Origin of the sequence: Stutzerimonas tarimensis, assembly GCF_042648805.1 — a bacterium.
In the GTDB taxonomy this organism is placed as follows: Bacteria; Pseudomonadota; Gammaproteobacteria; order Pseudomonadales; family Pseudomonadaceae; genus Azomonas; species Azomonas tarimensis.
In genome coordinates this window covers 797,147-852,895 of record NZ_JBHRXZ010000022.1, presented here as the reverse complement: position 1 = coordinate 852,895, position 55,749 = coordinate 797,147, and the positions used below count along the sequence as shown (strand labels likewise).

The following is a 55,749-nucleotide window of genomic DNA, read 5'->3' as shown; positions in this document are numbered from 1 at the left end:
ATGCAAGGGGCACAGCAGCACAGCGTCACGCCCGGCCAGTGCCTCGGCCAAGTCCTGGGCGACCCGGCGGATCTCGGCCTGCCCCGGCAGAAACACCAACAGGCTGCCGGTTTCCTCGTCCAGCGCCTCCAGCACCCGCTGGACCACCCGTGGCTCGAGGCGCTCGCCGGCCTGCCAGGGGCGACCCCAGCGGATCACTACCGGGTACATGCGCCCCTCGCTGCGCACCACCGGCGCGCCGTCGAGCAGCAGCGACAAGCGCTCGCCCTCCAGGGTGGCGGACATCAGCAAAACCTTGAGCGGGGTGTCGCGCAGCAGCGCGCGGGCGTTGAGGGTCAGCGCCAGCGCCAGGTCCGCATCCAGGCTGCGCTCGTGGAATTCATCGAAGATCACCAGGCCGACGCCTTCGAGCGCCGGGTCGTCCTGCAGGCGCCGGGCGAGGATGCCTTCGGTGACCACCTCCAGGCGCGTGCGCGGCCCGACCCGGCTGTCCAGGCGGATGCGGTAGCCCACCGTTTCGCCAACCCGCTCGCCCAGGCTCTGGGCCAGCCGCTCGGCCGCCGCACGCGCCGCCAGTCGCCGCGGTTCGAGCATGAGAATGCCCTGCCCGGCGAGCCACGGCTGGTCCAGCAGCGCCAGCGGCACCCGGGTGGTCTTGCCCGCGCCAGGAGGTGCTTCCAGCACCACTTCGTCACGAGCGCGCAGCGCGGCGAGCAACGCTGGCAGGGCGGTATCGATGGGTAGCGCGGACATGGACGGGCTCGGCAGGGAAAGGCACCGCAGTATACCCGGCGCGCGACAGGCGCCGCGGCGGCACCAAATCTCGCCGCCGCAGTCCAGTCCCTTGTATAGTCGCTGCGTTTTTTTCCAGGAGGTTCCCATGCGTAAAGGTATGCGTCTTGTGAGCGCTGTGCTCGCTGCTTCCCTTCTTGCCCAGCTGGCCGGTTGCGGCACGCTCTTCTATCCCGATCGACGCGGACAGATCGATGGCCGTATCGACCCGGCCGTCGCCGCGCTCAATGCGGTCGGCCTGCTGTTCTATCTCGTGCCGGGCCTCGTCGCTTTCGCCATCGACTTCACCACCGGCGCGATCTATCTGCCGAATAGCCGTTACAGCCTGTCGCCGCAAGAGCTGCAGGAGGTGATCGGTGCCGACGGGCAGGTGGATGGCGCACGGCTGAAGGCGCTGATCGAGCGCGAAACCGGCCACAGCCTGCCGCTCGACGATCCGCGGCTGATCCAGCATCAGGGCGGCCTCGAGCAGTTGGCGGCCTACGGTCTGCGCCCGGCCGCCTGATCCGGTGAGCGTCCCCGAGCTGCATGCACGCCTGCTGCGCCGGGCGACCCGCGCCGCGCTGGCCACTGCGCTGTTCCTCGCCGCCTGCAAGGCGGTTGCCTGGTGGCTCAGCGGCTCGGTCAGCCTGCTCGCCGGGCTGACCGACTCGCTGCTCGATGGCGCGGCCTCGATGCTCAACCTGATGGCCGTGCATTATTCCCTGCGTCCAGCCGACGACGACCACCGCTATGGTCATGGCAAGGCGGAAGCCCTGGCCGGCCTCGGCCAGGCGGCCTTCATCGCCATCAGTGCGCTGGTGGTGGGCTATCAGGGCGTGGATCGTCTGCTGAACCCGGCGCCGCTGGGCGCCGCTGGCGTCGGCATCGCGGTGATGATCCTGTCGCTGGTGATGACCGCGCTCCTGTTGGCCTACCAGTATCATGTGATCCGGATCACCCGTTCCACGGCGATACGCGCCGACTCCCTGCATTACCGCTCCGACCTGCTGCTCAACAGCAGCATTCTGGTGGCGCTGATTCTCGCCAGTTTCGGGCTTGAACGGGTCGACGCGCTGTTCGGCATCGGCATCGCCTTCTACATCCTCTGGAGCGCATTGAGTATCGTGCGCGAAGCCGGCCGGGTGCTGATGGACAAGGAGATTTCGCCCGAAGTGAACGAGCATATGCACCGGTTGGCCTGCGCGGTGCCGGGGGTGCTGGGCTGCCATGACCTGCGCACCCGGGTGTCGGGCACCCGCTGGTTCGTCCAGGCCCACATCGAACTGCCTGGGGCGATGCCGCTGACCCGGGCACATGACCTGTGCGAGTCGGTGGAGCATGCGATCCGCCATGAATACCCCAGCGCCGAAGTGCTGGTGCATCCCGATCCGGTCGACCGCAGCGGACTCTAGTGGCCTGCGCGGTGGTCGGTTAACTCAGGTTCGGATGATCGTGGTTCCGCGACAAGGCGCTGCGACGAGTCATGGCTGGGCTATGGCGCGAGGAGCGGCAACCCGTACCGTGGCCGTGAGCGCCGAAATTGACTAACTGACACTAACCAAACGGGCCACCAGGCCCGGAAAACGAAAGGGAGGCCGGAGCCTCCCTGGGTTCGCTTGCTTCAACATCGCCTTGTGGGCTCTGCGTTGCCTGGTACGCCCCCCGGGTAGGAGGACGGTGGAGGAGCCCGGGGTCTCGGGCGGCCACTGCATGGGGGCCAGGGCATCGAAGTAGGTAAAGCTTACCGACACCGGTGCAGCAGAACTCTTCCTTTATTGCCCCCAACCTTACCGATAGCGCAATATTTCACCGCAATGACCATTAAAATCGCAACAGATCACCAGGCACCGCAATAAATGAGCAAACTCGATCGTTACGATCTGAAAATCCTCGCCGAGCTGCAGCACGATGCACGCATCTCCAATGCCGAGTTGGCCGAGCGCATCGGCCTGTCGCCCTCGCCCTGCTCGCGGCGGGTCAAGCAGCTCGAGGACGACGGCTACATCCTGCGCCAGGTTGCCCTGCTCAACCGCAAGCCCCTCGGCCTGACCCTCACCGCCTATGTGCTGATCGGCATGGACCGGCATACGCCGGAGCGCTTCGAACATTTCGAGGCAGTCATCGGCAACTGTCCGGAGGTTCTGGAATGCAGCCTGGTGACCGGCATGGATGCGGACTACCAACTGAAGGTGGTGGTGCCGGACATGGACCGTTACCAGCAGTTTCTGCTGGGCACCCTGACTCGCATCGAAGGGGTCTCCAGCGTGCGCTCGAGCTTTGTCCTGCGCCAGGTATTGTCGAGCACCGAACTGCCCTTGCAGCACCTGCGTTGAGCACCACTCGGCGCAATTGATCGAAGAAATTTGCCTCCCGGTAGTCCATCCCTATAATCCGAGCGCTTTACCGGCCGCGCTGGGGCAAGGCCGGTTTCAAGAGCCCTTTCCACGAGGAGGATCGATGGATCCCGAGGTGTTCGAATACTGGATGATGACCGGCCTGATTACGGCCCTGGTCGCCTTCATGGCCTTTATCGTCTGGGACCTGGCAAAGAAATCCAAGGCAGGCCGCTATGGCACCTTTGTACTCTTCTTTGCCCTTGGCCTCGGGGTGCTCGGCTTCGTGATCAAGGGCATCGTGATCAGCGGCATGGGCAACTGACCGCCGCGCCCAGCCAGGAACGGCCGGCTAGAGACGCGCCGGCACCTCCCGCCACTGCCCCGGCTCCAGCCCGTCCAGCGACCAGGGGCCGATGCGCACCCGCACCAGCCGCAACGTCGGCAAGCCCACCGCAGCGGTCATCCGCCGCACCTGGCGGTTGCGCCCCTCGCGGATCACCAGCTCCAGCCAACTGGTCGGTACCGACTTGCGGAAACGCACCGGCGGCGTACGCGGCCAAAGTTCCGGCTCGTCCAGCCGCTGCGCTTCGGCTGGAAGGGTCGGCCCGTCATTGAGCTGAACCCCGTCGCGCAACCGCTGCAGCTGCACCTCGTCCGGCTCACCCTCCACCTGAACCCAATAGGTCTTGGCCAGCTTGTGCCGGGGATCAGCGATGCGCGCCTGCAGGCGGCCATCGTTGGTGAGCAGCAGCAGGCCCTCGCTGTCCCGGTCAAGCCGGCCGGCCGGGTAGACACCGGGAACCGGAATGAACGTCTTGAGCGTGGCACGACCCTCGCCGTCGTTGAACTGGGTCAGCACGTCGAAGGGCTTGTTGAATAACAGCAGGCGGGGCTCGGCAGGCGGCGCCTTGGGAATACGACGCGCCTGGGCGGCGGCGCGGGAGGGGGCGGGAGGAGGCATGGCGATCAAGTTCAGCGAGGGGACATGCGGGGCAGATTACCAGCTTGCCGGAAACCGGAACGCTTAGCACCGAAATAGTGCAAATTAGACGCACAGCGCGCCAAGACAGCGCCGCAATTTGGTGCACCGCTGGGTCGCACCTGACCAAACACTCAGGTTCTCCTTGTTTTTCAGTCAGTTAACCGGGTTGGCATGCTTTCTGCCCTTTGCTTTGCGCTTTCCCAGACATCCCACAGTTGCGCACGGATAGCCAAGGAGCCTTAACAATGAAACGCCGTCCCTTCCTGAAATCCACCCTCGCCGCCAGCGCCCTGGTGTTGAGCGGCCTTTTCCCGTTCACCCTGCAGGCTGCCGAAACCATCAAGGTCGGCATCCTCCACTCGCTGTCGGGCACCATGGCCATCTCCGAGACGTCGCTCAAGGACATGGCGTTGATGACCATCGAAGAAATCAACGCCAATGGCGGGGTGATGGGCAAGCAGCTGGAGCCGGTGGTGGTGGACCCTGCGTCCAACTGGCCGCTGTTCGCCGAGCGCGCTCGCCAGTTGCTGACCCAGGATCAGGTCGCAGTGGTCTTCGGCTGCTGGACCTCGGTGTCGCGCAAGTCGGTGCTGCCGGTGTTCGAGGAGCTCAACGGCCTGCTGTTCTACCCTGTCCAGTATGAAGGCGAAGAGATGTCGCCGAACGTGTTCTACACCGGCGCCGCCCCGAACCAGCAGGCCATCCCGGCGGTGGAGTACCTGATGAGCGAAGACGGCGGCAGCGCCGAGCGCTTCTTCCTGCTGGGCACCGACTACGTCTACCCGCGCACCACCAACAAGATCCTGCGCAACTTCCTGCACAGCAAGGGCATCCCGGACAGCGCCATCGAAGAGGTCTACACCCCCTTCGGCCACGCCGATTACCAGACCATCGTCGCCAACATCAAGCGCTTCTCCGCTGGCGGCAAGACCGCGGTGGTGTCCACCATCAACGGCGACTCCAACGTGCCCTTCTACCGCGAACTGGCCAACCAGGGCCTGGACGCCACCGACGTGCCGGTGGTGGCCTTCTCCGTCGGCGAGGAAGAACTGCGCGGCATCGACACCAAGCCGTTGGTGGGTCACCTCTCGGCCTGGAACTACTTCCAGTCGGTCGATAGCGACGTGAACGAGCAGTTCGTCGCCAACTGGCAGGCCTACGCCCAGAAGCGCAACCTGCCCAACGCCAGCACTGCGGTCACCAATGACCCCATGGAAGCCACCTACGTCGGCATCAACATGTGGGCGCAGGCGGTCGAGAAGGCCGGCAGCACCGAAGTGGACGAGGTGCGCAAGGCCATGGCCGGGCAGACCTTCCAGGCGCCGAGCGGCTACACCCTGAAGATGGACGAAACCAACCACCACCTGCACAAGCCCGTGATGATCGGTGAAGTCCAGGGCGACGGCCAGTTCTCGGTGGTCTGGGAAACCGACGAGCCGATCCGCGCCCAGCCGTGGAGCCCCTTCATCGAAGGCAACGACAAGAAGCCTGACCATCCGGTGAAGAGCCACTGATCTAGCGTCGGCCGCGCCTCTTCGCGCGGCCTTCGATGGAAAGCGCCGGTGGCTTGGAGGCTTGACGACAGAGCGAGCCCCCCGACGGCCTTCCAGGGTCGAGTCTGCAGGGTGGCCTTCAGCCCGCCCTGCAGATCCGGACGAAACACTCGGCTTGCACGCCCAGCCTCCAGGCTTCAGCGCTCTTGCCGATTTTCCTGAGGTAACTGCCTTGTACCGAATCCTATTTCTGCTGGCGCTGCTGCTGCCGCTGTCCGCCCATGCCGGCGACGCGGCGGACTTCGTGGCGGCCAGTTCCACCGGCCAGGCCAGACTGCTCGAGCAGTGGGCCGCCGATCCCCAGGCCGAGCGCCTGCCGTTGCTGGAAGTGCTGCGGGACAACCGCCTGGCCAGCGATCGCAACGACGTGCCCTTCATCGAAACCCCGGACGGCTGGGTGCCCGCCGAGGGCGAGGCGGTGCCCGAGGGCACGCCGCGCAAGGTGCGCCTGAACAACCGCCTGCGCGGCCTGATAGGCGCTGCCCATGCCAGCCACCAGCTGTTTGCCGAAGACCCGGCCGTGCGCATGCGCGCCGCCCGCGAACTGCAGCGCCGCGCCAGTCCTGAACAGCAGGCCCTCCTGGCCGAGCGGGTCGAGGCCGAGGAAGACGACGCCGTACGCGAGGCGCTGAGCCTGGCACTGGCCAACCTGCAGCTGGGCAACGAGGATCCGGCCGTACGCATCGCTGCCGTGCAGCTGCTCGGTGAAACCGGCCAGCCCCGCGCCCGTGCCCGGCTGGAAGCATTGCTGGCAGACGAGACCGAAACCCATGCGGAGGTCCGCGCCGCCGCCGAAGCCAGCCTGGCCCAGGTCAACCGTCGACTGCTGGTCGGCGAGGTGCTGGGGCAGGCGTTCACCGGGCTGTCCCTGGGCTCGGTGCTGCTGCTGGCCGCCCTGGGCCTGGCCATCACCTTCGGCCTGCTGGGGGTGATCAACATGGCCCATGGCGAGATGCTGATGATCGGCGCCTACACCACCTATGTGGTGCAGACCCTGTTCCGTCAGTACGCCCCCGGCGCCTTCGACCTCTACCCGCTGGCCGCGCTGCCGATCGCCTTCCTGGTCACCGCGATGATCGGCATGGCGCTGGAACGCACGGTGATCCGCCATCTCTACGGCCGTCCACTGGAGACCCTGCTGGCCACCTGGGGCATCAGCCTGATCCTGATCCAGGCCGTGCGGGTGACCTTTGGCGCGCAGAACGTCGAGGTTTCCAGCCCCGGCTGGCTGTCCGGCGGGGTGCAGGTGCTGCCCAACCTGGTGCTGCCCTGGAGCCGCATGGTGATCATCGGCTTCGCCCTGTTCGTGGTCGGCCTGACCTGGCTGCTGCTGAACAAAACCCGCCTGGGCCTGAACGTCCGTGCAGTCACCCAGAACCGCAACATGGCCGCCTGCTGCGGCGTGCCCACCGGGCGAATCGACATGATGGCCTTCGGGCTCGGCTCCGGCATCGCCGGGCTGGGCGGCGTGGCGCTGTCGCAGATCGGCAACGTCGGCCCGGACCTCGGCCAGAGCTACATCATCGACTCCTTCCTGGTGGTGGTGCTCGGTGGCGTCGGCCAGTTGGCCGGCAGCATCTTCGCCGCCTTCGGCCTGGGCATCGCCAACAAGATTCTCGAACCACAGATCGGCGCCGTGCTGGGCAAGATCCTCATCCTTGCGCTGATCATCCTGTTCATCCAGAAGCGTCCCCAGGGCCTCTTCGCACTCAAGGGACGGGTGATCGACTGATGAACCAGCCTCTTTCTGTTACCGCCGCGCAAAAGGCCGGCCCCAGGCTGACCGTCGCCGTTGTCGGCATCGCCCTGCTGGCCCTGGCGCTGATGCCGGCGCTGCACCTGCTGCCACCGGATCATGCCCTGCACGTCTCGGCCTACACCCTGACCGTGGTCGGGCGGATCCTCTGCTACGCCATCGTCGCCCTGGCGCTGGACCTGGTCTGGGGCTACGCCGGCATGCTGTCGCTGGGCCACGGGCTATTCTTCGCCCTCGGTGGCTACGCCATGGGCATGTACCTGATGCGCCAGGCTGCCGGCGATGGCCTGCCAGCGTTCATGTCGTTTCTCGCCTGGAACGAGTTGCCCTGGTACTGGTACGGCACCTCCAGCTTTCTCTGGGCGATGTGCCTGGTGGTGCTGGTGCCCGGCCTGCTGGCCCTGGTGTTCGGCTTCTTCGCCTTCCGTTCGCGGATCAAGGGCGTGTACTTCTCGATCATGACCCAGGCGCTGACCTTTGCCGGCATGCTCTTGTTCTTCCGCAACGAGACCGGCTTCGGCGGCAACAATGGATTCACCGGTTTCACCCGCATCCTCGGTTACGAGATCACCGCCCGCGGCACCCGCGCCGCGCTGTTCCTGGCCACCGTGCTGCTGCTGTCCGGCTGTATCTACGTCGGCTGGCGCCTGGCCCGGAGCAAGTTCGGCCGGGTGCTGACCGCGGTGCGCGACGCCGAGAACCGGCTGATGTTCTGCGGCTACGATCCGCGCGGCTACAAGCTGTTCATCTGGGTGCTGTCGGCGGTCATGTGCGGCCTGGCCGGCGCGCTGTACGTGCCCCAGGTGGGCATCATCAACCCCAGCGAAATGGCCCCGACCCAGTCCATCGAAGCGGCCATCTGGGTCGCCCTCGGCGGGCGCGGCACGCTGATCGGGCCGATCCTCGGCGCTGGCATCGTCAATGGCGCGAAAAGCTGGTTCACCGTGGCCTTCCCGGAATACTGGCTGTTCTTCCTCGGCGCGCTGTTCATCGTGGTGACCCTGTTCCTGCCCCGTGGGGTGATCGGCCTGCTGAAAAAACGAGGTGAGTCATGACCCCGACCGCAACCCCCGAGATGGGCAAAATTCACGACGCCATCGGCGCCCGCCGTGGCGCCAGCAAGGGCTTGAACACCCCCCACGGCACCATCCTGACCCTGGAAGACATCAACGTCAGCTTCGACGGCTTCAAGGCGCTGACCGACCTGACGCTGTATATCGGCGTCGGCGAACTGCGCTGCGTGATCGGCCCCAACGGCGCCGGAAAGACCACCTTGATGGACGTGATCACGGGCAAGACCCGGCCCAAGAGCGGCACCGCCTACTTTGGCGAGACCCTGGACCTGACCGGGATGAGCGAGGTGGAGATCGCCCAGGCCGGCATCGGCCGCAAGTTTCAGAAGCCCACGGTGTTCGAGGCGCTGAGCGTGTTCGAGAACCTGGAACTGGCCCAGAAGACCGACAAGTCGGTGTGGGCCAGCCTGCGGGCGAAGCTGCGCGGCGAACAGCGCGACCGCATCGACGAGGTACTCGCCACCATCCGCCTCGGCCACGAGCGCCAGCGCCCGGCCGGCCTGCTGTCCCACGGGCAGAAGCAGTTTCTCGAGATCGGCATGCTGCTGGTCCAGGACCCTGCCCTGCTGCTGCTGGACGAACCGGTGGCCGGCATGACCGACGCCGAAACCGAATTCACCGCCGAACTCTTCAAAGGCCTCGCCGGCAAGCACTCGCTGATGGTGGTCGAGCACGACATGGGCTTCGTCGGCTCCATCGCTGACCATGTCACCGTGCTCCACCAGGGGCAGGTGCTGGCGGAGGGAAGCCTGGAGCAGGTGCAGGCGAATGAGCGGGTGATCGAGGTGTACCTCGGCCGCTAGCGGCCCCAAGAACGATAAGCGCGCAGAAGGCCGAAGGCTGGGAAAAGCGCGAAGGCGGCTCCGCGCTGCTTTTCGCCCAGCTTCGGTTGGCATCCAGCGGCTACCAATAACAGCGGCTTCCGAGGGAAACATGCTCCAAGTCGAGAAATTGCATCAATTCTATGGCGGCAGCCACATTCTCCGCGGCGTCTCCTTCGAGGCGAAGATCGGTGAGGTGACCTGCCTGCTGGGCCGTAACGGGGTGGGCAAGACCACCCTGCTCAAGTGCCTGATGGGCCTGATTCCGGCAAAGGACGGCCAGGTGAACTGGGAGGGCAAGGCCATCACCGGCTACAAGCCCCACCAGCGCGTGCAGTCCGGCATCGCCTATGTGCCCCAGGGGCGGGAGATCTTTCCGCGACTGACGGTGGAGGAGAACCTGCTGATGGGCCTGTCGCGCTTCAGCGCCCGCGAGGCGAAGGAGGTGCCGGGGTTCATCTACGAGCTGTTCCCGGTGCTGCAGGAGATGAAGCACCGCCGCGGCGGCGACCTCTCCGGCGGTCAGCAGCAGCAACTGGCGATTGGCCGCGCCCTGGCGACCCGTCCCCGCCTACTGATCCTCGACGAGCCCACCGAAGGCATCCAGCCCTCGGTGATCAAGGAGATCGGCGTCGTGATCAAGAAGCTCGCCGCCGGTGGCGACATGGCTATCCTCCTGGTGGAGCAGTTCTACGACTTCGCCGCCGAGCTGGCCGACCAGTACCTGGTGATGAGCCGCGGCGAGATCATCCAGCAGGGCCGCGGGGCGAACATGGAAGCCGAGGGCGTGCAGAAACTGGTGGCCATCTGAGCCTCGTCCCGCCGGAGGATGCGCCGCGCCTGGCGGGGCCGCCGCCCTGGCACAGGGCTCGCGCAGGGGGCCAAACGCGCGCCAGAAACGGCCAGTCACCCCTGCGAGCATGCCTGCCACGATTTACCGATTAGACTCAGAGGTACCTTTCCCTGCACAGACAGGAGTCCTCGATGAAACAGCAACTGGTGGAACTAATCACCCTGATCAGCTCAGGCGCCCTTGATGAGCGTGACATCGAGCGGATCGCCGACGAGGCGGCCCTCGCCTATGCCGATCCGCAGGCCTACCTCGCCAGTCATTTGGGCAACGGCTACGAAGAAGGCAGCCGCCAGTCCCTGGGCGAATGGGTGCTGCTCGACAACCTGCCGGACAATGTCCTGTTTCAGGCTCAGCAGGCCGATGAGCTGTATCGAAAGATCATCAACTCCTTCGGCCCGGAGCAGCCGGCCAATCTGGCGCTCCCGCCCGAGGCACTGACCGGCCTTGAACTGCTCGACGCGCTCGAGCGGATCCACGCCCAACTGAGCGCGCTGTATCCGAAGACCGACGGCTACGAGCTGGTGGAATTCGGCGAACCGCTCGAAGAGGGTTTGCAGATGGTGCTGATCTACACCCGCGACCTGCCGCGACTGCAGGCGCTGGCGGTGGAAACGGGTATCTATGCAGCGCCCGCCTTCGAGAACCGGCTGACCGAACTGGGCGACGGCGAAGACGGCTGACCGGGCCGGCCGTCAGCCCGGCAGCACCTCGACGGCATCGCCCAAGCAAATCAGGCCGTCTTCGAGGATGCGTGCGGTGATGCCGCCGTGCCCGCGCATAGCGTTGTAGCCGCCGGTACCGAACAGCGTCTCCATTTTCGAACAAGGGTGGCACTCGCCGCTGTATTCGAGCAGCGCCTCGCCGACGCGGAAGCGCTTGCCCTTCAGCGCCAGCAGGTTGATCCCCCGGGTGAGCAGGTTTCGCCGCACCTCGCCGGCCAGGACCTCATCGCGCCCCAGATAACTGGCGATGGCGGCCAGATCCTCGGCCTGGATCAGGGTCACCTGGCGCTTGCCGTTGCTGCTGGTGCGGTAGCGATCGCCCTCCAGCCCCTGCGCGGTCAATGCACGCACCCGCTGCACCGCCTGCATCGGCGCGCCCCGCGCCGGGCGCAGGCCGATCCACATGAGACGACCCGGTCGCACGGGCGCTGCCAGCAGCGCGGCCAGCGTCGATTGGGAATCCAGCACGCGCCCCTCCATCACCAACAGACAAGGTCGGGATTCTCACACGGGCCAGGGTCCGGCGCCATGCGAGGCAATGCCGATCGCGGTTGAACCGATCGCCCGCCTCACCAGTCTCCATCGAAAGGCCCTGACGCCGACCGCCGCCGCGGCTCCCCCAGCAGACCCCCGACGGTGTCGGCCCCATCCAGACCGGGAGTTCGCCCATGCACATGCGCTATTGGCGCTTCGCCGCCATGATCGCCACCTCCACCGTCGTCATGTTCGGTGTCATGTACCTGAACACCTACAGCATCGAACATGTGCGCTGGAGTGAAACCCGCGCCTGGATGGCACTGCTGATGGGCGCGGTGATGGCAGTGATCATGCTCAGCTTCATGCTCAACATGTACATGAACAAAGCGCTGAACCTGGCCATTTACGTCGGCAGCGTGATGATCTTCGCGCTCTGCCTCTGGCTCGTCCGCAGCCAGACCACCGTCGATCAGGTCGACTACATGAAAGCGATGATTCCACATCATTCCATCGCCATCATGACCAGCGAACGCGCCCAGATCAGCGACCCACGGGTGCGCCAACTGGCCGACGAGATCATCGAGGCCCAGCGTCGTGAAATCGCCGAAATGGAGGCGCTGATCGCGGATCTGCAAGGCGATGACTAAAAAATCGGGAAAAATCGGGGTCTGTCCCCCCATTTCACCCTTTAGCGGGTTCCATTTAGAGGGTTGTCCCCATTTAGAGGGTACCGATATGACGCACCGTTCATTGCGCATCCCATCCCTGGCTGCCCTGCTGCTGGCATGCCTGTTCGCCGCCCATGCCATGGCCCATCACGGCTGGTCCTGGGCCGAGGCCGAGCAGATCGAGCTGACCGGCACCGTCGAGCGCGTACAGATCGCACCGCCCCACCCCTGGCTGGAAATCGAGACCGAGGACGACGGTACCTGGCGCGTTGAACTGGGCAACCCGCGCGGTACCGAGCGCGCTGGGTTCGTCGAGGGCTCGGCGCAACCGGGCGACAGGATCACCGCCGTGGGGAACCGCTCCAAAGATCGCGGCGAGAAGCGGATGAAAGCGGTCCAGCTGACCGTCGGCGACAGGACCTACGACATCTACCCCGAGCGCATCCAGCCCTGACCGGTGAGCCCGGATATCTGGACCCTGCTCTCGGAGCTGCCGCCGGCTGCGTTCCTGCGGGGCTCCAGCCTGGTCTACCTGCTGGTCAACGCCGCCCACATCGCCTCGCTCGGGCTGCTGATCGGCACCATCGTCTCGCTGGACCTGCGGGTGCTCGGCCTTTGCCGGGGCGTGCCCCTGCAGGCCATTGGCCCCTTCCTGTCCCGCATGGCCGGCTGGGGCCTGGGCCTGGCCATCCTCACCGGCCTGTGGCTGTTCTCGGTGAACGCCCCCACCTACGTGGACAACCTCGCCTTCCGCTGGAAGCTGGTGCTGATCGGCCTTGGACTGGTCAATGTGGTCATGACGCATGCCCGCCGGGACTGGCGCTCGCCCTCCGATGCCGAGGTCACGCCCGCCCTGCGGGTGCATGCCGGGTTGTCACTGGCGATATGGCTGGGCGTGGTGCTGGCCGGGCGGTGGATCGGCTTCATGTAGATTGCTGGCGGCGCCAGGCCTGCGCCGCCAGGACCAGCAGGGTCACCGCCGTCAGCGGCAGAACGTAGCCAAGCATGGCGTGCCCCAGGCGGTCAGCGAACACTGTTTCAGCGGATGTGGAGAGGATCAAATAGGTGGTGTAGGCGGCGTAGTAGGCAAGAAATACCAGCCCCTCCCAACGCGCGATGCTGTAACCGGTGAAGAAGATCGGCAGGCAGGCCAACGCCACGCCGATCATCACCGGGATGTCGAAGGCCAGAGCGTTGGCCGACACCACGATCGCCTCGGGCGACACCAGCGAGGCCAGGCCCAGCACGCAGAGCAGGTTGAAGATGTTGCTGCCGACGATGTTGCCCACCGCGATGTCCCGCTCACCCCGGATCGCCGCGAGCACCGAGGTGGCCAGTTCAGGCAGCGAAGTGCCAATCGCCACCACGGTCAGTCCGATCACCAGTTCCGACAGGCCGAGCGCCCGCGCGAGCCCCACCGCGCCCTCGACCAGAAAGTGCGCGCCGCCGACCAGCAGTGCCAGGCCCACCAGCACCAGCAGCGTATTGATCATCCAGGCATGGGGTCGGGGCGCCTCGTGCTGGCCGTACTCCTTTTCGAACTCGTCGTCAGCCGCGGCCTTGTCGCGACGACTGCTGATGATCAGGAAGGCGGTATAGGCAAGGATGCCGGCAAACAGGATCGCCCCATCGAAACGACTCAGCGCTCCGTCCCAGGCGAGCGCGAGGGTGAGCAGGCTGGCGCCGATCATGATCGGCACGTCCAGGCGAATCAGCTGACGCGACACCACCAACGGCGCGATCAACGCGGTCAGGCCGAGGATGAACAGAACGTTGCCGATGTTGCTGCCAACCACGTTGCCGATGGCGAGATCGCCACTGCCGTCCAGCGCCGCCTGAACGCTCACCGCCGTCTCCGGCGCGCTGGTGCCGAACGCCACCACCGTAAGCCCCACGACCAACGGCGGGATGCCGAATTGCGCGGCGAGCTTGGCGGCGCCACGCACCAGCACCTCCGCGCCAATCACCAACAGGATAAGACCACCGATCAGGTAGACGAAGGTCATGAGGGTCATGCCGAGGCTCCGGGGAGAAAGGGAAACGGTTGGGTGAGCAGAATATAGGCGGATAGCGGGGCCGGGGTAATGGGGGGCTGACTCTATTTTTTTCGCCTTAAAGGGCGCAACAGGCGGTGCTGGGTGCCCTCGTCGCAATCGATCAGGTACTGCCCCTTGCCGGTGTCTCGCTGTAGCGCCAGCCCGCTGACATTACGGGCCTTGATGGGGGTGCCGAAGGAGGTCGAGAAGAGCAGGTCCAGGTATTTCTCCAGAAATCGTTCTCGCGCCAGTATGGCGCACGGCATTCGACACTGAACATGGACCTGCTGCGCCGAGCCCCAAGTTCATGGCCGCTCGCAGTTGACCATCCAGGACACACCGAAACGGTCGGTGAACATGCCGAAGCGCTCGGCCCAGAAGGTTTTCTCCAGTGGCATCACGACCTGTCCGCCCTCGGACAGCGCAGCGAACAGGCGCTCGCCTTCGGCGACGACGCCAGGATGGAGACTGATCGAGCAGCCCTTGATGCCTTCATAGGGCGCGCCGCCGCAGAACTCGCCGGGCAGCGTGTCCGAAGCCATCAGGCGGAAATCGCCCAGGCTCAGGCAGACATGCATGACGCGATCGTGGTACTCGGCAGGAAACTGCTCGGCGTCCGGCGCCTCGCCGAAGCTGAACAGTTCCAGCGTGCCGCCCAGCACCTGTTGATAAAAGGTGAAGGCCTCGCGGGCCTGACTGCCGAAGGTGAGATAGGTGGAAATCTTCATCTGCTTTTCCTCGTGCTAGCGAGCGACGGGCATCCATTGTTGTCATCAATCGAGCAGCAATCGATGCCCGTGGAGATCGGCTAAAGCAGCTTCCAGCTGTACGTGAAGATCAGGCGATTTTCATGCACGTCGCTGCGATAGTTCGAGCGTGCCATGGCGTTACGCAGACGAAAACCGAGGCCCTTCAGCGCTCCGCTCTGGACGACATACGCCACATCGATATCCCTTTCATGCTCCCGTCCTTCATAGCCCTTGCCCGTATCCACATTGCTCCCCTGGATCCAGCGAAGAGACGTGTTCAGGCCGGGGAGGCCCAATGCGGCAAAATCGTACTCGTGACGTACTTGCCAGGAGCGCTCGTCGGTAAAAGCGAACTCGTACGTTGGCGTTTCGTTACCCAAGGGGCTGATGTTGGAGAAGACGCGTGGGAACGGGCTATCTCCGCACATCGCCTGGTAACCTACGCTCAGGGTGTGTCCACCGCGCTTGAACGAAAGAACGGAGAACAAGGCCTGGTTGTCGATATCGCCCAGCAGCCGGTCACCATCTTCACGAGCATTGAAGTATCCAAGGTTCAATGCGGCTGTCCAGTCGCCTATGGGGCGGTTATGTTTCAGCCCCAGGAATCCTTGGCGATAGATGTCTTCGAGTTGGCCCAACCAGGTGCTGATGCTGGTCCGCTTGTCATCAAAGACATAGTCGCCACCAACGTAATTGAATCCGTCACTGTTTACCTGCCGTTGCGGCAAGTGTCCCAGGACGGCCTGAATTCTCTCGTCGCCCCCCTCATTGCGCAGGTGGGTTGAGTTCAGGTGTCCCGCTTGGAAGGTCAATCCATTGACCTCCTGAGAGGTGATACTGACTCCTTGGTAGCTAGGCGGCAGTAGGCGGACGTCGCTGAACATCAAGATCGGGAGGTTGGGCTGGAGATCGCCGAAGCGTAACTCTGTCTTCCGGTAACGGACCTTAGCTGCGACCCCGATACGGCTGTAGTCGTCAGCAGCCTTCCCATCTCCATGTACGGGAAGCAACCCTGTATTTACCCTGTCAGGGCTACTGTCGAGTTTGATTCCCAGTAGGCCCTGGGCATCCAGCCCGACCCCCAATGTCCCAGGTGTGAAGCCTGACTTGAAGTCCAGAATGAAGCCTTGGGCCCATTCCTGAGCCTTCGACTGCTGATTGCTTCCGGCAATGTCGGAAAAGTCCCGGCTGAAAAAGTAGTTACGCGTTGTCAGAGTGGCACTGGAACCGTTCATAAATCCTTCTGACGTCCCCGCATTGCTTGCGACAGGTATCGCCAGGGCGAGCGGAACCGACAACAGCACGATGGCCATTGATTGATGAGTCATGAGTCGTGATCTCTAGTTGTTATTTCACGAGAATGCAGCGGACGGGTTCAGCTTCAGGCGTCTGTGGAGAGAGCCAGGGAGCTCCTCTTTTCCGGCACCTGCGTACCGACGAAGCACATGGCTACCGCGGCGAGGGCGCCGGGGATCGCAAAGGCCATGAAGTTGAGGTGCAGGGGGAGTTGTAGCGCCAGCAAGGCCCCGCCCAGCAGCGGACCGATGATGGCGCCGATACGGCCGATTCCCGAGGCCCAACCGATTCCAGTCGAGCGGATCGACATCGGGTAGAACTGCGCGACGCATGCATAGGCTAGAATCTGCGCGCCGATAGTGGTGGCACCGGTGATCGCGACGAGGATGTACAAGACCCACTGAGGGCTGTGGAACCCCATCAGGCTGATGCAAAGCGCAGCGACCATGAAAAACACCACCAGAACCCGCGAGAGCTGCAAGCGATCTCCCAGCCAGCCCCCACCTACCGCGCCGATGATCGCGCCGACGTTCAACACCAGGAGGAACCTGAGGCTGGAGTCGAAGCCGTAGCCGGCATTGTTCATCAGCTTCGGCAGCCAGGAGCTCAGCGCATAAGACATCAGCAAGCAGCAGAAGAAGGTTATCCAGAACATCAGGGTGTTAAGAGCCCGTCCCTGGTGAAACAACTGAGGCACTGCCGCCCCTTGCCGGGAGCCGGCAGAAAGCTCCAGCAGGTCATCGTTCTGGCGCTGGTAGCTGGGCGCGATGCGCTCCAGGACCGCCTGTGCTTCCGCTGTCCGTCCCTGCCGCACCATGAAGCCGACCGACTCGGGCAGAAATCGAAGAATCAACGGCAGCAACAGCAGCGGGATGACCGCCAGCCAGAAAACTGACTGCCAACCGAACCTGGGCAGCAGGGCGATCCCCAGCCCCGCCGAAAGCATACCGCCCACCGAGTAACCGCTGAACATCACGGCCACCAGCGTGCTGCGCACCTTCTTCGGCGAGTACTCATTCATCAGCGCAACGACATTGGGCATCACGCCACCGATGCCCAGCCCAGCGAGGAAGCGGCACAGGGAGAACTGGCCCGGCGTCTGCGCGAAGCCATTGAGGACCGTGAAACCGCTGAACAGAACGACACAAATGGTGATCGACCATTTGCGTCCGATGCGATCCGAAAGCGGACCGAACGTCAGCGCCCCGAGCATCATCCCAAACAAGGCATAACTGCCCATTGCTCCCGCTTGAACAGGGGTCAGCCCCCATTCCTGCATCAACGTGGGAAGCACGACACCGTAGATGACGAGGTCATATCCATCGAAGACTACGATCAACGCGCACCAGAACAGCACGCGCCAGTGGAACGCAGTCATAGGTGCCCTGTCGATCAGGGCGTTTACGTCGATCGTTCGCATGGCATTCATCTCTTTCTTGTTATTGATACGCGCGCTACTCAGGCGGCTAGCGTTCGTGCCTGAGTGAACTTCTCGTAGTGGAAACCAGCCGGGACCAGGTTGTTGGCGGCGAGGTAACCCCGTACCGCATCAACCATGGGCGGCGGGCCGCACAGGTAGACATCAACGTCGCCGTCATTGAGAACCGAAGGGGAAAGGTGATCCGTGACGTATCCCTTGCGGGGATGGTGCGAATCGGGGGCGCTAACGCTGGTCAGGAACTCGAAATCCGGCAGCGAGGTGCGAAGCTGTTCCAATCGATCCAGCAGCACCAGGTCCTGATCGCGCGAGGCGCCATAGAACAGTCTCACCGGTACTTCGCAACCGGTGCTTGCCAGCACGTCGAGCATTGAGAGCATAGGCGCGAGCCCGGTGCCTCCGGCCAGCATCAGGATCGGCCTGGACGGCTCGCGCAGGTAGAAACTGCCCAGCGGCCCCGTCAGCTTCAGTTGCTCACCCTCCCTTGCTGCATCCAGGTAGTTCCCCATCACCCCCCCCGGCACACGCTTGATCAGGAAGCTGAATCGAGGAAGGCCGGGGGCCGAACTGAACGAATAAGCCCTCGTCTCGCCGCTACCCGGCACTTCAATGTTGACGTACTGACCTGGCAGAAAGACTGGTGCCCTGGAACCGGACGACGCTTCCAACGTCAGTTCGATGGCGGCCTCTTCGAGGGGCAACACTTCCACCAGCCTTGCCTCGAAGCCGGTGATGTCGGTCTTGCAGGCGGTAGAGGGGACCGGCACGGACACGACGCAGTCACTTTCAGGCTTCATCTGGCAAGTCAGGATGAGGCCGTCGTTGGCCTCGTCCTCGCTCAGCGCCTCTTCGATGAAGTCGTCACCCAAGTCGTAGTCGCCAGACTCACAGTGGCATTTGCAGGTCCCGCAGACCCCGTCCGAGCAGTTCATGGGAAGATTGATGCGGGCCCGATATGCCGCGTCCAGGACGGTTTCCCCGGCGTTGCAGTCAATGAATCGGGTCACGCCGTCCTCGAAGTTGAGTGCGATGCGATAGCTCATTCTGGTTACCTCAGACGTGATAGATATCGAGAACCTGGTGGATGCAGTCGTTGTTGAGCACGACCTTCTTCCGGGTAATCAGCGGACCTTCGCCGCGCATGTCCAAGGTGTAGAACGCACTACCGAAGTACTGCCCGACCTTCTTGTAGCGGTAGAACAAGGTATGCCAGTTGAAGCGGACCTCGACTTGATGCTCATCCTGCTTGAGGATTTCCACGTTGCTGATGTTGTGCGTAGTCCTGGGTTCCGGAGTACTGGCGCCGGAGCGCTCGGTCTTAATGCGAAACACCCGATCTTCCAGACCGCCTCGATTGCTGTAGTACATCAGGGAAATGCACTTCCTCGGGTCGTCCACAAGTTGGTCATTGTCATCCCAGCAGGGCAGCCAGAACTCGACCTGAGACGCATAGCACTCCAGCCACTCATCCCACTTCCGTTCGTCCAGCAGACGTGCCTCGTAGTAAACAAACGCTGCGATCTCGGCGATGTCACGGTTCATGCTTGAATCTCCCCGCGGTCGCAAGCAATCAGAGCGGCGCGATCCTTGTTCAACCCTTCAAGTAATGCCTCCGCCCAGTAAGCGTGCTGGCGTACGAACAGACCCTCGTCCTCGGTCTTGACGCCGCTGAGCAACGGGCGCAGGCCCAGTGCCCGGGCGTTGTCGTCAGGACCTTCCACCCAGCGGGTTGCGCCACGGCTGAGATCGTTCCACTCGGCGGCCAATCCATGGAAGCCTTCCTGGCTTGCGCGGAACTCCTCCAGGTCGTCAGGCGTACCCATACCGCTCACGTTGAAGAAGTCTTCGTACTGGCGAATGCGGATCGTCCGGGTCTGTTCATCCTCACCTTTCGGTGCGAAGCAGTAGATGGTGACTTCTGTCTTGTCGACGGAGAGTGGCCGGACCACGCGGATCTGCGTGGAGACCTGGTCCATCAGATAGAGGTTGGGGTAGATGCACAGGTTGCGTGTCTGGTTGACGATGGCATCGGCACGAACCTCCCCAAACTTTGCGACCAGGGCGGCACGGTGAGCGTAGATGGGGCGCACCTCCGGGTTGATCAGGCGGGTCCAGAGCAGGAGGTGCCCATTCTCGAAGGAGTAGGAGCCTCCCACGCTTTTCGACCAGCCATTGGCATCAACGGTCTTCACGCCGCCATCGTCGTAGTTCCGGCGGCCCATGGTGGCCACGTAGTTCCAGTGCACCGTGCTCACGTGGTAGCCATCAGCGCCGTTTTCGGTCTGTAGCTTCCAGTTGCCGTCATAGACATAAGACGAACTGCCACGCAGCACTTCAATGCCTTCCGGGGCCTGGTCGACGATCTGGTCGATGATCAACCTGCTTTCGCCCAGAAATTCGGTCAGTGGCAGTACGTCTGCATTTAGGCTGCCAAAGAGGAATCCGCGATAGCTCTCGAAGTGCGGAAGCTGCTTCAGGTCGTGGGAGCCGTCGCAGTCGAACGACTCCGGATATCCACCGGTCTTGGCATCCTTGACCTTGAGCAGCTTGCCCGAGTTACTGAAGCTCCAGCCGTGGAACGGACAGGTGAAAGCGGGCTTGTTGCCGTATTTGCGACGACACAGAGTAGCACCGCGGTGTGCGCAGGCATTGATCATCCCGTGCAAATGGCCATGCTTGTCACGCGTGATGACGATAGGCTGTCGGCCCAGGGTCGTGGTGAAATAGTCGTTGACCTCGGGAATCTGGCTTTCATGGGCAAGGAAAACCCAGTTGCCCTCAAAGAGGTGCTTGAGCTCCAGATCGAATAATTCCTGATCGGTGAATATGTCGCGACGGCAGCGGAAGGCGCCACTTACCGGGTCTTCCTCAACGGCTTCGGCAATGCGACGACTCAGGCGGGCGGGATCGCTCTGATTGTTCATGGGGATGAACCCTCCTTATTTTTGTACAGGCGGGTCCAGCGTATGGAAGGTCAGCCATAGCCAACAGCCGATGGCTGCAATTCAAGAGCCGATTACTGCAAGGGGCTGCGGTAGCGTTGGTAAGTTTGGGAAGGCAATTCGCCGAACAGCTGCTTGTAGGACTGAGCGAAGCGGCCCGGATTAAGGAAGCCGTAGTCCAGCGCCACCTCGGTGACATTGCGAACAGGGCTGCCCGGATCACTCAATAGCAAGTGAACACGGTGAAGCTTACGACTCCGCACATAATGCAGCGGAGAAGTGGCGGTGAACCGCTCGAACAGGCCGTATAGGGAACGCTCGCTTACTCCTGCCAGCCGCGCCATCTGTCCGACAGTAAAGTCTTGCGTCAGGTGCTGCTCGATATGGGCCAACAGCGCGTCGAAGGATGACTTTTGATCCTGCGGCGGCACCACTAGACCATTATGGGGAAGCAGGCTGAGCAGCTTGCTGGAAAGAATCTTTGCGTAATAGTCTTGGACCTGTGGCGGAAACGCAGAATTTTCCGCCTCCGCACACAGTAGCTGAATGAGGCTGTCCAACCCTCCGAGCACCGGCAGGCTATGGCGGGTTCTGGCAAAACGGATGCCCGCTTCCGGTCGCAGCAAGTGATTCTCTTGGCAACTGCTGTCGAGCAGCCCCACCGGCATCTTGATGATTAGTTTCTTGCAGTCGTCCGAGTACGTCAGCACCACGGGCTCGTCCGGATTGATGATCATCAACTCCCCAGGAACGAAGTGGTGCTCGCCTTCGCGTCCTCTCCACTGGCAGTGCCCTGTCAGTAGGATCTGCAGATGGTAGATCGTATCCAGCGACGTGGTGGCGACCGTCACACGGCCGCCATAACTCAGCTGGCACAAGTCCATGCTCGCGAATTTGCGATGTTCCAGGCTGGCCTGAGGGCGGCCGTGGGAGGGGAGTTGGATGGAGTGAGAGCCCACGTGAGCGTTCACGTAGTCGGATACCTCATAGGGATCCGCCCGCGTGAAAATCTGGCTCCTACCGCTCAGAAACATGTTCTGCATGGTTATGGCTCATGCGCCTCATCAAAGCCTTTCTTATTAGTTGCCGGGCTTCATGGCCCGGCTTAGAGCGATGATGATCGAACGTGAGTCAAAGCGCTACATCCAACTATGTCGGCATGATCGCCGGTGTCTTCTTCGGCCTGATGTTCGGCTTCGGCGGTATCGGCGCCGCGCTCGGGCACCTGGCGGATATCCATGGCATCGAGTACATGTATAAGCTGTGTTCCTACCTGCCGTTGCTCGGCATCCTGACGATTCTGCTGCCTTCCACCAGACGCTCCTGAGGCGCTGCGTCAGGGAAGACTATGGTTACGACGGGATTCCAGTCCGCATGGAGGAAAGGCCATGAAGATCGCGGTAACCAGTGTGCTCGTCGACGAGCAGGCGAAGGCCTTGGCCTTCTACCGGGACGTGCTCGGTTTCGAGCTCAAGCACGACATCCCCATGGGCGAGCACCGCTGGCTCACCCTCACGTCGCCCGGTAATCCCAACGGGATCGAGCTGCTGCTGGAGCCCGATGCCCACTCCGCGGCCAAGCCGTTCAAATCGGCGATCAAGCAGGACGGCATTCCTTTCACCTTCTTCGCGGTCGACGACCTGCAGGCGGAGTACGACCGGCTTTGCGCGGCCGGCGTCCGTTTCACCGGGCCGCCGGCCGCCGTGGGGGCGGCTACCGTTGCCATCTTCGACGACACCTGTGGCAATCTCATCCAGATCGTCCCAGCAGAATTGAACCGCTGACGGCACCTGCGGAAAAATCGCGGGGAAAAATCGGGGAAAAATCGGGGTCTGTCCCCGAATAGCGCCGAATAGCGCACGTCGAGACGGCCGCCCCGCGTCAACGGGCCGCCCATACTACTCAGGCAGCCATTTTCTCGCATTGCTCCGCACAGGCGAGGCAAGCTTCGGCACAACGCTGGCAGTGATCGGCACTGTGTTTTTTGCATTCTTCGCCACAGGCACGGCACACCTGGGCACAAACCCGGCACAATTCTGCAGCATGATCGCTGCCCCGAGCCATGAATGCAGCCGCCATACGGCAAATTTGTGCGCAATCTATGTCTAGCTCGATACAGCGAGCCATCATCTTAACGTCGTCTTCTTTTAAGCAGGCAGAAGAACACATGTCGCAAATAACAGCGCAGTTGCTACATGCCTCCATACACGACTGGAAATCTTGATTCATGGATCTTCTCCTCTGTGGATTCGAATAGCCTGCGATGAGGAGGCTTACAGCTATGCCCTGAAGCAGGCTATGCAGTCGACCCATGTCTCAAGAGCAAGGTTTCTTCTGTTAGCCAAACTGACAGAATTGTAATGATCTGGGCGCCGCGCGAAATGCTGGGTGGCGTCGAGCGGCTTGGGCTTGAGAGGAAATCGGGGGCTGTCCCTCCCGACTTCTCCCGACTTTGTTCCTCCCGACTTTCCCCTGGTGCGCCCAAACGCACCAGATGGCGGATAACACTCTCGGCAGACTCCTCGACTGCGCCACCCAACAGGCAAGCACCGACGTTCCGGAGCAGAACGTTTCAAAAAGCGAGGGCAGTAAGAGCTCGCAGCGCGGTTGGCTCACAGCATCCGGTAGGCTGGGCTTCAGCCGCCACCGAAGAGGCGCGTCGAACCGGGCTCAGGCCAGGCCCACCTCCACTGCATCACCCTGCAGGCGCACCGGCCAGACCTTCAATTGCTGCTCGGGGTACTCCAGGCAGCTGCCGTCCTTGAGCCGGTAATGCTGTTTGTAGAGCGGCGAGGCGATGACGAGGTCGCCCTTGAGCTGGCCGATGATGCCGCGCCCGATGACGTTGGCACCGGATTTCGGGTCCTTGTTGGCGATGGCGAAGACCTGCTCGCCCGCCTCGCCTCCCAGGTAAAACAGCGCCACCTGCTCGCCTTCGAGCCAGGCGACCACACCGGAGTTGGCGACCAGGTCCTGGCGGCGGCACAGGGCGCGCCATTGGATGGAACGGGCTTCGGCGCGCAGGGCGTTGGACTGGCTCATCAGAGGGCCTCCTCGGTAACGGGAATCAGGTGAAGTTCGGATGCCGTGGCCGGGCGACGCTGGCCGCGCTCCTTGACGAAGTGCACATCGGGATCGCCGCGCTCGTCGTTGACGAAGGTGCGGAAGCGCTTGAGCTTTTCCGGGTCGCTCAGGGCGTTGGCCCATTCGCATTCGTAGGCGTCGACCACCTGCTGCATCTGCGCTTCGAGCTCGGCGGCCAGACCGAGGCTGTCCTCGATGATCACGGCCTTGAGGTAATCCAGGCCGCCTTCGAGGGACTCGCGCCACACCGAGGTGCGCTGCAGCTTGTCGGCGGTGCGGATGTAGAACATCAGGAAGCGGTCGATGTAGCGGACCAGGGTCGCCTCATCGAGGTCGGTGGCGAACAGCTCGGCATGACGCGGACGCATCCCGCCGTTGCCCGAGACGTAGAGGTTCCAGCCGTTCTCGGTGGCGATCACGCCGATGTCCTTGCTCTGCGCCTCGGCGCATTCGCGGGTGCAGCCGGAGACGCCGAACTTGATCTTGTGCGGCGCGCGCAGGCCCTTGTAGCGGTTCTCCAGATCCAGCGCCATGCCGACGCTGTCCTGCACGCCGTAGCGGCACCAGGTGCTGCCGACGCAGGACTTCACCGTGCGCAGGCTCTTGCCGTAGGCGTGGCCGGTCTCGAAGCCGGCGGCGATCAGCTCGCCCCAGATGTCCGGGAGTTCGTGCAGCTGGGCACCGAACAGGTCGATGCGCTGGCCGCCGGTGATCTTGGTGTAGAGGTCGTATTTCTTCGCCACGGCGCCCAGGGCGATGAGCTTGTCCGGGGTGATTTCGCCACCGGCGATGCGCGGCACGATCGAATAGGTGCCGTTCTTCTGCATGTTGGCCATGAAGGTGTCGTTGGTGTCCTGCAGCGGAATCAACAGCGGATCGGTGATCGGCTGGTTCCAGCAGGAGGCGAGGATCGAACCCACCGCCGGCTTGCAGATGTCGCAGCCGACATGCCCGCGGCCGTGCTTCGCCAGCAGTTCATCGAAGCTGCGGATACCCTCGACGCGCACCATGCCGTAGAGCTCCTGGCGGGTGTAGGCGAAGTGTTCGCAGAGGCTCTTGTCCACCTCGACGCCCCGGGCGCTCAGCTCGTGTTCGAACACCTGCTTGACCAGCGCCGCGCAGCCGCCGCAGCCAGTGGCGGCCTTGGTCGCGGCCTTCAGTTCGCCCAGGTCGGTGATGCCTGCCTCGACCTGGCAGCACACCGCGCCCTTGGTGACGTTGTGGCAGGAGCAGAGGGTGGCGGTGTCCGGCAGCGCGTCGGCACCCAGCGCCGGAGCGCCCTCGCCGGCCGGCAGGATCAGCGAGGCCGGCTCATTCGGCAGCTTGATGCCGTTCTGCGCGTATTGCAGCAGGGTGTCGTAGTAGCTGTTGTCGCCCACCAGCACCGCGCCGATCACGTTCTTGCCGTCGGGCGAGACCACCAGGCGCCGGTAGCTGGCGGTCGCCTCGTCGATGAAGCGATAGCTCTTGGCGCCCGGCGTGGCGCCCTGGGCATCGCCGATGGAGCCGACGTCCACGCCCAGCAGCTTGAGCTTGGTGGACATGTCCGCCCCGGTGAAGGGCGCGTGCTCGGCGCCTGCCAGCTGGGCGGCGACGGCGCGCGCCATGCTGTAACCGGGCGCCACCAGGCCAAAGACACTGCCGTTCCAGCTGGCGCATTCGCCGATGGCGAAGATCGCCGGGTCCGAGGTGCAGCAGTTACTGTCCACCACCACGCCGCCACGCGGCGCGATGTCCAGCGCGGCGCTGCGGCCCAGGGCGTCCTGCGGGCGGATGCCGGCGGAAAAGAGCACGAGGTCGGTTTCCAGGTAATCGCCGTCCTGGAAGCACATGCGATAGGCGTATTCCTCGCCGACGATGATTTCCTGGGTCGCGCGGGACAGGTGCACCCCCACGCCCAGCGCCTCGATGCGTGCCTTCAGCGCGGCGCCGCCTTCCTCGTCCAGCTGCACCGGCATCAGCCGCGGGGCGAACTCCACCACGTGGGCTTCGAGACCAAGACTCTTGAGCGCATTGGCCGCTTCCAGACCGAGCAGGCCTCCGCCCACCACCACACCACGGCGGGCGCCGGAGGCGGCGGCGCGGATGCCGTCGAGGTCGTCGAGGGTGCGGTAGACCAGCCGCGAGTTGCCTTCGGCGCCCGGAATCGGCGGCACGAAGGGATAGGAGCCGGTGGCGAGGATCAGCCTGTCATAGGGCTGGCGGCCATCGGCGGTGACGATTTCCTTCGCCGCCCGATCGATCTCAAGCACCGGCACGCCCAGGTGCAGCTGCACCCCGTTGGCGTTGTAGTAATGGGCTTCGCACATGGCCAGCGACTCGGCATCGCGCCCGCCGAAGTATTCGGACAGGTGCACGCGGTCATAGGCGCGCTGGCGCTCCTCGCCATAGACATGCACCTGGTAGCGGGCCAGGGCGCCCTGCTCCACCAGCTGCTCGACACAGTTATGGCCGACCATGCCGTTGCCGATGATGACAAGCGTCTCGCGCTTGATCGGAGTGACGAGAGAATTCATAGCCTTTCCTCAGTCGTAGCCGCTGCCGGGCCCAAAAAAAAACGCAAAAAAAAACGCCTGGAGCTGTCGAAAGCTCCAGGCGTCTTTGCCTGATATCCAGTTGTAGGGGCGGGGTCACCGGCCACCTAGCCCTTCGCCGCGCGGGTGCCGTGCTGATCAGGAACGACCAACCCAGCCTGGCGGGAATGCAAAGGTGTTAGCAGGGGTCGTGCCAGGCTTGGCAGCGCGCGGCTGACGCGGGCCTTAATCGGACGTTAAAACGCCCGCATTTCAGGCACTTGAGTAGTTTTTTGATGACGACGGACTGACCGCCCGACGCCGCAAACGAGCCCGCCAGGCGCCGCTACGACGAACCAAAGCAGTGCACCAAAGAAGCGACCGCCTTCTTTCGGTGCAATCTGAAGACGAAACGCCCGAACAGGTGCACGGCCTAGCACCCGCCTTTCGTAGGAGCGAGTGGGCCGAACGCGGGCGCGTGGTGCAGGCACCGGCTTTTCGTAGCAGCGAGCTTGCTCGCGAAAGCAGGGCCCGCCACGGCGCGATGGGTGGGTCGCTGCGATTGCTTCGCGAGCAAGCTCGCTCCTACAGTTCGTATGGACCGAACGCGGGTGCATGGCGCAGGCACCGGCTTTTCGTAGCAGCGAGCTTGCTCGCGAAAGCAGGGCCCGCCACGGCGCGATGGGTGGGTCGCTGCGATTGCTTCGCGAGCAAGCTCGCTCCTACAGTTCGTATGGACCGAACGCGGGTGCATGGCGCAGGCACCGGCTTTTCGTAGCAGCGAGCTTGCTCGCGAAAAAGCAGAGCCCGCCACGGCGCGATGGGTGCGGTCGCTACGGTTGGTTCGCGAGCAAGCTCGCTCCTACAGTTCGCGTGGGCCGAACGCGGGTGCATGGCGCAGGCGCCGGCTTTTCGTAGGAGCGAGCTTGCTCGCGAAAGCAGGGCCCGCCACGGCGCGATGGGTGGGTCGCTGCGATTGCTTCGCGAGCAAGCTCGCTCCTACAGTTCGTATGGACCGAACGCGGGTGCATGGCGCAGGCACCGGCTTTTCGTAGCAGCGAGCTTGCTCGCGAAAGCAAGGCCCGCCACGGCGCGATGGGTGCGGTCGCTACGGTTGGTTCGCGAGCAAGCTCGCTCCTACAGGTCGGCGAGCCACTTCGTCGCTCAGGGACGCTTCAATCCGTTCCTGCGCAGCTTGCGGTAAAGCGTGTTTCGGCTGATGCCAAGATCCTCGGCGACCCGGCTCATCTGCCAGTGACGAGTTTCCAGCGCCGTCAGCAGTGCCTCGCGCTCGGCGAGCGCCAGCGGGCGGGCTTCGGCGGCGGGCAGCGTCTGGACGGGGAGAACTTCATGCAAGGCGTGCAGGTCGATCCGGTCGCTCTCGGACAGGGCCACCAGGGTGCGCAGGACGTTGCGCAACTGGCGCACATTGCCCGGCCAGGAATGCGCCAGCAGCGCCTCGCGAGCCGCCGGTTCCAGCACCACGGGCTGGCCAGCGGCTTCTTTTTGCAGCAGGTAGTCGATCAGCTCGCCGCGGTCGCTCCGCTCGCGCAGCGGCGGCAGCCTGACATGCAGGCCGTTGAGGCGGTAGAACAGGTCCTCGCGAAATTCGCCGCTGGCCACCATGGTCTGCAGGTCGCGGTGACTGGCGCTGATCAGCCGCACATCCAGGGGTTGTGGCGCATCGCCCCCCAGCGGCACCACCTGCCGCTCCTCCAGTACCCGCAGCAGCCGGGTCTGCAAAGCCAACGGCATGTCGCCGATCTCGTCGAGAAAAAGCACCCCGCCATTGGCCTGCTGCAGCTTGCCGGCCATGCCCTCCCGGCGCGCACCGGTGAAGCTACCGCCGCGATAGCCGAACAGCTCGCTCTCGATCAGGGCCTCCGGAATCGCCGCGCAGTTGAGCGCGACGAAAGGTTGCCCGGCACGCGAACTGGCGCGATGAAGCGCACGAGCGACTGCCTCCTTGCCGGTGCCGGTCTCGCCATGCAGCAGTACCGGCACATCGCGTTCGAGAACCCTGAGGGCCCGGGCGAAACCGGCCTGCATACCGGGATCGGCCAGGCACATGCCGTCGACCGCGGGGGGTTGGGCAACCGGCGAGGCGGCCACCGTACGCACGCGGACTCCACGCAATTGGCCGTGCAGCAATTGCCCGTCCTGGGTATGCAGCGGCCAGCAAGCGCCGGGCTGCGGGCGGGCGCGTTCGAGCAATGCCTCCAGGCGCAGGGCCAGCACGCTTTCGATTGAGCGCCCCAGCAACGCCTCGCGCCGCAAGCCGAGCAGGTTCACCGCGGCCTCGTTCACGGCGCTGATCCGGCCACCGCCATCGAAGGCCAGCAGGCCTTCGCTGAGCAGCCCGATGTATTCGGCCCGGGCATGGAAGCGCAGCAGGTAACTGTCTTCACAATGACGCAGAAACAGGCAACTCTCGATCAGTTTGGCCGACAGGGTAGCCAGCGCCATGGCGTGGAAGGTGTTCTGCCGCGACAGCTCCTCGCGGGCGCTGGACACGTTCAGCACCGCCTGCAGACCGCCGGACGGATCGAACAAGGGAATCGCCGAGCAGGTCAGCCGCGTATGCCGGCCGCGGAAATGCTCGTCGCGGCGGATGGTCAGGGGCTGGCGCTCCACCAGGCAGGTGCCGACGCCGTTGGTGCCTTCGACGGCTTCGTTCCACACCGCGCCGAGCCAGAGCCCGGCGCGCTCGAAAGCCGGCCGCTCCGAGTCGTGCGAGACACTGTCGATCACCACCCCCTCGGTGTCGGTGAGCAGAACGGCATGACCGGCACCGCCCAATTGCTGATGCAGGCTGGTCATCTGCCAGCGGGCGACGTTGATCAGTTCGTGCAGGGGCTCGCGGTGTTCTTCCAGGCGCGGCCGCTCGATCACGCAGGGCGCGGTCCGGCCGCCTGGATCGAGCCGATGACGCTCCAGGCAGCGCTGCCAGGAGCGGGCAATGGCCGGATCGGCCGGAGCGGAAGGCTGGCCTTCGGCAAAGCTTAGGACCCGATGGGCGTGCCGGGTAATCCACTGGGACATCATCTTCTTGTTGTTCTCCGCGCGCAGGACAGCGTGGGTGCAGGAAACAGCTTAGCAGGCCGTTGAAAAACGTAGGCGAGGCAGGCAAGACAAGGCCGATGGCGGCCCCGCAAAAACAGCCGAAAAAAGCGGAGTTTAGGTGTTGAGCGCTGTACCGAAAGCGGTACAGCGTGTCACGTCCCCTGCCCCACCGGTGATACAGGCGGCGCCCAGCGAAAACCCCTTCGACAACGCTCATCCCAGGCGCAGCGCGGCTTTGCGCGTTCTGGCCCCGCCTTTGCTCTGCTGCAAGCACCCTCACAACAACAAGAGAATGCCGATGAACATCCAAGTCGATCCCCTCCAGGCCCAGTCTCCCACTGCCCAGCTCGCCGCCTGGGTTGAAAACCTGTCCCAGCGACTCGCCCAACGCGACATCGACGGCGCCCTCGAACTCTTCGCCGATGATTGCCACTGGCGTGACCTGGTGTTGTTCTCCTGGAACCTGATCACCCTCGAAGGCAAGGGCGCCGTGCGTGACATGCTGGAAACCCGGCTGGAACAGACCCGCCCGGACCACTGGCAAGTCGAAGGCGACGCGGCTCTGGCCGATGGCGTGCTCGAAGGCTGGATCAGCCTGGAAACCGAGATCGCTCGCGGCAAGGGTTACGTGCGCCTGAAGGACGGCCTGTGCTGGACCCTGCTGACCACCATGCGCGAGCTCAAGGGTCATGAAGAACCCCTCGGCCGGCGTCGGCCGCTGGGTGCCCAGCACGGACACGGCCTGGCCGACAAGCGCAACTGGCTGGAGAGGCGCCGCGATGAAAAGGCCAGCCTCGGCATCACCGAGCAGCCCTACTGCCTGGTCATCGGTGGCGGCCAGGGCGGGCTTGGCCTCGGCGCGCGGCTCAAGCGCCTGGGCGTGCCCACGCTGATCGTCGATAAGGCCGAGCGCCCAGGCGACCAGTGGCGCGGCCGCTACAAGTCGCTGTGCCTGCATGACCCGGTCTGGTACGACCACATGCCCTACCTGCCCTTCCCCGATCACTGGCCGGTCTTTACCCCGAAGGACCAGATCGGCGACTGGCTGGAGATGTACGCCAAGGTGATGGAGCTGAACTACTGGGCCAGGACCGAGTGCGTGAAAGCCGCCTATGACGAGACCGAAGGCCGCTGGACCGTGGAGGTGCTACGCGACGGCAAGCCGATGACCCTGAGACCCACCCAGCTGATCCTTGCCACCGGCATGTCCGGAGTGCCCAACGTACCGCAGTATCCGGGTGCTGAAAGCTTTGCCGGCCAGCAGCACCACTCCAGCAAGCACCCCGGCGGCGATGCCTGGCGCGGCAAGCGGGCGGTGGTGATCGGCGCCAACAACTCGGCCCACGACATCTGCGCCGACCTGGTGGAGAACGGTGTGGAGGTGACCATGGTGCAACGCTCCAGCACCCATATCGTCCGCTCCGACTCGCTGATGGACATCGTCTTCGGCCCCCTGTATTCCGAACAGGCGCTGGAAAACGGCATCACCACCGACAAGGCCGACATGCTGTTCGCCTCGATTCCCTACAAGGTGCTGCCCGAATTCCACCGCCAGGCATTCGAGCAGGTGAAGGCGCGCGACAAGGACTTCTACGACCGCCTGACGGCGGCCGGCTTCATGCTCGACTTCGGTGACGACGAGTCCGGGCTGTTCCTTAAATATGTGCGCCGTGGTTCGGGCTACTACATCGACGTGGGCGCTTCCGAGCTGATCGCCAACGGCACCATCAGGCTCAAGAGCGGCCCGGGGCTGAACGTCGACCACATCGAAGCGGATGCCGTGGTGCTCTCTGACGGCAGCCGCCTGCCGGCGGACCTGATCGTCTATGCCACCGGCTACGGTTCGATGAACGGCTGGGCCGCGAAGCTGATTTCCCAGGAGGTCGCGGACAAGGTGGGTCGCTGCTGGGGGCTGGGCTCGGGCACCACCAAGGACCCGGGCCCATACGAGGGCGAGCTGCGCAACATGTGGAAGCCCACCCAGCAGGACAACCTCTGGTTCCACGGCGGCAACCTGCACCAGTCGCGGCACTACTCGCTGTATCTGGCGCTACAACTCAAGGCCCGCTTCGAAGGACTCGACACCTCGGTGTACAAGCGCGCGCCGAGCCATCACAAAGGCTGACGCCAGCCGTGCCCGGCGCGCAGGCCGGGCCTCAGCCCTTCATCTCCCTCGCCAGGGCCGCCACCAGTTCCGCCGCCGGCAGCGCGCGGGCCAGTGGCGCGCCCTGCCCCGCCCACTGCACCGCGAAATCGTCGCACCCCTTGGCCGAGGCCGCCGCGTGCAGTGCCTTGGCCGCATCGTAGCTGATGGGGTAGTCCGGCACGACTGGCGCACTCGCGATGCCCACGTCGCTGAACAACCGGTTGACCAGCCCCCTCGCCGGTCGCCCGGAAATCGCCGAGGTAATGGCCGTCCGCTGCGCCCGCTCGCTACCCAGCGCCTCACGGTAACTGGCGTTCGCGGCCGATTCCGGACACAGGATGAAGGCCGTGCCCAATTGCACGCCTTGAGCACCCAGCTCCATCGCTGCCCGTATTCCACGCCCGTCCATGATGCCGCCGGCGGCGACCACAGGCAGCCGAACCTGGGTCGCCAGCAACCGGGTCAGCGCCAGAGTGCCGATCAACGCATCGCCCCGCTCAGGGTCGAACACGCCTCGATGGCCGCCGGCCTCGGCTCCCTGGGCGATGATGATATCGATCCCGGCCGCTTCGATCTGGCGTGCTTCATCGAGGGTGGTGGCGGTGGCCATGAGCCGAATCCCGGCGCCTTTCAAGCGCGCGATCCAGCTCGGCTCCGGCAGGCCGAAATGAAAGCTGACCACCGCGGGGCGCTCGCTCAGCAGCAATTCGAGCATCGCCGGGTCGGCGAGAAAGCTCCGGTAGATCTCGCGGAGGACGGTGGGCGGGCGGGTATCGAACTCGGCGAACAACGGCGCCAGATGCCGGCACCAGTCAGCCTCGCGGGAGGCGTCCGCCACGGCAGGGCGATGGCAGAACAGATTGACGTTGAACGGCCGACTGGTCAGCGCTCGCGTCTCGACGATCATCGCCCTGGCCTGTTCTGGCGTACTGGCGCCCAGGCCAATGGAGCCAAGGCCGCCGCTGTTGGACACCGCGGCGGCCAGCCGTGGGGTGGAAACGCCCACCATGGGCGCCTGGATGATGGGCAGGTCGATGCCTGGAATCATGTGCTCTCCTGGGGACGGCGAGACCTCAACCGCCACGATTCTGATATGCCGCCTCATGGCCTTCGGCCTCGGCCGCCCGTTCCACTTCCCGGGTCAGGTGCTGCCGGAGCCGCTCCAGACCCTCGGGCGACCAGCCGGGCGCGTCGCTGACAGCGACCCAGCCGTTGAGGTAATGCGCCGGGGCATAGACATGGCCATGTCCCATGGGCGCCGGCGAGTTGACCGCCATGTCGAGCGCCAGCTGCAGCATGGTCACCACCGGAAACCAGCGCAGTTGCGGCGAGACGTCCGGGCCACGCGGCTCGGCCATCCAGTCAGGGCGTCGATAGAGGTAACGATAACTGAAGAAGGTCACCGGATCGCTGGCGTATTGCAGGAAGACGATGCGCATCGGCCCCCAGGGCGCATCGGCTTCAGCGGGAAATCCGTCCTGGTTCATGAAGCGCACCAGCGAGCCATCGCGAAATTCCGGTAGCCAGGCCGGCGTGCCCGGGTTGCGCGCCTCGGTGATGGCCCGCCAGGTCCGGCTTTCGTAGGGCGGGCCGCTCCACAGTGCGCCGTCGATGGGGTCGCCGATCATCTCGTAGAGCGAGGTGGAGCGCTCCGAATGCATGGCACCCAGGCTCAGGCCGTGCAAGTAGAGCCTCGGCCGCTGCGCTTTTGGCAGGCTCGACCAGTGCCCGTAGATCCGCGAGAACAGCGCGCGCGCCGAGTCGGTGCCGTACTCGGCCTCCACCAGCAACGACAGCGGACTGTTGAGGTAGGAATACTGCATCGCCACCGTGGCGATATCGCCGCCATGCAGGTACTCGACCGCGTCCATCGCCGAAGGATCGACCCAGCCGGTGCCCGTCGGGGTGGCGATCACCAACAGCGAGCGTCTGAAGGCGCCGGTGCGGATCAGCTCCTCCAGCGCCAGCTCGGCACGCTGTTCCGGCGTCTCGGCGGCGCGCAAGCCAACGTAGATCCGGATCGGCTCCAGCGCCTCGCGGCCCGACACCGCGGCGATGTCGTCAGCCGACGGGCCCGAGATGATGAACTCGCGGCCCGCCCGGCCAAGCTCCTCCCAGCTCAGCCGCGAAGCCGGACTGCCGCCCTTCAGCGGCGAAGCCGGCTGTGCCGCCTGCGGGTCGATCAGCGCGTCGTACTGGGCAAAGGTGGCATCCAGCCCGCGCAACGCCAGGCGCAGCAGCACATCGTTGGTGACAGCCCAGAACAGCGCCACCGCCACCGCCACCCCGACCACGTTGGCCACCCGCCGTGGCATGAAGCGCCGCACTCTTCGCGCGACGAAGCGGTAGACCGCCCGCCACAGGCGAGCCAACGCCAGCAAGGCCAGGAAGGTCAGCGCCGCGATCAGGCAGACCTGCAGCGGGTGCCCGGTCATCACCGGCTCCAGGCCCATCAGCGAGCGGATCGAGTTCTGCCAGTCGACCGCCTGACGCAGGAAGATGATCGTCAGCACCACACAGAGCAGCGCGATGCCCAGGTTCACTGCGTCCCGCCAGTCGTCAGGCGGCTCGCGCAGCTCCATGTACCGCCACAGCCAGCGCCAGAACACGCCGATGCCGTAGCCGGCAGCGAACGCACAGCCCGAGAGGATGCCCTGGGTGACAGGGCTGCGCGGAATCAGCGTCGGGGTCAGTGCAGCGGCAAAGAACAGGGTCCCCAGCAGCAGTCCGATCCCGGAGAACGAGCGCCACAGCGTGACGAGATGGCCAATCTTCAACAGAACCCTCCTGGCGGGCGGCTGATTGGCCGTTGGGCAGCAGGGGCCGCACGCCGTTCCGCTCCAATCTGTGCTTACAGATCCTTTACCATTGCGTGACCGAGCCTGACATTAAGCCGTTGTACAGTGCACACTGGTTGCTCTGACCTCGCCAACGGTGGGGTCAGAGCAGAATGTTCGACAATCGGAGTAGCCAAGCCATCATGTCTCTTCGCAACCCCTTGCTGAGCATCACGGCAGCCTTCGTGCTGCTCGCTCAGGCCGCCGTGGCGCATGCCGCGCTACCGGATTTCACCTCCCTGGTGGAGCAGGCCTCGCCCGCGGTGGTGAACATCAGCACCAAGCAGAACCGCCCCACCCAAGGCGCGGGCGCACAGATGCCCGACCTTCACGGCCTGCCGCCGGGCTTTCGCGAGTTCTTCGAGCGGGGCATCCCGGGCGCTCCCGGCCGTGGCCAGCAACGTCCCGCCCAGTCGCTGGGCTCGGGCTTCATCATTTCCGACGACGGCTACGTGCTGACCAACCACCATGTGATTGCCGATGCCGACGAGATCGTCGTGCGCCTGCCCGATCGCAGCGAGATGCAGGCCACCCTGGTCGGCGCCGACCCGCGCACCGACGTCGCCCTGCTGAAGGTGGACGGCAAGGCACTGCCCACCGTGCAGCTCGGTGACTCGAACAGGCTGCGCGCCGGTGAGTGGGTGGTAGCCATCGGCTCGCCGTTCGGCTTCGACCACACCGTGACCGCTGGCATCGTCAGCGCCACGGGGCGCAACCTGCCGAGCGACGGCTACGTACCCTTCATCCAGACCGACGTGGCGATCAACCCCGGCAACTCCGGCGGGCCCCTGTTCAATCTCGACGGCCAGGTGATCGGCATCAACTCACAGATCTACACCCGCTCGGGCGGCTTCATGGGCGTGTCCTTCGCCATCCCCATCAGCGTGGCGATGAACGTGGCCGACCAACTGCGTGAAACCGGCCGGGTCAGCCGCGGCTGGCTGGGCGTGGTGATCCAGGACGTGAACCGTGACCTCGCCGAATCCTTCGGACTCGAGCGTCCGGCCGGAGCCCTGATCGCCCAGGTGGTCGCTGGTGGCCCGGCAGAAAAAGGCGGTCTGCGGGTCGGCGACGTCATCCTGTCGGTCAATGGCCAGGCCGTGGTGATGTCCGGCGACCTGCCCTACCTTGTCGGTAGCAGCAAACCCGGCACTAAGGTGCGACTGGAAGTGGTCCGCGATGGCAAGCGCCACAACCTCGACGTCGCCATCGGCGCGATGCCGGACGGCGACCCGCTGGCCGCCGCCGATGCGCCCAATGGCGCAGCCTTGAGCAGCAAGCGCCTGGGCGTGACCGTGGGGGAGCTCTCTGCCGAGCAGAAGCAGGCCCTCGGCCTGCGCGGCGGGGTCATGGTCCGCGAAGTTGGCCAGGGTCCGGCAGCCGCCATCGGCTTGCGCCAGGGCGATGTCATCACTCATCTGAACAACCAAGTGGTGGACTCGGCGAAGAGCTTCGTCCAGGCCGCCGAAGGGCTGCCACGCGATCGCTCGGTCTCCATGCGGGTTCTGCGCGAAGGCCGCGCCAGCTTCATCACCTTCCGCCTGCCGAACTAGCCATCAGGCACAGCACGCAAAAGGCCCGCATCCGCGGGCCTTTTGCATTCCTGGCGGGTCGCCTCAGGGGCGCTTTTCGTCAGGATGGGTTTCGTGCCCCATGGGGGTGGTGTCTGGCAGGGCAACGCCCGGCGCTTCGAAGTCCGGGCTGTGTACTTCCGAATCCAGCGGCATATGACTGTAGCGCTCGATCGAAGGGTCAGGCTGCGTGTGCTTTGGCTCGTCGAGCAGGCGCTTGGCCTCGCAGCGACCGCTCATGCCACGCACTAGCGCCAGACCTCCCACGGCCATTTGCGCCAGGCCGATCAGGCCGCCGCGGCGCATCCCCTTGCCCAGCAGGATCAGACCGCCACCCACCGAGGCCGCACGTTCCCAGCCATGCAGATTCTGCGGCTCGTTCTTGTCGGGTATCAACTTCATGTTGCGCGTCTCCTCAAGGTCATCGTTATAGATGACTTGCCGCGCCGGCCAGCGTTCCTTGAAGCGGCGCTGCGGATCAGATGAAGCACAGCGAGAGGAAAAACACGAGGTTCTGAAACGACTCAAGGGAGCCGAAGCCCCCTTGAGAATATTGCTGTGCAAGCGTGATTGTTGTTGTTTTGCTTGCCCCTCCAAGGGAGGGAGCGCCAACCGGCGCCAGGAGATAACGGATACTTTTGGATGCCGAGAAACCCACCAGTCGGGATGCTGCTCGTGCAGTCTTGTTCTTTTCACGCTGGTCGCTGGGGTCGCCCCCGGCCGAAACTCTACTCCAAAAGAATCAGTTAGCTTCGCCTCCGCTGTCTTGTCTTTATTATGCTAGAGCCGATTCATGTTGTTTTTATTAGGGTTTGTCACTTGTTATTGTTGTTCTGCAGAAAGCTAGAGCAGACTTTGTGCCATCTTTTGTAAATCCTTATATTTCAACAAGTTAATAAAAGAATTAAGCCGCGCAGGCATAAATTTCGTACCGCATTCGTTACCGTATCACCCGCCTCCGGTTACACATGATGTCGCACGGTAACAGCGCAGCGCAGGCGCCCACGCCCCCTTTCGAGGCAGCCCCGCACGCTCTCGCCATGCGCGCACCGGCTGTTCATGGAGGCGTCACCCGCAAGGGGTTACACTGGCCACTTTCCCTGACTCTCCCGCCCATGAACGCACCCTTGAGCACCCCGCTATTCACCCCCGCCTGGCAGGCCTCGCTGGAGCTCGCCTATGGTCGTGCGGGAAACGGCACGCGCCCGCTGCTGCGCCGCCACAGCGGCCCGCTGCGGGTGCAGAAGCACCTCTACGCCGAAGGCCCCGAGGTCTGCCAGCACATTCTCGTGCATCCCCCGGGCGGCATCGCCGGCGGTGACGGCCTGCGCATCAGCGCTCGTGTCGAGGCCCACGCCTGGGCGCAACTGACCAGCCCTGGCGCCGCCAAGTGGTATCGTGCCGCCAGCCCGGCCCATCAGGTGATCCACCTCAGCGTCGCCCCGGGCGCCACCCTCGAGTGGCTGCCCCAGGAAACCATCGTCTATTCAGCCGCCCAGGCCGAACTGAGTACCCGGATCGATCTCCAAGGGGATGGACGACTGTTCTACTGGGACATAGTCGCACTGGGCCGGCCGGCCAGTGGCGAGCGTTTCGACCGTGGACATTTCCAGTCGCGCCTGGACATCCGGCGCGATGGCGTGCTGCTCTGGCATGAGCGCCAGCGCCTGGTCGGCGGCGATGCATTGCTCGACTCACCGATCGGGCTCGCCGGCCAGCCGGTGTTTGCCACACTCATTGCCAGCGGCGATATCGATTTGGAATTATTGCAACAGTGCCGTGAACTCCGCGGTCATGCGGTCGTGCGCAGCGATCTTACCCAACTGCCGGGCGTGGTGCTCGGGCGGTGCCTGGCCAGCGAAGCGCTGCACGCGCGCGCCTGGCTGATCGACGTCTGGCGCCTGCTCCGCCCTGCCCTGCTCGGACGCCATGCCGTCCCTCCGAGAATCTGGAACACCTAGGACCCACCATGGACCTGACGCCGAGAGAAAAAGACAAACTGCTGATCTTCACCGCCGGACTGGTGGCCGAGCGCCGGCTGGCACGCGGCTTGAAGCTCAATTACCCAGAAGCCATGGCCTACATTTCCGCCGCGCTGCTCGAGGGCGCGCGCGATGGCCAGACGGTTGCCGACCTGATGCACTACGGCACCACCTTGCTGAAGCGGGAACAGGTGATGGAGGGTGTCCCCGAAATGATCCCCGAGATCCAGATCGAGGCCACCTTCCCCGACGGAACCAAGCTGGTGACGGTGCATCAACCCATTGCCTGATCGACCAAGGAAAACGTCATGCGCATACGAGACGCCCAGGAAGGAGATCTGCCCGGCATACTGGCCATCTACAACGAAGCCGTGCTGAGCAGTACCGCAGTGACCAACGAACACACTGTCGACCTGGAAAACCGCCGTGACTGGCTGCACGGCCTCTGGGCCCAGGATTTCCCGGTGCTGGTGGCGGTGTCCGACGAGGATCAGGTGCTGGCCTATGCTAGCTACGGCCCCTGGCGGCCGTTCGATGGCTTTCGCTTTACCGTCGAACACCGGGTCTACGTACGCGAAGACCAGCGCGGCGGCGGCATTGGCCGGGCAATTACCCACGAGCTGATCGAGCGGGCGCGTATGGCCGGCAAACACGCCCTGATCGGCGCCATCGAAAGCGAAAACCGCGCCTCGGTGCACATGCACCAACAGCTTGGCTTCCTCCACGTAGGCCAGCTCCGCCAGGTTGGCCGCAAGTTCGACCGCTGGCTGGACATCACCCTGATGCAACTGACCATCGCCCCGCGCGATCCCGCCGCACCTACTTCCATGCCCACGGAGCAACAGCCATGATTCCTGGCGAATACCAGATCGCGGAGGGCGACATCGAACTCAACGTCGGCCGCCGCACCCTGACCCTGTCGGTGGCCAACAGTGGCGACCGCCCGATCCAGGTGGGCTCGCACTACCACTTCCAGGAAACCAACGACGCCCTGCTGTTCGACCGCACGCAGGCTCGCGGCATGCGCCTGAACATCCCCGCCGGCACCGCGGTACGCTTCGAGCCAGGCCAGAGCCGCGACGTCGAACTGGTGGAACTGGCCGGCGAACGGACCGTGTACGGCTTTGCCGGGCGGGTCATGGGAAAGCTCTAGCAAGCTGCAAGCTAGGGCAAAGCAACCCGGTGCTTTTTTACGCACGCTTTTTCAACCTGGGCGAAAGCCAGGCGCTCCGTGAGCAGGCGAGCACGGCCTCGCTTTAGTTCGCGGCTCGCGGCTTGCGGCTCGTCCTCCGAGGGATCAGAAATGAAAGTCAGCAGACAGGCCTACGCCGACATGTTCGGCCCCACCGTTGGCGACAAGGTGCGCCTGGCCGATACCGAACTCTGGATCGAGGTGGAGAAGGACTTCACCGTCTACGGCGACGAGGTGAAGTTTGGAGGGGGCAAGGTCATCCGCGACGGCATGGGCCAGAGCCAGCTGTGTGCCGCCGAGGTGGTCGACACAGTCATCACCAATGCGCTGATCCTCGACCACTGGGGCATCGTCAAGGCCGACGTCGGCCTCAAGGACGGACGCATCGCCGCCATCGGCAAGGCCGGCAACCCGGATATCCAGCCCGGCGTGAGCATCGCCATCGGCGGCGCCACCGAAGTGATCGCTGGCGAGGGCATGATCCTGACGGCGGGCGGGATAGATACCCATATCCACTTCATCTGCCCGCAGCAGATCGAAGAAGCCCTGATGAGCGGCACCACCACCATGATCGGCGGCGGCACCGGGCCGGCCACCGGCACCTACGCCACCACCGTCACGCCGGGGCCATGGCACATGGCGCAAATGCTCAAGGCCGCCGAAGCCTTCCCGATGAACATCGGCTTCACCGGCAAGGGCAACGTCTCGCTGCCCGAACCGCTGATCGAACAGATCGCGGCCGGCGCCATCGGCCTCAAGCTGCACGAGGACTGGGGCACCACCCCGGCGGCCATCGACAACTGCCTGAGCGTGGCCGACCAGTACGACATCCAGGTGGCGATCCACACCGACACGCTGAACGAATCCGGCTTTGTCGAAACCACCCTCGGTGCCTTCAAGGGGCGCACCATCCACACCTACCACACCGAGGGCGCCGGCGGCGGCCATGCTCCGGACATCATCAAGGCCTGCGGCTTCCCCAACGTGCTGCCCAGCTCCACCAACCCGACCCGGCCGTTCACCCGCAACACCATCGACGAGCACCTGGACATGCTGATGGTCTGCCACCATCTCGACCCGAGCATCGCCGAGGACGTGGCCTTCGCCGAAAGCCGCATCCGCCGCGAAACCATCGCCGCGGAGGACATCCTCCATGACCTGGGCGCCTTCTCGATGATCAGCTCCGACAGCCAGGCCATGGGCCGCGTCGGCGAGGTGATCACCCGCACCTGGCAGACCGCCGACAAGATGAAACGCCAGCGTGGCGCCCTGCCCGGCGACGGCGCGGGCAACGACAACTTCCGCGCCAAGCGCTACATCGCCAAGTACACCATCAATCCGGCGATCACCCATGGCATCAGCCACGAGGTCGGTTCCATCGAGGTCGGCAAGTGGGCGGACCTGGTGCTCTGGCGCCCGGCCTTCTTTGGCGTCAAGCCGACGCTGATCCTCAAGGGCGGGGTCATCGCCGCCAGCCTGATGGGCGACGCCAACGCCTCGATCCCGACACCGCAGCCGGTGCATTACCGGCCGATGTTCGGCAGCTACGGCGGCAGCCTGCATGCGTCGAGCTTCACCTTCATCAGCCAGGCGGCGTTCGAGGCCGGCGTGCCGGAACAGCTGGGGCTGAAGAAGAAGATCGGCGTGGTCAAGGGCTGCCGCACCGTGCAGAAGAAAGACCTGATCCACAACGACTACACGCCGACCATCGACGTGGACCCGCAGAACTACCAGGTCAAGGCCGATGGCCAACTGCTCTGGTGCGAGCCGGCCGACGAACTGCCCATGGCACAGCGCTACTTCCTGTTCTAATAGCTACCGTTTCGGTGGGTCGAATGACCCACCACGGCTCGCCCCGGCAACGCCCCATTCGGAGCACGGCCGCCCTCAATGCCCGGTAGGCAAGAATGCTCCGCTTCGTCATCAATGATCTCGATACCGTCGGCCGGATTGGCGCCGTGCCGGCCATCCTGCAAGTGGTGTTGGACACCACCGGCCTGCGCTTCGCCGCCGTGGCCCGGGTGACCGACGACTCCTGGACTGCCTGCGCGGTACTGGATCGCATCGATTTCGGCCTTCCGGTGGGTGGCGAGCTGGATGTGGGCAGTACGCTGTGCCACGAGGTTCATGCCAGCCGAACGCCCATCGTCATCAACAGGGTCAGCGAAGACGAGCGTTACTGCAACCACCACACCCCGCGCCTGTACGGCTTCGAGAGCTACATCTCGATGCCGATCTTCCGCACCGATGGCACCTTCTTCGGTACGCTGTGCGCGCTCGACCCGCTGCCGGCAGAGCTCGACCAACCGCGCATCATCGCCATGATGGAATCCTTTGCACGGCTCCTGGCGCTGCAGCTGGAAGCCGACGAGCAGTTGCAGGCGACCCAGACGGCATTGTCCAGCGAACGGCAAACCTCGGAGCTTCGCGAACAGTTCATCGCCTTGCTCGGGCATGACCTGCGCAACCCCTTGTTTTCCATCAGCGCCAGCGCCGAGATGCTCCTGCGCAAGTCCCGGGATCCGCTGGCGTTGAAGGCCGCAGGACATATCCAGAGCGCCAGCCAGCGCGCTTCCCGCCTGGTGGACGATGTACTGGATTTCGCCCGTGGCCGGCTGGGCAACGGCATCCCCCTGCGCATCGCGTCCTGCCCGACGCTGGAAAAGACCTTCCACGAGGTGGTGGCAGAGCTGCGTGAGCACTATCCCGAGCGATTGATAGACATCGCCATCGAACCGCTCGGCAGCATCGATTGCGATTCCGATCGTCTGGCCCAGCTTCTCTCGAACCTGCTGGCCAACGCGCTGCTGCATGGCGCCGAGGACGGCCGCGTCAGGGTCAGCGCTCGGCGGCAAGACGACTGGCTGCTGCTTGAGGTGAGCAACCCGGGAACGCCGATCCCGCTCGAGCGGCTGGCACGCCTGTTCCAACCTTACTGGCGCGCCCCTGACGAAGCACCCGCACAGGGCCTCGGCCTCGGCCTGTATATCGTCAACGAAATCGCACGCTCACATGGCGGCTCGATGGAGGCCAGCTCCAGCCTCGAAGAGGGCACCCGCTTCTGCCTGAAGATACCACTGACGGCCCCTGGCAGCGCGGCGTGATCGGTTGTGCCCTTCCTCAAGGCGCGCGCCCAGGCCCCCGTAGGTCGGATTAGCGCAGCGTAATCCGACATCAGCCGCGCCGCGGCTCCCCCTCCCGCTCCGCACGTCAGTCCGCCGACTCGGCGACCGGCACCGGACGTCGCAGCAGCAATAGCGGCAGCACCGTAGGTCGGATTAGCGCAGCGTAATCCGACATCAGCCGCGCCGCGGCTCCCCCTCCCGCCCCGCGCGTCAGTCCGCCGACTCGGCGACCGGCACCGGACGTCGCAGCAGCAACAGCGGCAGCACCGTAGGTCGGATTAGCGCAGCGTAATCCGACATCAGCCGCGCCGCGGCTCCCCCCTCCCGCCCCGCACGTCAGTCCGCCGACTCGGCGACCGGCACCGGACGTCGCAGCAGCAACAGCGGCAGCCCAGCGGCCAGCACTACCAGACCCAGCAACGCCCCCAGGCCTGCATACACCGCGCTGGACCAGAACAGCCCCAGGCAGCTCAGGGCGAACAGCAGCGGCAACAGCGGATAGAGCGGCACCCGGAACGGTCGTGGCTGATGCGGATGGCGCTTGCGCAAGCGCATCAGCGACAGGGCGGTAAGGCCCATGAACAGCCAGAACACCGGCGCGGTATAGGCCACCATGGCTTCCACGCCACTGGCGCTGAAGGCGCCGAAGAGCACCAGCAGGAGAGTGATGCCGCCCTGCACCAGCAGGGCCCGCACCGGCGTCGCGCCGCGCTCGTTCCAGGCGCCCAGCAGACTCAACTGTGGCACGTCGCGGCCAAGGGCGTAATAGACCCGGGCACCGGTGAGCACCGTGGCATTGAGCGTGCTGAGCGCTGCAAAGCAGATCAGAAGACTGAGCAAGGCGGCGGCCCAGGGCCCGGCGACGATTTCCATCAGGTCGGCGCCCACCGCGCCCGAAGCACGCAGCCCGGCGAGTCCGAAGATCTGCAGAAAGGCAAGGTTGGCCAGCAGGTACAGCAGGGTGACCACCAGGGTGCCGATGAGCAGCACACGTACCATGTTGCGCCCGGGATCGCGCAGCTCCCCGGACAGGTAGGCCGCCTCGTTCCAGCCACCGTAGGTGAGCAGCACGAACACCATCCCCATGCCCAGCAGGCCAGGTGCCAGGCCAACAGGCTCCGCTGCGGCGACGGGCTCGGCGTTGCCGCCGATGAATAGCCCGGCCACCACCATCGACAGCACCGCGAGCAGCGTCAGGGCGCTGAGCACGAGCTGGGCGCGCTTGGATTCATGGGTACCGAGCATGTTCAGCGCGGTCAGCGCCAGCACCGAGAGCCCCGCCCACAGCGCCACCCCATGAGTTCCCAGCGGCAGCAAGCGCTGGGCGTACTCGCCGAAGATGAAGGCCACGGTGGCGATCGCGCCGGTCTGGATCACCGAGCCACGCGCCCAGGCGAACAGCAGAGCCACCCGTTCGCCCCAGGCATGGCGCAGATAGTGATACTCGCCACCGTGGTCGGGAAACGCCGAGCCAAGCTCGGCATAGCACAGCGCTCCGACCAGCATCACCAGCCCGCCGGCAAGCCACAACCCGATGTACACCAGGCCGGAGTCCGCGTGCATCGCCACCAGCGGCGGGAAGCCGAAGATGCCAACCCCCACCACGACGCCCACCAACACAGCCACGCCGTCGAGTACCGACAGGCCGGCCGAGTGCCTCCCCAGGGAGGCGGATGCATTCATGGGATCAGTTCCGGCGGGCGCTCCAGTTGGCCACGGCACCCTCCATCGACACCGGCTCGATGCTGTCACCGTTCACCGTGCCCACATAATGGCGGTCGTCAAGAGTGAACTCGATCTGGGTACCGTTCAGTCGACCCTTGACGATCCCCGGCTCGAGGCCTTCGGCTACGCCCTCGACCATCTGGAACTGCTGCATCAGGCTGACGCTGAAGTCACCCTCGGGCGTACTGATCTGCCAGTCGCCGTCGACCTTGGCCGGAACGATCCAGAGATAGATATAGCTGTTGGACACCACGTCGGTGTCATCCGGCTCCCATTCATCCATGCTGAACGCATGGGACACCACCCGGGTGCCAGGCTCCAGGGTGTCGAGAATCACCGGACGCAGCTGCAGGTTGACCCTGGGCAACAGGTACATGGTCAGCACCGTGGCGTCGGAGATGTCCTTTTCGAACAGGTCGCCTTCCTCGAAGGTGACCCGGTCGGTCACCCCGGCGCGCTCGGCATTTTCCACGGCCTCACTGACGCGCACCGGATTGAGGTCCACCCCGAGCGCTTGGCGGGCGTCGAAGTCACGCACAGCGGCGATGGCGATCCGGCCGTCGCCCGATCCCAGGTCAATGACGTAGTCCTCGGGCTGCACGTCGGCCATTTCCAGCATGCGCGCCACCACCGGCTCCGGTGTCGGCACATAGGGGACGTCCAGTTGAGGGGGCGTAATCTGTGCCTGCAGAGGCAGGCTGGCGGCCAGCAGCAAGGCAGGCAGGGCACGGGCGGACATCGAGCGAACGGAGGCGAGTGGCATCGGGCTGTGGCTCCCTGGGGCGGTTCGATTGCCGGCAAAAAAAATGCTGGCGCTCAACTCACGACCCGCTGGCTACGGCAAGGTTCGCCGCGGCGCATCGCCAGGAGCAGACCGACAAGCCAGCCGACCACTCGTCAGCCAATGAAATCGCCGCGTTGCGCTTGACCCGAGAAGGAGTAACCAAATATTTCAAAAGGCTCAGCGCAACTGGCTGTCCTTGCTGCCACGACGGTTGTAGCCGGCGAACTTCTTCGCCTCCTGGTCAGCCTCCGACTGACAGGCGACACACAGCCGGACGCCGGGTACGGCCTGCCGCCGCGCCTCGGGGATGGCCGCCTCGCAGGCTTCGCAATGGGTCAGGCTCTCGCCCTGACCCAACCGGCTACGCGCGCGCGCCACCGCATCCTGGACAGTGCTCTCGATCTGTTCGTGCACGGCCCCGTCGTTCGCCCAACCACTGGCCATCGGATACCTCCTGAAGGCGTCGAAAACAAGCAATGGAGGTTGGACAATACTGCACGACTCCGGATCGGTTGCAATCTCGCTTATCCGAGCGAAATGCACGGTTTTCGGCTAGGCTGATCAGCCGTCTCCATCCAACAAGGAACACATCCATGAGCGAAAATCTGTACCAGATCCCGGTCAAGAACATCAAGGGCGAGCCGGCGACCCTCGAGCCGTTCAAGGGCAAGGTGCTGCTGGTGGTGAACGTGGCGTCCAAATGCGGGCTGACTCCGCAGTACGAAGGCCTGCAGAAGCTCTATGAAGCCAAGCGCGACCAGGGCCTCGAGGTATTGGGTTTTCCGGCCAACAACTTCAAGGAGCAGGAGCCGGGGAGTGACGCGGACATCCAGCAGTTCTGCAGCCTGAACTACAACGTCGAGTTTCCGCTGTTTTCGAAGATTTCCGTGGTCGGCGCCGACAAGCACCCGCTGTATCAGCGGCTGACCGCAGCCAAGCCCGACGCCACCGGTGAAGGCCCGATGCGCGAACGGCTGCAGGGTTTCGGCATCGTCGCCAACCCGGTTCCGGAAGTGCAGTGGAATTTCGAGAAATTCCTCATCGGTCGCAATGGCGAAGTGGTCGGGCGCTTCGCGCCGGATGTGGCTGCTGATGACGAGCGCCTGGCGGCGGCGATCGACGCGGAGCTGGCCAAGCCCGCCTGAGGCCGGACGGACGGGGGCTCCGTGCTCCCGTCGCCCGCCTGGCTATTCCTTGACCTGCATGAATTCCTCGCCCCACTCCACATACTCTTCGGCCGTCGAATACTTGGCCGACAGCTCCGAGGCATTGAGGCCGCAGGCAGCGACCTGACGCTGTTCGCGCAGGCAGTCGTAGGTGGCCTTGATCGCGGCGAAGTAGGCGGCGTGGCCATTGACCACGATGCGTACCCCGAGTCGCGCCAGCCGCTCGTTGTCGCGCAACAGCGGATTGCCGTAGGTCACCAGCATCAGCGGCAAGGTCAGTTGCGCAGCGATGGCCTCCAGGTGATCGAAGTCGCGGATGCCCACCAGGCAGATGCCATCGGCACCCGCCTCCTGGTAGGCCAGCGCCCGCGCAACCACCTCGTCCACCTCGATTACCCCGGCGTTGGTGCGCCCGAGGATCGCCATGGCTGGATCGATGCGCGCCTCCAGCGCCGCCCGGATCTTGCCCGCCGCTTCGTCGATGCCGATCAGGTCGGTGGACTTGTGACCGAATTTGGCCGGCAGCAGGGTGTCCTCGATGGTCAGCGCGGCGACTCCGGCGCGCTCGAGCTCGGTCACCGTGCGCATGACGTTCAGGGCATTGCCGTAGCCGTGGTCGGCATCGGCGATGACCGGCAGGCGTGACACCCGGCCGATGCGGGTCGCCTGCTCGGCGAATTCGCTGAGCGTGATCAAGGCCACGTCGGGCGCCGCCAGTACCTGCAACGAGGCCACGGAACCGCCGAGGATACCGACCTCGAAACCCAGATCCGCGGCCATCCGCGCCGACATCGGGTCGAACACCGAGGCCGTGTGATAGCAGGCCGGCGAAGCGAGCAGCTTGCGGAAATCATTGCGCAGGCTGTGGTGGGAAAAGCGTTTGTGCATGGACAGCCATCCTTCAGGTGAGGCGGGAAGGGCCGCGCGCGGGGCACTCTGGGGCAGAGGACCGGACGCTCGTCCGAAAAGCACAGCCCGCTCCACAGGTTCTCGACGAGCGGACGCTCTGCGGATGGCTGAGTAGCTATTCTCGGCCCCTCGGAGAAGCGGATCAACGTTCGCTTCGCAATGTCCAACAGGCGGATCGCCACAGGCCCCTGACCGCCCCATAGAGGAAAAAGGCGATGTTCTCCAGGCAACGGATGCTGGCGATACTGGTGAGCCTGGCAGCTACCACCGCCGAGGCCCAGATGATGGCCCGGGACCTGGGCAGCTTCGAGTTGCAGATGGGCACCATCCCGGGCCGGAGCATGGCCCAGGGGCTGGTGCAGCCAGCCAGTCACGGCGCCTTTCATGGCGGGCTCGACTTGAACCACGCCAGTGGCTGGTACTTCGGCCAATGGCAGCCGGCCACGGGCTTCGCCGATGGCACCCTGCTCGAGCTCAACTCCTACCTCGGCTATGCGCGCCCCTTCGCCGAGCGCCCGGGTTATGAAGTCGGGGTGATCCGCTACACCTTCCCCGATCTGCGCGCCATCGACCGCCACGCCTTCTACGGAGGCCTCACCCTTGACCGCGGCCGCTTCGGCGCTTCGGTGAGCCACGAACCCTGGCGTACCGACAGCACCCTGCTGATGGACTTCGACCTGTCCCGCTACTGGGGAGTCGACCTGTCCCTGAAGTACTCCAACCATGCGCTGGCCCACCCCGCCCATCTGCCGGGCGGCCGCACGCTGAGCTCGTTCAACGACTGGTCGCTGAACCTCTCGCGGCACTGGCGCAGCATGCAGATGGGGATGACCTACACCGGCACGGACGTCAGTGGTACCGGTTGCATGGCCTATGCCGGCCACAACGAGCACTGCGAGGACTTCTTCATGCTGCGCTTCGAAAAGACCCTGCGCTAGACGCGCCCGGGCGATTGCCCGGCGGATCCGTTGCCGTATCATGACCGGCCCCTTGTCCTGCCGGTATTTCCATGCTTCGCCCGATGCGCGCCTGCGGCATTCCTGCCGTGCCTGCCTACCCCATCCCCCTTGCCAGAAATCCTGCCTGAGGCAGGCCCGGAGGAACCCATCCCATGCTGGTGATTCACCACCGCACCACGCCGCGCAGCACCTGTGACGCGGAACTGGAACTGACCTTCGAGGCGCGCAGCAAGAGCCGTCTGCGCTGCTTCACCACCACCGGCGAAGAGGTGGGCCTGTTTCTCGAGCGCGGCCAGCCGCCGTTGCAGGACGGCGAATGCCTCGAAGCCCAGGATGGCCGCATCGTCCGCGTGCGCGCCCGGCCCGAGGCCCTGTTGCACGTCACCTGCGCCAGCCCCTTCGAACTGACCCGTGCCGCCTACCACCTGGGTAACCGGCATGTCGCGCTGCAACTCGGCGACGGCTGGCTGCGCCTTCCCGACGACTACGTGCTGAAGGACATGCTGCTGCAGCTCGGTGCCCAAGTGGAGCTGATCGAAGCGCCCTACCAGCCCGAGCACGGCGCCTATGGGGGCGGCCATCACCATTCCCATGCCGGCGAGGCAGAATTCAGCTACGCGCCGAAACTCCATCAGTTCGGCGTGCGACCATGAGTGCTCGCCTGCTGCGCCTGGCCAGCCCGCAGCTGCCGATTGGCGGCTACAGCTATTCCCAGGGCCTGGAAATGGCCGTCGAGCAGGGCGTAGTGTGCGATGCCGCCAGCGCACACCGCTGGCTGAAGGATCAGTTGCTGCTCAACCTGGCACGCTTCGAGGCGCCGCTGCTGCTGGCCCACTGCCGCGCCGCGGCGGACGAGGACTGGCCGATGCTCGAAACGCTGGCCGAGCAGCATCGCGCCAGCCGCGAAACCCGCGAGCTACGCCTGGAAAGCCGGCAGATGGGCTACTCGCTGCAGCAACTGCTGCAGGGGTTACCCGAACTCGACGAACCCGCGCAGGCCTTTTACGCCCGCCTCGAGGAGCCTGGCCTGGCGCTCGGCTGGGCGCTGGCTGCGCGGGCCTGGGGCATCGCTCCGGAGGCCGCGCTCGAGGCCTGGCTATGGAGCTGGCTGGAAAACCAGCTGGCGGTGCTGATGAAGACCCTGCCGCTGGGCCAGCAGGCCGCGCAGCGACTCACCTCCGAGCTGCTGCCGGTACTCGACCAGGCGCTGCGCCAGGCGCAGGCACTGGACCCGGATGACTGGGGCAGCGCCCCCTTCGGCCTGGCGCTGACCAGCATTGCCCATGAACAGCAGTACAGTCGGTTGTTTCGCTCGTGACCCGGAAGCCGTGGGGGCTGGTCCGCGAAGCGGCTGAGGATAAATGCGGCGGATTGGCTGCCGTACCTCGTGCTGTTCCAGTCACCTGGATGCGGACGAGACCCCGATCGCCCCGCCCTGAGGTTCAGCATGCCGTGGAAAAGCCGGGCTCCGGCCTGCCGGGCAGCACCCGGTTCCCCGTCAGGAGGCCGAGCGCAGGCACCGCGCAGGGGGATGCAAGGCAGGACGCCGAGCAAGGAGCGAAGGGACAGGGACGTCCCTTCGTGACGGCCCCCGGAGCGGTGCCGGAGAGAGGAAAGTCCGACCGCAAGGCGGTCGGACCCGGATGCCGGGGTGGCCTTCTTTTTGGTTACTTTTTCTTGGCCACGCAAGAAAAAGTGACTCGCCGTGCAAGGCGAAACCTGTCGCCCGATACCCGGAAAGCGGCAGGCCCAGGCTCCATGAGCGGCATCGGCCAAGCAGCCCACCTCACCCGGAGCACTGCGCCACAATCGCTGACTGCAAACCCAGTTCCGGCCCGCCGCAACGACACGCGTCGGCCACACCATGAGGACTCCACAAGATGAACACCCAACCCCTTCGCGTCGGCATCGGTGGCCCGGTCGGCTCCGGCAAGACCGCCCTCACGCTCGCCCTCTGCCAGGCCCTGCGCAAGCGCTACAACATCGCCGTGGTCACCAACGACATCTACACCCAGGAAGATGCCCAGTTCCTGGTGCGCAACGAAGCCCTGGCTCCCGAGCGGATCATCGGCGTGGAGACCGGCGGCTGCCCACATACCGCCATCCGCGAGGATGCCTCGATCAACCTGGAGGCGGTCGAACAGCTCAACCGGCGTTTCCCGGGGCTCGACCTCATCATCGTGGAATCGGGCGGTGACAATCTCTCGGCCACCTTCAGCCCTGAATTGTCCGACCTGACCCTTTATGTGATCGATGTGTCAGCCGGCGACAAGCTGCCACGCAAGGGCGGACCCGGCATCTGCAAGTCCGATCTGCTGGTGATCAACAAGATCGACCTGGCTCCGCTGGTGGGCGCCTCGCTGGAGGTCATGGACCGCGACGCGCGAAAGATGCGCGGCGACCGCCCGTTCGTGTTCAGTAACCAGAAGGTCGGCCAGGGTCTCGACGAAATCATCGCCTTCATCGAAAAGCACGGCATGCTCAACGCCGCCTGAGCAAGGCAAAAAAAATCCGATGCCGGAAGACCTGGCATCGGATGTCGGGGCAAGCCCGGCAGCAAGCTGACACAGGCCGGCAGCGCTCCCCTCAGGGTGCGCTGCGGCCCGTTGCCGGTTACTTGCTCATCTTCATGGTGCCGTGCTCGGCCAGATGGGCATGCCAGGAAAAGGCCTTTTCCAGCACGTGCGGAGTATGGCCGCCACGCGCCTTCGCCTCTTCGAGGTAGTCGCGCGCCTGCTGCTTGTAGTCAGGGTGCAGGCAGTTCTCGATCATGCGCTCCGCCGCTTCGACCGGGGCCAGGCCACGCAGGTCCGCATAGCCCTGCTCGGTGATGATCACGTCCACGTCGTGGTTGGTGTGGTCCACGTGGGACACGAACGGCACGATGGAGGAAACCTTGCCGTCCTTCGCCGTGGAGGTGGTCACGAAGATGGAGATACGGGCGTTACGGGCGAAGTCACCCGAGCCACCGATACCGTTCATCATGTGGGTACCGCTGACATGGGTGGAGTTCACGTTGCCGTAGATGTCCGCTTCCAGCGCCGTGTTGAAGGAGATGATGCCCAGCCGGCGGATGACTTCCGGATGGTTGGAGATCTCTTGCGGACGGAACACCACCTTGTCGGCGTACTTGGCCAGGTCGGAGGCCAGGCTTTCCACGCGCTTCTTCGACAGCGAGAAGGCGGTCGCCGCCGCGAACTTCACCACACCGGCGTCGATGAGGTCGAACACGCCATCCTGCAGCACTTCCGACGCCACCGTCAGGTCGCGGAACTCGGAGGTCTTCATGCCGTTCAGCACCGCGTTGGCCACCGAGCCCACGCCGGACTGCAGCGGCGCCAGGCTGTTGGTCAGACGGCCCAGGCGCACTTCCTCGCGGAGGAAGTCCAGCAGGTTGTCGGCGATCTTCTGGGTCTGCTCGTTCGGCTCGAACAATGGCGAGGGGATGTCCGGCTGGCTGGACAGCACGATACCGCGCACCTTGGCCGGATCCACCGGGATGCCGATGGAGCCGATGCGGGTGCTGACGTCGTAGACCGGGATGTCCTTGCGGGTGTTCTCGCCGGCCGGGCCGGGAATGTAGACATCGTGCATGCCTTCGTACTCGCGCGGAGCGGAAGTGTTCAGCTCGACGATCACGTGCTTGGCGTTCTGGACGAAGATCGGGGAGTTGCCCACCGAGCCGGTCGGGATGATCTGACCGTCTTCGGTGATGGCTGCAGCTTCGATGATGGCGTAGTCGACCTGCGGCAGCACGCCCTGACGGAGCAGCTCGGCGGTGTGGGACAGGTGCTGGTCGATGTACAGCACTTCACCGGCGTTGATCTTCTTGCGCTGGACCGCGTTGCCCTGGTACGGAATCCGCTTGTTGATGATGCCTGCTTCAGCCATGGACTGGTCAGCTGCCGGGCCCATGGAGGCGCCGGTGAACAGGTTGACCTTGAACTTCTCTTTCTGGCCGCGCTCGGACAGCGCCCGCGGGAACTCCTTGGGCTCACCGAACAGGGTGAAGCCACTCATGCCCAGGGTCATGCCGTCTTCGATCCAGGACGCTGCCTCTTCTGCCGAGACGACCTTGTCCAGGAACGCAGCGTTGCGAATGTACTTGCTCAAATCCGTTGCCATGAACTCACCTCTGAAACTCATCGAATGCTCGTCCGTGATGGCTGTGCCAGCCCTGGCACAGCACACTGACGGACACGGATGCAGCGGCTTCGGTTCCGGGAGGCGAGAACACCGTGGTTCCTGCCGTTCACCGCACTGAAGCCCCACAAAATCATGCGGGCGTTTTGAAACCTCGGTAGTGTAGCCGTTTGGGCCATTGGAAGGCCGCCAGCTATACGAAGGTACTACAGGCAGCGCCTGGATGGCAGATTGTTACCAACCTGCGCGGGCCATTGTGCCTGCTGGCGGGCCGGCAGGTGAGCCCTCTCGCCACCACGGCGTACCGCCGTGCGGGGGTACGCCGTGGTCCCGGATCAACGAAACGGCGGTTCGTCGAAGCTGCGCAGCTTGCGTGAATGCAGCGTATCGAGCTGGCTGCGCAGCAGTTCCAGCGCGGCGATACCGATGCGCAGGTGCTGGGTGACCGCACGCTCGTAGAAGGCGTTGGCCGAGCCAGGGAGCTTGATCTCGCTGTGCAGCGGCTTGTCCGACACGCACAACAGGGTGCCGTAGGGAACCCTCAGGCGATAACCCTGGGCGGCGATGGTGCCGCTTTCCATGTCCACCGCCACCGCCCGCGACAGGTTGATCAACGGCCGTTCCTGGGCCCAGCGCAGTTCCCAGTTGCGATCGTCATAGGTCAGGACGGTGCCGGTGCGCAGGCGCCGCTTGAGCGCCTCGCCGCGATCGCCGGTGACCATGGCCGCCGCTTCCTGCAGCGCCATTTGCACTTCCGCCAGCGCCGGCAGGGGGATATGCGGCGGAAGCACACGGTCAAGGATACCGTCGCGACGCATGTAGGCATGCGCCAGCACGTAGTCGCCGATGGTCTGCGACTGCCGCAGGCCGCCGCAGTGCCCGATCATCAGCCAGCAATGGGGACGCAGCACCGCCAGGTGGTCGGTGATGTTCTTGGCGTTGGACGGCCCGACCCCGATGTTGATCAGGGTCACGCCATGGCCGTCCTCGGCGATCAGGTGATAGGCAGGCATCTGGAAGCGGTGCCAGATCACTCCGTCGATCACCGACTGCGCTTGATCGTCGCTCATGTCCCTGCTGATCACCACATTGCCCGGCAGGATCAGGCGAACGAAACGATTGTCGCCGCGCAGTTGCTCGAGGCCATGCCGGACGAACTGGTCGACGTAGCGGTGGTAGTTGGTCAGCAGGATCCAGGGCTGCACATGCCGCCAATCGCCGCCGGTGTAGTGCACCAGGCGGCGCAGCGAAAAGTCCACCCGGGCGGCGTCGAACAGGCCCAGCGGCAGCGGGTCGGCGTGCTCCCAGTCGTACAGGCCGTCGGCGATGTTGTCGGTGGCGGCGGCCAGGTCGGTGCTGGGAAACACCCGGGCAAGTTCGGCGGCCGTGACACCGGTCCCAGCGAGCTCATCGCCCTGCTCGACCACGTAGGGATAGGGGATGAAGCGATCGCTGACGCCCACCTCGAGCTTGACGTTGAAATCCTCGAGCAGCGGACCGAGCTGATCCAGCAGGTAGCCGCGAAAGGCCCCCGGCTGGGTCACGGTGACGCTGTAGCTCCCTGGCACCTGAACCTTGGCGTAGGCGCGGGTAGAGGCCGGCACCTCGCCATGGCATTCGTAGATCAGGCGCAGCTCCGGATAGCGGAACAGGCTGTACTCGGCCTCGCTGGGCTCGACACGATCCTTCACATAACGCTTGAGGGCCTGGCTGAGACTCGAGGTGGCGCGCTGATAGAGTTCGGCAAGCCGATCCACGGCCTCTTCGGCAGTCTGGGCAACGACGAAAGCTTCGCTGGACACTAGAAGGTTCCTTGTCTGGTTTACGCTATCTTGCCGCGTTTCCGGCATGCCTGGGTAGCGCAGGTACCCAGGCCATGGCCCGATGCAGTATCGGTTCGACCGAAAGCCCCGGAGGCAAGGCGCCGTACCGGTCGAGGGTGGCTGCGCACCAGCCGCTCCCATAGTGACCGGTCCACTGACGCGGCGGCAGATCCAGCCGCCAGAGGTTGCATGGGATTAGCCTCCGCTGGGATCCGTACCGACTTCAGCCCAGACCGCCCCGCCGTCGGTCGTTTCTCCGCTCCCCCGGCCACCGCTGCGTAAAAATCCTCAGGACGCCGGGAACTAACTTCACCGCTTTAAATCGGAGGTCATGGCGCTGGTCACGGGCCTGGAATGCAAGGAAGTATCACTCATCGCGAGGAAGTAGCGTGGCCAGTAACGACGATATCGCCCGTCTCATGAGACACGCCGGAGGCTCGCCCGAGACCTACCGGGAATTCGAACCAGACAGCCAGGCGCCTGCGTGGGCGCTGCTGCAGGCTGTCGCCGATACCCATCACAAGAACCCACCCGAGTTAGAAAAGCGCCCTTCCTGCCAGCTGGAACGCTCACTGAACTGTGTTCGAGGGAAATGAAACATGCCGCTTATCTGTCTCTCCTCCCCCAAGGGTGGCGTGGGAAAAACCACGCTGACTGCCAATCTCGCCTTCGCGCTGAGACGTCAGGGCATGCCGGTCACGGTCATCGATTTCGACGTTCAGAACACCTTGCGTCTGCACTTCGGTATTCCACTGGGCGACCCGAACGGTTTTGTCGCGCACGCCCTCGATCAGTCGAACTGGCGCCACCATGCACTGGCCGGCAGCGAGGGCGTCGGAGTGATCCCCTACGGCCGTGCGGACGAGCTGCAGCGCATGCGCTTCGAACGACGCCTCAGCGAGGACCCGGGCCTGGCTGCCCGCGGACTGCAACACCTCCTGGCGGTTCCCGACATGGTGGTCCTGGCGGATACCTCGCCCGGCCCTTCCCCCGCGCTCAAGGCCCTCGATCGCCTGGCTGACATCCGCCTGGTGGTGTTGATGCCCGATGCCGCGTCCGCCTCGCTGATGCCGCAGATCGAGCAGGGCCACTTCCTTTCCCTGCACCAGCCGGTGCATTACATCCTCAACCAGGTGGATCGTCGCCGGCGGCTCAACCAGGACACCACGGAGATGTTCCGGGCGCGCCTGGGCACGTCGCTGTTGGGCATGGTCCGGCGCGACGAAGCCCTGGCCGAGTCGCTGGCGATGCAATTGCCCGTGTTCGCCTCGGCACCGGCCTGCGCATCGGCCCATGACATCGGCCTGATCGGCCAGCAGATCGGCGAACTGATCGAGACGCTCCAGCAGCCTCTTTACGAACACGCTTAGGGACAAGCCCATGACCCACCCTCGCGCCTTATCCGCGTCCACGCGGCTGGCAGCCTGTGCCTCGCTGTTGGCTGCCTGCCCCGCGTTCCTGCTGTTCGTCGTGGTACCGCTGAGCGTACCCATGCAACTGTTGCTGGGCGGCAGCATGATCGTGCTCATGCTGCTGCTGAACAACAACCGCAAGTCGTTCGGCGTCACCCTGGTGCTGGTCACCCTGTCGCTGGCCGTCTCGACCCGCTACCTGTACTGGCGGACCACCGAGACACTGGTGTTCGGCAACGGGCTGGAAGCGACCCTGGGCATCGGCCTTTACCTGGCGGAGCTGTACGCCTACGTGATCCTGTTGCTGGGATATTTCCAGAGCATCCTGCCGCTCCGGCGACGGATCGAGCCCCTGCCCGCGGCGGTCAGCCAGTGGCCCACGGTGGATGTCTACGTGCCCACCTACAACGAGAGCCTCGACGTGGTGCAGGATACGGTGCTCGCCGCGCTGGACCTGGATTACCCGGCCGACAAGCTCAGGGTATATCTGCTCGACGATGGCCGCCGACCGGAATTCAAGGCATTCGCCGAGGCCGCCGGAGCGGGCTACATCACCCGTTCGGACAACAACCACGCCAAGGCGGGCAACCTCAACAATGCGCTCAAGCAGACCGATGGCGAGCTGATCTGCATCTTCGACTGCGATCACATCGGCACCCGCGCCTTTCTCCAGTCGACCGTCGGGCTGTTCCTCAAGGACCGCAAGCTCGCGCTGGTGCAGACCCCACACCATTTCTATTCGCCCGATCCTTTCGAGCGCAACCTGGCTTCCGGCAAGGAGGTGCCCAATGAGGGCGAACTCTTCTACGGGCCGGTGCAGCAGGGCAACGACTACTGGA

54 protein-coding genes and 1 pseudogene (2 of these 55 only partly in view) are annotated in these 55,749 nt (G+C 64.6%); 30 read left to right on the top strand and 25 right to left on the bottom strand.

The annotated features are described in order from the left end of the window. A protein-coding gene (gene hrpB / locus ACFOMF_RS13080) for an ATP-dependent helicase HrpB (protein WP_386365508.1) crosses the window boundary here: on the bottom strand, positions 1-753 show its 5' portion. It extends 1,761 nt beyond the left edge of the window; the window shows 753 of its 2,514 coding nt (coding positions 1-753); it begins with the start codon at positions 751-753; its stop codon lies beyond the left edge, outside the window. 127 nt (positions 754-880) lie between these two features. Between hrpB and ACFOMF_RS13075 the strand changes: the two genes are divergently transcribed. The 4 genes from ACFOMF_RS13075 to ACFOMF_RS13060 all read left to right on the top strand — a co-directional run bounded on the left by ACFOMF_RS13075 (position 881) and on the right by ACFOMF_RS13060 (position 3,432). Beyond that, positions 881-1,297, top strand: a complete 417-nt coding sequence (locus tag ACFOMF_RS13075) for a polyribonucleotide nucleotidyltransferase (RefSeq protein ID WP_386365506.1) — start codon at positions 881-883, stop codon at positions 1,295-1,297. A gap of 4 nt (positions 1,298-1,301) precedes the next feature. After that, on the top strand, positions 1,302-2,186 hold the full coding sequence (locus tag ACFOMF_RS13070) for a cation diffusion facilitator family transporter (protein ID WP_386365504.1): 885 nt from the start codon (positions 1,302-1,304) through the stop codon (positions 2,184-2,186). A 444-nt stretch (positions 2,187-2,630) separates the two neighbouring features. Then, entirely contained in the window at positions 2,631-3,107 is a 477-nt protein-coding gene (locus ACFOMF_RS13065; RefSeq protein WP_386365502.1) for an Lrp/AsnC family transcriptional regulator, read from the top strand. Between the two features lie 124 nt (positions 3,108-3,231). Next, positions 3,232-3,432, top strand: a complete 201-nt coding sequence (locus ACFOMF_RS13060) for a DUF2788 domain-containing protein (protein ID WP_386365500.1) — start codon at positions 3,232-3,234, stop codon at positions 3,430-3,432. 27 nt (positions 3,433-3,459) lie between these two features. Here ACFOMF_RS13060 and ACFOMF_RS13055 read toward each other — a convergent pair whose 3' ends face one another. Beyond that, the gene (locus ACFOMF_RS13055; protein WP_386365498.1) at positions 3,460-4,071 is read right to left on the bottom strand and encodes a pseudouridine synthase; all 612 of its coding nucleotides are present in this window, start codon (positions 4,069-4,071) and stop codon (positions 3,460-3,462) included. Positions 4,072-4,337: 266 nt separating this feature from the next. Between ACFOMF_RS13055 and urtA the strand changes: the two genes are divergently transcribed. The 6 genes from urtA to ACFOMF_RS13025 all read left to right on the top strand — a co-directional run bounded on the left by urtA (position 4,338) and on the right by ACFOMF_RS13025 (position 10,828). Further along, complete coding sequence (gene urtA / locus ACFOMF_RS13050) at positions 4,338-5,606, top strand: urea ABC transporter substrate-binding protein (protein ID WP_386365496.1); 1,269 nt, start codon at positions 4,338-4,340, stop codon at positions 5,604-5,606. Positions 5,607-5,817: 211 nt separating this feature from the next. Further along, on the top strand, positions 5,818-7,377 hold the full coding sequence (gene urtB / locus ACFOMF_RS13045; protein WP_386365494.1) for an urea ABC transporter permease subunit UrtB: 1,560 nt from the start codon (positions 5,818-5,820) through the stop codon (positions 7,375-7,377). Then, positions 7,377-8,456, top strand: a complete 1,080-nt coding sequence (gene urtC / locus ACFOMF_RS13040; RefSeq protein ID WP_386365492.1) for an urea ABC transporter permease subunit UrtC — start codon at positions 7,377-7,379, stop codon at positions 8,454-8,456. The genes urtB and urtC overlap by 1 nt, the downstream gene beginning before the upstream one ends. Before the next feature lie 20 nt (positions 8,457-8,476). After that, positions 8,477-9,277 carry an urea ABC transporter ATP-binding protein UrtD gene (gene urtD / locus ACFOMF_RS13035; RefSeq protein ID WP_386365841.1) on the top strand — a complete coding sequence of 267 codons (801 nt, stop codon included), beginning with the start codon at positions 8,477-8,479 and terminating at the stop codon, positions 9,275-9,277. 130 nt (positions 9,278-9,407) lie between these two features. After that, a complete protein-coding gene (gene urtE / locus ACFOMF_RS13030; RefSeq protein ID WP_386365490.1) occupies positions 9,408-10,106 on the top strand; it encodes an urea ABC transporter ATP-binding subunit UrtE in 699 nt (232 codons plus the stop codon). 173 nt (positions 10,107-10,279) lie between these two features. Beyond that, positions 10,280-10,828 (top strand): hypothetical protein, encoded by a 549-nt coding sequence (locus ACFOMF_RS13025; protein ID WP_386365487.1) that lies wholly within the window; start codon positions 10,280-10,282, stop codon positions 10,826-10,828. 12 nt (positions 10,829-10,840) lie between these two features. Here ACFOMF_RS13025 and ACFOMF_RS13020 read toward each other — a convergent pair whose 3' ends face one another. Beyond that, positions 10,841-11,338, bottom strand: coding sequence for an MOSC domain-containing protein (locus ACFOMF_RS13020; RefSeq protein WP_386365485.1), 498 nt, complete (start codon positions 11,336-11,338; stop codon positions 10,841-10,843). 200 nt (positions 11,339-11,538) lie between these two features. On the opposite strand from ACFOMF_RS13020, the gene ACFOMF_RS13015 reads away from it, so the two are divergent. From ACFOMF_RS13015 to ACFOMF_RS13005, 3 genes are all read left to right on the top strand, one after another. Next, complete coding sequence (locus ACFOMF_RS13015) at positions 11,539-11,994, top strand: DUF305 domain-containing protein (RefSeq protein WP_386365483.1); 456 nt, start codon at positions 11,539-11,541, stop codon at positions 11,992-11,994. 88 nt (positions 11,995-12,082) lie between these two features. Further along, positions 12,083-12,469, top strand: coding sequence for a DUF6152 family protein (locus tag ACFOMF_RS13010; RefSeq protein WP_386365481.1), 387 nt, complete (start codon positions 12,083-12,085; stop codon positions 12,467-12,469). 3 nt (positions 12,470-12,472) lie between these two features. After that, positions 12,473-12,946, top strand: a complete 474-nt coding sequence (locus ACFOMF_RS13005; protein WP_386365478.1) for a DUF2214 domain-containing protein — start codon at positions 12,473-12,475, stop codon at positions 12,944-12,946. Here the strand turns inward: ACFOMF_RS13005 and ACFOMF_RS13000 are convergent. The 9 genes and pseudogenes from ACFOMF_RS13000 to ACFOMF_RS12960 all read right to left on the bottom strand — a co-directional run bounded on the left by ACFOMF_RS13000 (position 12,939) and on the right by ACFOMF_RS12960 (position 21,519). Next, positions 12,939-14,030 carry a calcium/sodium antiporter gene (locus ACFOMF_RS13000; RefSeq protein ID WP_386365476.1) on the bottom strand — a complete coding sequence of 364 codons (1,092 nt, stop codon included), beginning with the start codon at positions 14,028-14,030 and terminating at the stop codon, positions 12,939-12,941. The genes ACFOMF_RS13005 and ACFOMF_RS13000 overlap by 8 nt on opposite strands. Before the next feature lie 104 nt (positions 14,031-14,134). Next, positions 14,135-14,272, bottom strand: a pseudogene (locus ACFOMF_RS12995) (MBL fold metallo-hydrolase); the annotation flags it as partial. Positions 14,273-14,356: 84 nt separating this feature from the next. Further along, positions 14,357-14,779 (bottom strand): VOC family protein, encoded by a 423-nt coding sequence (locus ACFOMF_RS12990; protein WP_386365474.1) that lies wholly within the window; start codon positions 14,777-14,779, stop codon positions 14,357-14,359. Positions 14,780-14,859: 80 nt separating this feature from the next. Continuing rightward, on the bottom strand, positions 14,860-16,113 hold the full coding sequence (locus tag ACFOMF_RS12985; protein WP_386365839.1) for an OprD family porin: 1,254 nt from the start codon (positions 16,111-16,113) through the stop codon (positions 14,860-14,862). Positions 16,114-16,181: 68 nt separating this feature from the next. Continuing rightward, positions 16,182-17,516 carry an MFS transporter gene (locus tag ACFOMF_RS12980; RefSeq protein WP_386365472.1) on the bottom strand — a complete coding sequence of 445 codons (1,335 nt, stop codon included), beginning with the start codon at positions 17,514-17,516 and terminating at the stop codon, positions 16,182-16,184. Between the two features lie 38 nt (positions 17,517-17,554). After that, on the bottom strand, positions 17,555-18,577 hold the full coding sequence (gene benC / locus ACFOMF_RS12975) for a benzoate 1,2-dioxygenase electron transfer component BenC (protein WP_386365470.1): 1,023 nt from the start codon (positions 18,575-18,577) through the stop codon (positions 17,555-17,557). A 10-nt stretch (positions 18,578-18,587) separates the two neighbouring features. Next, on the bottom strand, positions 18,588-19,076 hold the full coding sequence (benB, locus tag ACFOMF_RS12970) for a benzoate 1,2-dioxygenase small subunit (protein ID WP_386365468.1): 489 nt from the start codon (positions 19,074-19,076) through the stop codon (positions 18,588-18,590). After that, positions 19,073-20,458: a Rieske 2Fe-2S domain-containing protein gene (locus ACFOMF_RS12965; protein ID WP_386365466.1), complete on the bottom strand. Its 1,386-nt coding sequence runs from the start codon at positions 20,456-20,458 to the stop codon at positions 19,073-19,075. The genes benB and ACFOMF_RS12965 overlap by 4 nt, the downstream gene beginning before the upstream one ends. A 92-nt stretch (positions 20,459-20,550) precedes the next feature. Next, entirely contained in the window at positions 20,551-21,519 is a 969-nt protein-coding gene (locus ACFOMF_RS12960; RefSeq protein ID WP_386365464.1) for an AraC family transcriptional regulator, read from the bottom strand. A gap of 83 nt (positions 21,520-21,602) precedes the next feature. Between ACFOMF_RS12960 and ACFOMF_RS12955 the strand changes: the two genes are divergently transcribed. Both ACFOMF_RS12955 and ACFOMF_RS12950 read left to right on the top strand, forming a co-directional pair. Next, entirely contained in the window at positions 21,603-21,803 is a 201-nt protein-coding gene (locus tag ACFOMF_RS12955) for a hypothetical protein (protein WP_386365462.1), read from the top strand. A gap of 61 nt (positions 21,804-21,864) precedes the next feature. Next, positions 21,865-22,260: a VOC family protein gene (locus ACFOMF_RS12950; RefSeq protein ID WP_386365460.1), complete on the top strand. Its 396-nt coding sequence runs from the start codon at positions 21,865-21,867 to the stop codon at positions 22,258-22,260. A 118-nt stretch (positions 22,261-22,378) separates the two neighbouring features. Here ACFOMF_RS12950 and ACFOMF_RS12945 read toward each other — a convergent pair whose 3' ends face one another. The 4 genes from ACFOMF_RS12945 to ACFOMF_RS12930 form a co-directional block, all read right to left on the bottom strand. After that, positions 22,379-22,705: a four-helix bundle copper-binding protein gene (locus tag ACFOMF_RS12945; protein WP_386365458.1), complete on the bottom strand. Its 327-nt coding sequence runs from the start codon at positions 22,703-22,705 to the stop codon at positions 22,379-22,381. 441 nt (positions 22,706-23,146) lie between these two features. After that, positions 23,147-23,518 carry a nitrite reductase small subunit NirD gene (gene nirD / locus ACFOMF_RS12940; RefSeq protein ID WP_386365457.1) on the bottom strand — a complete coding sequence of 124 codons (372 nt, stop codon included), beginning with the start codon at positions 23,516-23,518 and terminating at the stop codon, positions 23,147-23,149. After that, entirely contained in the window at positions 23,518-26,076 is a 2,559-nt protein-coding gene (gene nirB, locus ACFOMF_RS12935; RefSeq protein WP_386365455.1) for a nitrite reductase large subunit NirB, read from the bottom strand. The genes nirD and nirB overlap by 1 nt, the downstream gene beginning before the upstream one ends. A gap of 1,161 nt (positions 26,077-27,237) precedes the next feature. Next, entirely contained in the window at positions 27,238-29,118 is a 1,881-nt protein-coding gene (locus ACFOMF_RS12930) for a sigma-54-dependent Fis family transcriptional regulator (protein ID WP_386365453.1), read from the bottom strand. 316 nt (positions 29,119-29,434) lie between these two features. Here ACFOMF_RS12930 and ACFOMF_RS12925 point away from each other — a divergent pair, with 316 nt between their 5' ends. Continuing rightward, positions 29,435-31,261: an NAD(P)-binding domain-containing protein gene (locus ACFOMF_RS12925; RefSeq protein WP_386365451.1), complete on the top strand. Its 1,827-nt coding sequence runs from the start codon at positions 29,435-29,437 to the stop codon at positions 31,259-31,261. Positions 31,262-31,292: 31 nt separating this feature from the next. Here ACFOMF_RS12925 and ACFOMF_RS12920 read toward each other — a convergent pair whose 3' ends face one another. Together ACFOMF_RS12920 and ACFOMF_RS12915 are read right to left on the bottom strand one after the other, a co-directional pair. Further along, complete coding sequence (locus ACFOMF_RS12920) at positions 31,293-32,330, bottom strand: NAD(P)H-dependent flavin oxidoreductase (RefSeq protein WP_386365449.1); 1,038 nt, start codon at positions 32,328-32,330, stop codon at positions 31,293-31,295. A 25-nt stretch (positions 32,331-32,355) separates the two neighbouring features. Next, positions 32,356-34,059 (bottom strand): alpha/beta hydrolase, encoded by a 1,704-nt coding sequence (locus ACFOMF_RS12915; protein ID WP_386365447.1) that lies wholly within the window; start codon positions 34,057-34,059, stop codon positions 32,356-32,358. Positions 34,060-34,262: 203 nt separating this feature from the next. Between ACFOMF_RS12915 and ACFOMF_RS12910 the strand changes: the two genes are divergently transcribed. Beyond that, entirely contained in the window at positions 34,263-35,672 is a 1,410-nt protein-coding gene (locus ACFOMF_RS12910; protein WP_386365445.1) for a DegQ family serine endoprotease, read from the top strand. A gap of 63 nt (positions 35,673-35,735) precedes the next feature. On the opposite strand, the gene ACFOMF_RS12905 is transcribed toward ACFOMF_RS12910, so the two are convergent. Further along, positions 35,736-36,092 (bottom strand): hypothetical protein, encoded by a 357-nt coding sequence (locus ACFOMF_RS12905; RefSeq protein WP_386365443.1) that lies wholly within the window; start codon positions 36,090-36,092, stop codon positions 35,736-35,738. Between the two features lie 713 nt (positions 36,093-36,805). Here ACFOMF_RS12905 and ACFOMF_RS12900 point away from each other — a divergent pair. The 6 genes from ACFOMF_RS12900 to ACFOMF_RS12875 all read left to right on the top strand — a co-directional run bounded on the left by ACFOMF_RS12900 (position 36,806) and on the right by ACFOMF_RS12875 (position 41,968). After that, on the top strand, positions 36,806-37,651 hold the full coding sequence (locus tag ACFOMF_RS12900; RefSeq protein WP_386365441.1) for an urease accessory protein UreD: 846 nt from the start codon (positions 36,806-36,808) through the stop codon (positions 37,649-37,651). Positions 37,652-37,659: 8 nt separating this feature from the next. Then, a complete protein-coding gene (ureA, locus tag ACFOMF_RS12895) occupies positions 37,660-37,962 on the top strand; it encodes an urease subunit gamma (RefSeq protein WP_386365438.1) in 303 nt (100 codons plus the stop codon). Positions 37,963-37,980: 18 nt separating this feature from the next. Next, a complete protein-coding gene (locus ACFOMF_RS12890) occupies positions 37,981-38,523 on the top strand; it encodes a GNAT family N-acetyltransferase (protein ID WP_386365436.1) in 543 nt (180 codons plus the stop codon). Then, entirely contained in the window at positions 38,520-38,825 is a 306-nt protein-coding gene (locus ACFOMF_RS12885; protein ID WP_386365434.1) for an urease subunit beta, read from the top strand. The genes ACFOMF_RS12890 and ACFOMF_RS12885 overlap by 4 nt, the downstream gene beginning before the upstream one ends. Positions 38,826-38,975: 150 nt before the next feature. Then, positions 38,976-40,676: an urease subunit alpha gene (gene ureC / locus ACFOMF_RS12880; protein WP_386365432.1), complete on the top strand. Its 1,701-nt coding sequence runs from the start codon at positions 38,976-38,978 to the stop codon at positions 40,674-40,676. Positions 40,677-40,771: 95 nt separating this feature from the next. After that, entirely contained in the window at positions 40,772-41,968 is a 1,197-nt protein-coding gene (locus ACFOMF_RS12875; protein WP_386365430.1) for a GAF domain-containing sensor histidine kinase, read from the top strand. Between the two features lie 357 nt (positions 41,969-42,325). On the opposite strand, the gene ACFOMF_RS12870 is transcribed toward ACFOMF_RS12875, so the two are convergent. The 3 genes from ACFOMF_RS12870 to ACFOMF_RS12860 form a co-directional block, all read right to left on the bottom strand. After that, on the bottom strand, positions 42,326-43,672 hold the full coding sequence (locus ACFOMF_RS12870) for an APC family permease (RefSeq protein ID WP_386365428.1): 1,347 nt from the start codon (positions 43,670-43,672) through the stop codon (positions 42,326-42,328). A gap of 4 nt (positions 43,673-43,676) precedes the next feature. Then, positions 43,677-44,477: a class I SAM-dependent methyltransferase gene (locus ACFOMF_RS12865; RefSeq protein ID WP_386365426.1), complete on the bottom strand. Its 801-nt coding sequence runs from the start codon at positions 44,475-44,477 to the stop codon at positions 43,677-43,679. Between the two features lie 198 nt (positions 44,478-44,675). After that, a complete protein-coding gene (locus ACFOMF_RS12860; protein WP_386365424.1) occupies positions 44,676-44,942 on the bottom strand; it encodes a DksA/TraR family C4-type zinc finger protein in 267 nt (88 codons plus the stop codon). A 149-nt stretch (positions 44,943-45,091) separates the two neighbouring features. On the opposite strand from ACFOMF_RS12860, the gene ACFOMF_RS12855 reads away from it, so the two are divergent. Further along, positions 45,092-45,643, top strand: a complete 552-nt coding sequence (locus ACFOMF_RS12855; RefSeq protein WP_386365421.1) for a glutathione peroxidase — start codon at positions 45,092-45,094, stop codon at positions 45,641-45,643. A 42-nt stretch (positions 45,644-45,685) separates the two neighbouring features. On the opposite strand, the gene ACFOMF_RS12850 is transcribed toward ACFOMF_RS12855, so the two are convergent. Further along, positions 45,686-46,552, bottom strand: coding sequence for an isocitrate lyase/PEP mutase family protein (locus tag ACFOMF_RS12850; protein WP_386365419.1), 867 nt, complete (start codon positions 46,550-46,552; stop codon positions 45,686-45,688). Between the two features lie 236 nt (positions 46,553-46,788). Between ACFOMF_RS12850 and ACFOMF_RS12845 the strand changes: the two genes are divergently transcribed. The 4 genes from ACFOMF_RS12845 (at position 46,789) to ureG (ending at position 50,027) form a co-directional block, all read left to right on the top strand. Next, positions 46,789-47,511 carry a TorF family putative porin gene (locus ACFOMF_RS12845; RefSeq protein ID WP_386365417.1) on the top strand — a complete coding sequence of 241 codons (723 nt, stop codon included), beginning with the start codon at positions 46,789-46,791 and terminating at the stop codon, positions 47,509-47,511. 173 nt (positions 47,512-47,684) lie between these two features. Then, positions 47,685-48,185 (top strand): urease accessory protein UreE, encoded by a 501-nt coding sequence (gene ureE, locus ACFOMF_RS12840; RefSeq protein ID WP_386365415.1) that lies wholly within the window; start codon positions 47,685-47,687, stop codon positions 48,183-48,185. Further along, on the top strand, positions 48,182-48,850 hold the full coding sequence (locus ACFOMF_RS12835) for an urease accessory protein UreF (RefSeq protein WP_386365413.1): 669 nt from the start codon (positions 48,182-48,184) through the stop codon (positions 48,848-48,850). Before ureE ends, ACFOMF_RS12835 begins: the two co-directional genes overlap by 4 nt. A gap of 562 nt (positions 48,851-49,412) precedes the next feature. Then, positions 49,413-50,027: an urease accessory protein UreG gene (gene ureG, locus ACFOMF_RS12830; protein WP_386365411.1), complete on the top strand. Its 615-nt coding sequence runs from the start codon at positions 49,413-49,415 to the stop codon at positions 50,025-50,027. Positions 50,028-50,145: 118 nt separating this feature from the next. Here ureG and ACFOMF_RS12825 read toward each other — a convergent pair whose 3' ends face one another. Then, positions 50,146-51,657 carry a succinate CoA transferase gene (locus ACFOMF_RS12825; protein WP_386365407.1) on the bottom strand — a complete coding sequence of 504 codons (1,512 nt, stop codon included), beginning with the start codon at positions 51,655-51,657 and terminating at the stop codon, positions 50,146-50,148. Between the two features lie 353 nt (positions 51,658-52,010). Continuing rightward, on the bottom strand, positions 52,011-53,525 hold the full coding sequence (gene amn / locus ACFOMF_RS12820; RefSeq protein ID WP_386365405.1) for an AMP nucleosidase: 1,515 nt from the start codon (positions 53,523-53,525) through the stop codon (positions 52,011-52,013). 572 nt (positions 53,526-54,097) lie between these two features. Here amn and bcsQ point away from each other — a divergent pair. Both bcsQ and bcsA read left to right on the top strand, forming a co-directional pair. Beyond that, positions 54,098-54,868 carry a cellulose biosynthesis protein BcsQ gene (bcsQ, locus tag ACFOMF_RS12815; RefSeq protein ID WP_386365403.1) on the top strand — a complete coding sequence of 257 codons (771 nt, stop codon included), beginning with the start codon at positions 54,098-54,100 and terminating at the stop codon, positions 54,866-54,868. 10 nt (positions 54,869-54,878) lie between these two features. Continuing rightward, positions 54,879-55,749: the start of a UDP-forming cellulose synthase catalytic subunit gene (gene bcsA, locus ACFOMF_RS12810; RefSeq protein WP_386365401.1), read on the top strand. It continues 3,521 nt past the right edge of the window; 871 of the gene's 4,392 nt are visible here — the first part of the coding sequence; it begins with the start codon at positions 54,879-54,881; its stop codon lies beyond the right edge, outside the window.

Excerpts from the sequence above, each read along its gene's own strand:
- urtC (WP_386365492.1), top strand. The coding sequence starts at position 7,377 with ATGAACCAGCCTCTTTCTGTTACCGCCGCGCAAAAGGCCGGCCCCAGG.
- benC (WP_386365470.1), bottom strand. The coding sequence starts at position 18,577 with ATGAGCTATCGCATCGCACTCAACTTCGAGGACGGCGTGACCCGATTC.
- nirB (WP_386365455.1), bottom strand. The coding sequence starts at position 26,076 with ATGAATTCTCTCGTCACTCCGATCAAGCGCGAGACGCTTGTCATCATC.
- ACFOMF_RS12980 (WP_386365472.1), bottom strand. The coding sequence starts at position 17,516 with ATGCGAACGATCGACGTAAACGCCCTGATCGACAGGGCACCTATGACT.
- ACFOMF_RS12835 (WP_386365413.1), top strand. The coding sequence starts at position 48,182 with ATGAGTGCTCGCCTGCTGCGCCTGGCCAGCCCGCAGCTGCCGATTGGC.
- ACFOMF_RS12870 (WP_386365428.1), bottom strand. The coding sequence starts at position 43,672 with ATGAATGCATCCGCCTCCCTGGGGAGGCACTCGGCCGGCCTGTCGGTA.
- bcsQ (WP_386365403.1), top strand. The coding sequence starts at position 54,098 with ATGCCGCTTATCTGTCTCTCCTCCCCCAAGGGTGGCGTGGGAAAAACC.
- ACFOMF_RS12855 (WP_386365421.1), top strand. The coding sequence starts at position 45,092 with ATGAGCGAAAATCTGTACCAGATCCCGGTCAAGAACATCAAGGGCGAG.
- ACFOMF_RS12950 (WP_386365460.1), top strand. The coding sequence starts at position 21,865 with ATGAAGATCGCGGTAACCAGTGTGCTCGTCGACGAGCAGGCGAAGGCC.
- ACFOMF_RS13065 (WP_386365502.1), top strand. The coding sequence starts at position 2,631 with ATGAGCAAACTCGATCGTTACGATCTGAAAATCCTCGCCGAGCTGCAG.
- ACFOMF_RS12965 (WP_386365466.1), bottom strand. The coding sequence starts at position 20,458 with ATGAACAATCAGAGCGATCCCGCCCGCCTGAGTCGTCGCATTGCCGAA.
- ACFOMF_RS12845 (WP_386365417.1), top strand. The coding sequence starts at position 46,789 with ATGTTCTCCAGGCAACGGATGCTGGCGATACTGGTGAGCCTGGCAGCT.
- ACFOMF_RS12865 (WP_386365426.1), bottom strand. The coding sequence starts at position 44,477 with ATGCCACTCGCCTCCGTTCGCTCGATGTCCGCCCGTGCCCTGCCTGCC.
- ACFOMF_RS12990 (WP_386365474.1), bottom strand. The coding sequence starts at position 14,779 with ATGAAGATTTCCACCTATCTCACCTTCGGCAGTCAGGCCCGCGAGGCC.
- ACFOMF_RS12930 (WP_386365453.1), bottom strand. The coding sequence starts at position 29,118 with ATGATGTCCCAGTGGATTACCCGGCACGCCCATCGGGTCCTAAGCTTT.
- ACFOMF_RS12945 (WP_386365458.1), bottom strand. The coding sequence starts at position 22,705 with ATGAATCAAGATTTCCAGTCGTGTATGGAGGCATGTAGCAACTGCGCT.
- urtE (WP_386365490.1), top strand. The coding sequence starts at position 9,408 with ATGCTCCAAGTCGAGAAATTGCATCAATTCTATGGCGGCAGCCACATT.
- ACFOMF_RS12885 (WP_386365434.1), top strand. The coding sequence starts at position 38,520 with ATGATTCCTGGCGAATACCAGATCGCGGAGGGCGACATCGAACTCAAC.
- urtD (WP_386365841.1), top strand. The coding sequence starts at position 8,477 with ATGGGCAAAATTCACGACGCCATCGGCGCCCGCCGTGGCGCCAGCAAG.
- ureC (WP_386365432.1), top strand. The coding sequence starts at position 38,976 with ATGAAAGTCAGCAGACAGGCCTACGCCGACATGTTCGGCCCCACCGTT.
- ACFOMF_RS12920 (WP_386365449.1), bottom strand. The coding sequence starts at position 32,330 with ATGATTCCAGGCATCGACCTGCCCATCATCCAGGCGCCCATGGTGGGC.
- urtA (WP_386365496.1), top strand. The coding sequence starts at position 4,338 with ATGAAACGCCGTCCCTTCCTGAAATCCACCCTCGCCGCCAGCGCCCTG.
- ureA (WP_386365438.1), top strand. The coding sequence starts at position 37,660 with ATGGACCTGACGCCGAGAGAAAAAGACAAACTGCTGATCTTCACCGCC.
- ureE (WP_386365415.1), top strand. The coding sequence starts at position 47,685 with ATGCTGGTGATTCACCACCGCACCACGCCGCGCAGCACCTGTGACGCG.
- ACFOMF_RS12825 (WP_386365407.1), bottom strand. The coding sequence starts at position 51,657 with ATGGCAACGGATTTGAGCAAGTACATTCGCAACGCTGCGTTCCTGGAC.
- ACFOMF_RS12960 (WP_386365464.1), bottom strand. The coding sequence starts at position 21,519 with ATGCAGAACATGTTTCTGAGCGGTAGGAGCCAGATTTTCACGCGGGCG.
- ACFOMF_RS13025 (WP_386365487.1), top strand. The coding sequence starts at position 10,280 with ATGAAACAGCAACTGGTGGAACTAATCACCCTGATCAGCTCAGGCGCC.
- ACFOMF_RS13075 (WP_386365506.1), top strand. The coding sequence starts at position 881 with ATGCGTAAAGGTATGCGTCTTGTGAGCGCTGTGCTCGCTGCTTCCCTT.
- ACFOMF_RS12860 (WP_386365424.1), bottom strand. The coding sequence starts at position 44,942 with ATGGCCAGTGGTTGGGCGAACGACGGGGCCGTGCACGAACAGATCGAG.
- ureG (WP_386365411.1), top strand. The coding sequence starts at position 49,413 with ATGAACACCCAACCCCTTCGCGTCGGCATCGGTGGCCCGGTCGGCTCC.
- ACFOMF_RS13060 (WP_386365500.1), top strand. The coding sequence starts at position 3,232 with ATGGATCCCGAGGTGTTCGAATACTGGATGATGACCGGCCTGATTACG.
- ACFOMF_RS12910 (WP_386365445.1), top strand. The coding sequence starts at position 34,263 with ATGTCTCTTCGCAACCCCTTGCTGAGCATCACGGCAGCCTTCGTGCTG.
- nirD (WP_386365457.1), bottom strand. The coding sequence starts at position 23,518 with ATGAGCCAGTCCAACGCCCTGCGCGCCGAAGCCCGTTCCATCCAATGG.
- ACFOMF_RS12875 (WP_386365430.1), top strand. The coding sequence starts at position 40,772 with ATGCTCCGCTTCGTCATCAATGATCTCGATACCGTCGGCCGGATTGGC.
- ACFOMF_RS13055 (WP_386365498.1), bottom strand. The coding sequence starts at position 4,071 with ATGCCTCCTCCCGCCCCCTCCCGCGCCGCCGCCCAGGCGCGTCGTATT.
- benB (WP_386365468.1), bottom strand. The coding sequence starts at position 19,076 with ATGAACCGTGACATCGCCGAGATCGCAGCGTTTGTTTACTACGAGGCA.
- ACFOMF_RS13010 (WP_386365481.1), top strand. The coding sequence starts at position 12,083 with ATGACGCACCGTTCATTGCGCATCCCATCCCTGGCTGCCCTGCTGCTG.
- ACFOMF_RS12985 (WP_386365839.1), bottom strand. The coding sequence starts at position 16,113 with ATGGCCATCGTGCTGTTGTCGGTTCCGCTCGCCCTGGCGATACCTGTC.
- amn (WP_386365405.1), bottom strand. The coding sequence starts at position 53,525 with ATGCCGGAAACGCGGCAAGATAGCGTAAACCAGACAAGGAACCTTCTA.
- ACFOMF_RS12905 (WP_386365443.1), bottom strand. The coding sequence starts at position 36,092 with ATGAAGTTGATACCCGACAAGAACGAGCCGCAGAATCTGCATGGCTGG.
- ACFOMF_RS13015 (WP_386365483.1), top strand. The coding sequence starts at position 11,539 with ATGCACATGCGCTATTGGCGCTTCGCCGCCATGATCGCCACCTCCACC.
- ACFOMF_RS13000 (WP_386365476.1), bottom strand. The coding sequence starts at position 14,030 with ATGACCCTCATGACCTTCGTCTACCTGATCGGTGGTCTTATCCTGTTG.
- ACFOMF_RS12900 (WP_386365441.1), top strand. The coding sequence starts at position 36,806 with ATGAACGCACCCTTGAGCACCCCGCTATTCACCCCCGCCTGGCAGGCC.
- ACFOMF_RS12890 (WP_386365436.1), top strand. The coding sequence starts at position 37,981 with ATGCGCATACGAGACGCCCAGGAAGGAGATCTGCCCGGCATACTGGCC.
- ACFOMF_RS12925 (WP_386365451.1), top strand. The coding sequence starts at position 29,435 with ATGAACATCCAAGTCGATCCCCTCCAGGCCCAGTCTCCCACTGCCCAG.
- ACFOMF_RS12850 (WP_386365419.1), bottom strand. The coding sequence starts at position 46,552 with ATGCACAAACGCTTTTCCCACCACAGCCTGCGCAATGATTTCCGCAAG.